Below are 54,985 nucleotides of genomic sequence, written 5' to 3' on the forward strand. Positions count from 1 at the left end.
CAATCGCGCAGCAGGGCGGGAGCCAGTTCGATCGGGGCGGCGTTGCTCATGGTTTCGGCGCGGCCGGGACGTCCGGCTTGTCGGTGACGGGGGTGCCGCTGTCTTTCAGCGGGGCGACGAAGTTTTCCAGCTCCAGCACCAGCTTGCCGCGTTTGCCCGCTTGCGGATCGAACTGGTAGGAGGTCACGCCGCAATTCGGCACATCGGCCGCGCGGTCGATGGCGAGAATGGTTTCCTCATCCAGCCGCTCGACCAGGTAGCGGAAGCAGTTCACGATCACCTGGTGGCCGATGATCAGCACGCGCTCGCGGCGGTATTCGCGGGTGATGGTGTCGAGCACACTGCGCAGGCGCAGGATCACATCGCACCAGCTCTCGCCACCGGGCGGTCGGAAGTAGAACTTGCCGACGTGTTTGCGCTGTGCCGCCAGGTCGGGGTATTTCTCAGAGATGCCAAGTGGTGTCAGGCGATCGGTAATGCCGAATTCCTTTTCGCGCAGGCGTTCATCGGAGACCACGGCCAGCATGTCCTCAGGGCCGAGGCATTGCAGCACCGCTTGCGCCGTCGCGCGGGCGCGCAGGTAAGGCGAGTACAGCACGACATTGGGCTGCTGCCCGGCGGGCAAGGCCGCGAACCATTGCGCCAGTGCGTCCGATTGGCGCATGCCCAGTTCGGAGAGGGGGACATCGACATCGCGCTCGGCAATGTCGATCAGCAACTCATTGGCAGCCGTGGCAGCATCACGCGCCACGTTGCCGGCACTCTGGCCGTGGCGCACAAGCCAGATCTGTTGCGGCCATTTTTGCTCCATCGCATACCTTTCGGTGGATAGCCAAAAGCCTATGGTAAGCGATGCGATGGCAGGGCGGCACACAATCCCCGCCAGCAAGAATTACAGCCGCGCCCGTGTCACACCCTGGGGTCACACCCCAAGTGTGACACGGGCTCAGCCAAGCCGTAGTCGAGGCCGTGTCACTTTCGGGGTGTGACCCCAAGGTGTGACACGGGCTCGGCTGGTGGGGCGGCTTAGGGGTTCCAGCCGGCGCCGTTGTTGTAGGCGGCGAAGAGTTGGGCGCGGGTGGCGAAGCCGGCAGCGACGTCGGTGGCGCTTAGCTGGTAGCCGCCGACGCGCGTGGCGAGGTTGAGTGGGGCGCCGGACAGGTCGGTGCTGCCGTACTCGCGCCAGCCGCTGCCGGCATTGGGCACGGCCGGGCTGGGCGCGGGTTGGCCGTTGACGCCGGCACCGGCCCAGCCGACTGGCGCAACGTGGCTATCCATCTGGCAGTTGATGAAGGCGATGTTGTCCCATACGCTTGCGTTGCCTGAACTGCGTGCCAGGTAGGTGGCGCCGTTTGGCACGTCGCCGTGCGCGGGGCCAGGGCCGGGGCCGTGCGTCAGGCGGCTGTTGAGGAAGACGTAGCCTTTGTCGCTGGCATTCGGCACGCGCGCTTGCAGGACATACCCGCCGCTGCTGGCGCTGGTAGTGTCGCCGACCGAGCGGATTTCGCTTTCTTCGAACAGGGCTGCGTGGCTGCCTCCCCAGATGAAGTCGACATTGCCCGCCACCAGCGTGCGGTAGAACCAGGACCAGCCTTTCAGGTTCAACGTGTCTTGTTCGCTGTAGAAGGCGGCGTCGCGCGCAATCAGCCGGCCGTTGTCGTTGTTGAAGTACAGCGTTTCCGCCTGTGCCGAGATGTTGGCGGCGCGCAGGGTGGTGTTGCGCAGGGTGAGGGTGTCGAGCAGCAGCATGTCCGAGGTTTCCACCAGCATGACGGAACGTCCACCCCCAGCAGTGGCGCTGGTGCCTGGAGCCTGGCTGGCGCCGGTGCCGGGATTGAGGGTGTCGTGGTTGGTGTATTGGATTACCGTGCCGTCGCGGCTTTCACCGCGCAGGGTGACGTTGTCCTTGCCCCGCAGGTAGAGCAGTTCGTTGTAGCTGCCGTTGCGGACCGTGACCGTGGCTGGCGTGGCCTTGTCCACGTTCTGCATCAGGAAGTTCAGCGCTCCCTGGACGGTGGCGAAGTCGCTGCCGGCATCGGCTCCGACCACCAGGTCCGGGCCCGCCGGAGCCGCAGCCTTTGTCGTGAAGGACCAGTTACCCAGCTTGCCGATGCCGACGAAGGGTGTACCACCCAGCGTGGCGCCATTGAATACGCCGTTCGCTATCGCAACGTAGTATTCGGTTGCGTAAACGAGCTTGCCGTTGTGCGGCTTGATTGTCACGACGTTGCCGTTGATCGTAATCGGATGGGTATTTACCTTGCGTACTGCCGCCTGGCCGGGGTAGCCCAGTTCATCGCTCTCGCCGGACAGCTTGATCACATCGACCAGCGCATCGTCCATCTTGCGGAAGATGCGGATGGTGCCGCTGCTGCCCAGTGATGGCGTGCTGTCGAATGCCAGGCGCAGGCTGGCGTCCACCTGGGCCTCGCCCTGTGCCGCAGCGGGAGAGGCGCGGTCGGCCAGGGTGTAGGTTTGCGTCGGTTGCACGAATTGCGCACCGATGGTGGCGCTGATCAACCGTACCAGCGTCGGGTCGCTGTCGCTGGTCACGCGCACCGTGGCGTTGCCGGCGCCGACCGGCGTCAGTGCCAGCGTGTTGCCGCTGATGCCGACTGCCAGCACCGCCGGGTTGCTGGAACTGGCGCTATAGCTGTCGGCCGATCCATCGGGCTTGACGGCGGTAACAGCCAATTGCAGCGGCGCGTCGCCCGCTTCGGCGGTGTAGCTCGTGGTGGCGGGATTGAGCGTCAGCTGCGCGGGCTTCAGGCTTGGGTCGCCAATCCGCACGTCGTCGATCTGGAAGGATTTGTTGGCGGTGTACAGGCCGACCAGCCCGCGCGCGCTGAAGGTAGTATCGGTCACGGAGCCAAGCGATTCGCCATCGAGATAGACCGTCAGCGTGCTGCCAATCATCTCAAAGCGCACGGTATAGAACACCGAATCCATATTGATTGGCTTGCGCACTTGCTTGGGGCGGGTCAGCGCGCCATTCAGCATCCTGGCGATTTCAACCTGGGTGCTGGTGTTGGCGTTCTGGACATTCAGGCCGGCGCCGTACCAGTTGCTGGCGTTGGTGTAGCGCGTAATCAGGTAGAGCTGCTTGTTGCCGGTGGTGCTGTTGGTTTGCGGCTTGATGCGCGCTTCGACAAAGTAGTCGCCGCTCGGCACATTGGCCATGGCGGCTGGCTTTAGCAGGGCCAGCACGCCGCCGGTCGTGGCGGCGGTGTACTGCATCAGCATATTCGTCGCGCCGACCGCTTCCGCCTTGACGCTGAAACTGCCGTTCGCGCCGGCCACGGGCAGCAAATCCCAGTTGGCGGAGGTGCCGGACTGGAAGTCGTCGCAGAAATACAGGCCGCTCGGCGGGCAGCTCAGGGTAAGGATCGGCGTGCCGCTGGTGTCGCCCGTGCCGCTGATGCTGATGGACAGCTTGCCGGCGCCGGCCTGCGCCAGCGCGTTGGCCTTCACCAGGGAGGTAGGGCGCACGCTGTAGGTATATGGCGGCGTCCACGTCACGTTATTGTTGATGGTGCATCCTCCAAGCAGGGTGCCGTTCAGCAGCGAGCCACTGTCCTTGAAGGCGCCGGTGGCGGCGCCGCCCGGATTGACCACGATATTGCTGCAGCCCTGGGCTCCGGTGATGTCGAACACGTTCGATTGCGACAGGATCCTGGAGTTGTAGCCGGCGCCGATGCTGTACAGGTTCGCATACACCGCGGCATCTCGGCTGCCGGTGAAATAGTTGTTAAACAGGTGGACCTGGCCGTAACGCACGCGCGGTGCGCGGCTGGACACGTTGCGGAAGACATTGTTGCTGAAAGTGACGCGCAGCTTGCCTTCGTCGGCTGTGGCGCCGTCGCCCGAACCGATCAGGTTGTTCTTGTGGTGCTCGCCGAACACGTTGTACGACACTGTCACGTAGTCGGATGCGTTGGTGATGTCGAGCGCCCCATCGTGGCATTGTTTCAGCTGGCCGTTTTCGATCGGCAGCAGGTTGTCCGTCATCGGTGCGTCAGTGAATGTATTGTGGTCGATCCAGACGTGGTCGGAGCCTGAAACGCCAATCGCGTCATAGGCCGAATTCCATGCACCATTGGCGCCGTCGTTCGGGTCCCACACCGGGCCCACGTCGCAGGGCGCAACGATCTTCAGGTTGCGGATGATGATTTGCGAGACGCCGACAAGCTGGATATGGCCGTTGACGATGCCTGCGCCGGCTCCAGCACCGACCAGGGTCGTATTGCTTTTCAAGCGGATCGCGCCGCGAATGGCCTGGTCGCCCGTGTTCGCGTAAGGCACGCCTTCAGTCATGTCGATCGTGCCGGTGATCTTGATGATCTTGGGATTGATGCCGCCGTTATTGATGGCGTTGATCAACTGGGCGCGATTGCTCACGCTGTAGATTTGCGAAGCGATGGCGGCTGAGCCGCCGGCGGTTCCGCCAGCCTGGCTTGCCCAGCCGTCGACCGGGGCGGCGACGCGCGCCGGGTCATCGGCCCCCTGCGCGGGCAGGCATAACGCTGCAAGCAGGGCGAGCGCGATCCTGAAACCTTTGAGTTCCATAAGATTCTCCTTGGGGGAAAGGGGGACAGTGTCAGCTGCGTCGTGTGCGGCGGCGGCCTGCCGCCAGCGCGGCAAGGCCGCCCAGCATCAGTGCAGCGCTGCCCGGTTCCGGCACGGCGGTGGCATCCAGCTGGGCCGTGATGCTGGCAAATTCGGTCCAGGTGGTGCCGCTCAGGTCGATGTCGATCGAGTTGCCGTTGGCGCCCAGCGACAGGATGGGCAAGCCGCCGATGCCGCTGGCGTCAAGCAGTTTGAAGGCGGTCAACGGTGCAGCCAGGGTGCTGCCGAAGTCAAAGTGGAACTGGTATGTACCCGGCGTGACCGCGTTATTTGCGATCACGGTCAACAGGCCGCTGGCGTCGAAGTCGAAGCCGAACATGGCATCGGCGCTGAGGAATTCGACGCCGGTGCCGGTTGGATCAAGGGCGGTGGTGTTGGCGCCCGGTTCGGGTTGGAACAGGTGGTCAAGGCCGACGATGGTGTCGGGCGAGCCGTTGTAGGTGGCGGTGATGACGGCATCCTGCAAAGGTAACGGTGCTGCGTGCGCAATTCCGGTGGCGAGTACGGCAGCCACCAATGTCTCCATTATGGTTTTTCTCATCGTGTGCTCCGGTGGGGCTGAATAGGCGTGCCTGATCGGCACTACCGATCTTATATTGGCCTGACCAATATTTCAATCAATCAGGCCAAATATGATGCGGTCAGACCACGTTGCCTTGCGGGAACACAAGTCATTCTGTCGCGACCATTCAACACTCCACGCCACGAAGGTGTCATCGCCCGCAGCGCAGCGGCTGCAACCACAGGACGTAGCAGTGCTTAAGCCAAGGCAAGCGGTACCAGACAAGCAAGCAAGAGCGTTCCGCATAACCCGGGGGCTGCAAGACACGCCTATCGAGCATTAACTTTCGCATGACAGGGAAGCATTAATGTCAGCGTCATGCCTCATGGTGTCCGGCCTTGAGTCAGGTTGGACCATAAGACAAGTGCGCCTTCGCGATCAACTGGCGAGAGCCTCGTTGATTCGAGTACTTCCGACATATCCGAGTCTGAATACTTTGTGTAGAGCGCATAGCCATTCGAAAAGATCGAGATGCTATAAAGCGGGCCAGACGCCGACCCGCATTCAATCCAGGCATCGGGGTGGTCGGCGTCGGCTTTCTCAAAGAGCTCGTCAAGCGCGGTTTCCATTTCTGCTATTGTCGGATTGCGCAGGGAACTTCCGAATACCTTGGTGAGAGTAATCCATTCGTGCATGTGGTCCTCGATACAGATACGTGCCTGAAGCGTCAGGCTACATTCTCGAATTTGGCCGTGAAGCCAATCACTTTGCCCCCTGAAGCTTGAACAGCCCTCAGCACGAATACCTGCATTTCCGGCGAGACCGTTTCAAGAGGCATTGTGATGAACTGCGCCTTGGAAAACAACAGAAGCCAGAAGCCGGGAAAACACCATATTTCGACAACCGATGACCACTGCATGGTGGAGCTTCCAATGCCCGACGAAACTGAAAACGTCGATGCGTCGGCAGTGAAGACCGCTTGCGGCCTTCCCATGTCATGCAGCTTTGCCATCACGCTGCGATAGTGGACCACATAGATTGCCAGAACAATGGCAAAGGCAAACGCCAGAGCGGCGCCAAGGGCGCCAATGAACCAGGACGATTCACCATCAACGAGCAGCCACACGAAGGCAATGGTGGCGAATGATAGTGCCAAAGGAAGGCTTATGCCGACTGACCGGCGCCAGAACGCCAGCACTGCTCGACGGAGGAGTTGTTTGTCATAGGTGAGCGTGGCTTGATGGGACATATTATTGGACGCCACTGGGCCACCTGTAGGCGAGAACCATGGACTTTGGATAGAAGTGTTCCCGTACTTGTCCAAGCTGATTACCTCCGAGGAGGTGAACGAATTCTGGGTCTTCCCTCAAATAGAAGCCTACGTGTCCTTTCCAGCTGGCCGGATCATCTCGCCAAAGAACTGCAACGCAACCAGGTACCGGACGTTCAATTTCCTCACCCCACTCAAGCCACGATCTGGCGAGAGCAGACGCCGTACCGGCAATGCCCGCTTGTGCAAACGACCAATTGACGAACGATGAACACCAGGACACTTTGTCATCGTAACCTTCGATATTGGTGCCTGCGTGGTATGAATTGATTCGCGGGTTGCTCGAACCGACGGGGTATGCTGCGATCCCCAATTCGCCGATAGCGATTGCCAGCCAAGGTGGAGTGTTCAATTGAGCGGTCAACTTAACAGGTCAGGATTAAATTCTAGCCAGCGTCGTGCTTTTGCTATAGAGGGCGTAGTAGTACTGCTGTACTCTGCCTCTGAGCTCAGAGTTGGCTACGATAGTTCGCTGCCGCATACTGCTGAAGCGCGGCGATACGCTTGCGCGTCTCTCGCTTGAAAAAGAACACTACCGCTGGAGTCAGCAGCCAGGATAGCCAGCGCGGCTTGGTCGTGATGTTGTATGAGAAAAGAACCCTGGTCCTGTCGGGGCCGAGTTCCTTGAAATTCCACCCGCCGGCAAATTTATCGAAGATGTATGGGCCCTTGATCAGCTTCACGGCCGCAACCTTGTTGGGCTGGTAGGACACGTAGACCGTATCCATGCTAAGGCCATTGGCCGCAGTGCAGCGAACCAGTTCGCCTTGCGCAGCGTCCGTCGCATTGACCAGGAATGCCTCTGTCGTGAGAGGATCCCACTTTGCCCTCAGGTCGTAGTCCTGGGTGAGCTTGAACAGGTATTCGGCACTTGCGCCGACTTCGAAGTCGTAACGTATCAGCATAGTGAGCGTAGGTAGAATCTGGTATCGACTGCCATTACCGGGAAGGCAGGAGGCAATTCGCACTGGTTTATTTCGGTGAAGCCGTTCTTCTCGTAGAAGCGATGTGCCGCGACGAATGCATCGGTTGTTCCAAGATAGACTTTGTCGATCCCCTGGAGGCGCGACCATTCGAGCAAGCTATTGAGAAGATGCCTGGCCACGCCATGCTCGGCGCCTCGATGGGATTGCGAGACGAACAGTTTGCGCAAGGCGGCCTGGCTGCTGCCGATGTCCAGCAGGGCAATGGTGCCGACGATGGCGCCTCCATGCTCGGCCACCCAGAAGCCACCGGCGCCGTGCTGATAGAAGCTCGGAATGTTCAGCAGGTCGGGCTGGGCTTCGAGCGTGATCGGAATGCCGAACTCGGATTGCTGGATCGGAAGGATCACATCGATGACGGCTTGAGCGTCAGCAGGTGTGTATTGGCGAATGCGTAAGGTCGACGTCATATTGACGGTTTACGCCGCGGCCTGGGAATCGACCTGCAACTCCTGGTCGCTGGCGAATGCCGCCATATTCGTTTCGCCCATCACGCGGCTGGTGACGGTGCCGGCGGCGATGGAGCCGCTGACATTCAGCGCCGTCCGGCCCATGTCGATCAGCGGTTCGATCGAAATCAGCAGGCCTGCCAAGGCCACCGGCAGGTTCATTGAGGACAGCACGATCAGCGCCGCAAAGGTCGCACCGCCGCCAACGCCGGCCACGCCGACGGAGCCGATGGTGATGATCGCCAGCAGCGGTACCAGGAACGAGGCGGTGAAAGGATCGATTCCGACCGTCGGCGCGATCATCACGGCCAACATGGCGGGATAAATGCCGGCGCAGCCGTTCTGGCCAATGGTGGCGCCAAACGACGCGGCGAAGTTCGCGATGCCTTCCGGCGTGCCCAGGCGCTGGGTCTGGGTCTGCACGCTCATCGGGATGGAGCCTGCGCTGGTGCGGGACGTGAACGCGAAGGTCAGCACCGGCAGGATCTTCTTCGTATAGCGCAGCGGATTGAGGCCGCTTGCGCTGACCATCGCCAGGTGCACGCAGAACATCAGCAGCAGGGCGCAGTAGGAAGCCACGACAAAGCCGATCAGGTTCAGGATGTCGGCATAGCTGGAGCTGGATACCACCTGTGCCATCAGCGCGAACACGCCGTAGGGCGTCAGGCGCAGCACCAGCGTCACCATGCGCATCACGATGGTGTGCGCCACGTGCACGGCATGGTCGAAGGAAGTGAAGTGCTCGGGCTTTTTCTCCGCGATGCCGATGGCGGCCACGCCGATAAACACTGCGAACACCACCACCGCAATGGTCGACGTCTTGCGCGCGCCGGTCATGTCGAGGAAGGGGTTGCTCGGGATGAAGGAGAGCAGCATGTTCGGCAGCGAAATCGACTGCGCGTCGGCCAGCTTGCCTTCCAGGTAGGCGCCGCGCGCCACTTCCGCCGCGTTCGACGCCAGGCCGGCCGCGCTCAGGCCGAATACCTTGGCCATCAGGATGCCGATCGCCGCCGCCACGGTGGTCGTCAGCATCAGGGTGCCGATGGTGAGGGCACTGATCTTGCCCAGCGAGCTGGCGTTGCGCAGCTTGAGAATGGCCGAGACGATCGACACCATGATCAGCGGCATGACGATCATCTGCAGCAGCTTGACATAACCGCTGCCGACGATATCGAGGTACTGGCCGGTCACCTTGACGATGTCGCTGCCGGCGCCGTACAAGGTTTGCAGCCCGGCGCCCAGTACAACACCCAGGCCCAGCGCGCTGAACACGCGCACGGTGAAGCTGGCATGGCGTTTCTGCTGCATGACGAGGAAGGCCAGCACGATGGCGGCGACGGCCAGGTTGAGGATCACTTGCAGGTTCATGTAGGGTCGGCGGCTTATATTCTGGAATCGACAGATTCTAATTGAATTGGTGTAGTCTTGCCTATTTGCAGTGCCGAGGTTGCAGAGTCGCTACGAAAGGAATAGCCATGTCGAAGCAATCGATGAAGGTGGGCACCCGGCTGGCGCTGGGTTTTGGCCTGGTGCTGGCGCTGATGGCCGGCGTGTCGGGCCTCGGCATCTTCAACATGCACCGCATCCACGCCCAGCTCGAGAAAGTCGTGCGGCTCAATGTGGCGAAGCTGACCTATGTGCAGGACATGTCGGAGGCGGTGCATGTCGTGGCACGCGTCACGCGCACCCTGGTGCTGCTCTCGGACGAAGCGGCAATGCAGCGCGAACTGCCCAAGATCCAGGCCGCGCGGGCTCAGTACGACAAGGCGCAGGCGGCGCTGGAAGCCTTGCCTGCCACGGAGGAGGGCAAGGCGATCCGCGCCCGCATTCGCGCGCTGCAACAGGAGTCCCGTTCATTGACCGACCAGCTGCTGCAGCTGGCCATGCAGCACAAGGATGACGAAGCCGTGGCCCTGCTGATGCAGAAAGCCGGCCCCGCCACTCAGCGCTGGCAGGACGTAATGGATGAAGACGTGCAATTGCAGCGCCAGCATAATGCCAGGGACGCTGCCGCCGCGACCGAAGCCTATGCCGCGGCCCGCAGCATGATGCTGGTGATGAGCGGCGTGGCGCTGGTGGCCGGCGTGGTGGCCTCTACCCTGATTGCGCGCCGCTTGCTCGGCCAGTTGGGCGGCGAACCCGATGTGGCGGCCGAAATCGCCGGCCGTATCGCTGCCGGCGACCTGACCGTGCATGTGGAAACCCGCCAGGACGATGAAGCCAGCATGATGAAGGCCATAAGCATGATGCGCGACAGCCTTCTGCGCATCGTATCCGAAGTGCGGCAGGGGACAGAGACCATCAACACCGCCGCCACCCAGATTGCGGCCGGCAACCTGGACCTGTCGTCGCGTACAGAACAGCAGGCCAGCGCGCTGGAGGAAACCGCGTCCTCGATGGAGGAGCTGACCAGCGCCGTGCGCGAAAACGGCAACAATGCACGCCAGGCCAACGAACTGGCCGCGGCGGCGACCGCGGTGGCGCAGCAGGGCGGCGCCGTGGTAGGGCAGGTGGTGCAGACCATGGGCTCGATCAGCGATTCTTCGCGCAAGATCTCGGACATCATCGGGGTGATCGACGGCATTGCCTTCCAGACCAATATCCTGGCCTTGAATGCGGCGGTGGAGGCGGCGCGCGCCGGCGAGCAGGGGCGCGGCTTTGCCGTGGTCGCCACCGAAGTGCGCCAGCTTGCGCAGCGTTCGGCCGCTGCGGCCAAGGAGATCAAGGACCTGATCGTCAATTCGGTGGAGCAGGTGGACCAGGGCAGCGCCCTGGTCGCCCGGGCCGGCAGCACCATGGATGAAGTGGTCGCTTCGGTGCAGCGGGTGTCTGAGATCATGCGTGAAATCACGGCCGCCGGCGATGAGCAAAGCGCCGGCATCGAACAGATCAACCGGGCCGTGACGGAGATGGATACGGTCACGCAGCAGAACGCCGCGCTGGTGGAGGAAGCCGCATCAGCAGCGGATGCGCTGAAGCAGCAGGCCGCCCACCTCGATACGCTGGTGAGCGTGTTCAAGCTGCATCACGATGTGGCCAGGCGTACCGCAAACAGCAGGATGGCGACGAAGCAGCTGGCCGCAATCAGCCCGCCTGCAATGACGTAGCCGGGACGCAGGGCGCCGGCGTCGCGCTCGAAATCGCTGCGCCGGCGCAGTCCGATGAAGGACCAGGCAACGGCCAGCATGGTTTCGCCGAAGCTGCGGGGTTTGGTGTCGTCCATGTCGTATCCTTTCGAGGTTGGGCCTATTGTGCGCCGGCCCGGCCTCGAAAAACAGGCGCAGAAGCGCCCGGAAACGACCGTATCAGTTGGCAGCCGGCTGGCCGCGCAGCCGGGCCAGGGCCTTGAGCAGTTTGCCGCGCTGGCCCCCGGTCCAGTCCAGGCGCAGCAGGTCGGCATCGCCCAGCGACTCCAGGCTGGCCGCCGCCTCGTCGCTGCCGCCGTCCGCTTCTTCCAGCATTTCCTCGTACAGCTCCGGGTAGGCCTGGATGCGCAGCATGACTTCGTCCGCCACCTCGTCTTCCACCAGCGTGTCGCCCCAGGCGAGCAGGCGTTCGGCCAGCTCGGACAGCGCGGCGTGGCGCTCGGGCGACGTGGCCTGCTGTTGCAGCAGGTCGAAACTGGCCAGGGCTTCCTGCAGCTGGCGGGTGCAGGCCGAGACATGGCAGGCGTAGGTGGCGAATTCGCGTGCCAGCGGACCGCCTTCGGCGATCTGGCGCCAGCTCGCCAGCATGGCGTCGCCGCCCAGCACCGGGCCGGCGCCGGGCACTTGCCAGGCCTGGGGGGCGGCCAGCTGGCGCAACTGCACTTCGGCGCGCCCCAGGCAAACCTGCAGGTCGTCAAGGCGGCGTGCATAGGCGCTGTTGGCGCGCGACGCGCGCAGCCTGTCCAGCAGGTGAATCGGGATGGCTTCGCGGCCGCGCCATCGGGCCACGGCTGGCAGGGTGGCGGCACGCGGCGCGGATGCCGGTGCCAGCAGGTGGTTCATGGCGCGCGCTCCGCGGCTACGCAGCAGCCAGGTGTCGCCAGGTTTGAACTGTATTAAAGAGTCCATCACAACCTCCCTCGGGCTTTGAGGGAATTCTGAACCTTTTATCAAGCCCCCGCAAGCCTCAGCCAGCGCCGATGATGCGATTGCGGCCGGCGCGCTTGGCCTGGTACAGGGCGTCGTCGCCGCGTTTCAGCACGTCTTCGCAGGAAAGGTCGCCGGCGCGAAAGCAGGCCAGGCCGCCGCTGATGGTGACGGAGTCGCCAATGCAGCCCAGGGCTTGCAGGGTTTCGGCGATGCGCAGGCGCAGGCGTTCGGCAATGGGCGTCGCCTGTTCGCAGGTGGTGTGTGGCATCAGGACCACGAACTCGTCGCCGCCCAGGCGGGCCGGCGCGTCGGTCGTGCGCAGCTCGCGCTGGCACACGTCGGCGGTGGTCTTGATCACCATGTCGCCGGCCAGGTGGCCGTGTTCGTCGTTGACGCGCTTGAAGTGGTCGATATCGAAGATCAGCATGCTCATCGGGGTGGCGTAGCGCTCGAAGGTATCGAAATGCTCGGCCAGCACGCTCATCAGCTTGCGCCGGTTCAGCAGGCCGGACAGCGAATCCACTTCGCTCTGCATGCGCAGCTGGACTTCCAGTTCCTTGCGCGCCGTGATGTTGCTGGCCACCCACAGCACGGCATCTTCGTCGTCAACCTGGAAGTCCAGCGCCTGGAGGCGGCCCTCGAACCACAGGCGGTAGCTCGGACCGCTGCCAGCCTGCCCCTTGATGTCGCCTTGCACCAGGCTGTATTCGACAATGTGCAGGGCGCGCCAGGCCAGGGCGGTTTCGATCTCTTTCAGGAACCAGCTGGCCTTGTCCGGCGTCAGGACGTCATGGACGGTTTTGCCGATCAGGTGGGTGCCGTCGTGGTAGTACCGCAGGTCGATGCCGCCAAAAATAGCCATGTAACGGCCGCTGCGGGTCAGGACGAACGCAGGGTCGGGCAGGGCATTCAACAGCGATGAGAGTTGATTGCCAGAAAATAGTGTTTCATCGCGCATGACTATGACAGTATCGAGACCCGCCCAATAACGCAAAAATTGTTAATAGGAAATTATTTAATTGTAACTATTTAACTTTCATCGTGTCGTGCCTGCCACGCGAGCTGGCCGCTGGCTGCCTCGTTCAGCTGGGCCGCCAAGGCCGGCGCGGCGGCCTGTGCGATGCGGAAAGCCAGTGATACGCGCTGCCCGTGGCTCACTTCCAGCAGGGTGGCGCCGGCGGCGGCCAGTTCACGCCGCACCATGCCTTCCAGCGAGTAAGGCAGGGTGCAATGCAGTTCGGTATAGCGCACGATGGCGACTTTTTCCACCTTCATCAAGGCCTGGGCCACGGCATCGGTATAAGCTCGCACCAGGCCGCCCGCGCCCAGCTTGATGCCGCCGTAATAGCGCACCACGGCTGCCAGCACGCCTTCCAGGTCCTGGTGACGCAGCACGTCGAGCATGGGGCGGCCTGCGGTACCGCCGGGTTCCCCGTCATCGACTGCCGCCGACTGGCCGCCGGCCAGCAGGGCCCAACACACATGGGCCGCGGCGGGGTGCTTGGCGCGCAGGCGGGCCACGACGGCCTGCGCCTCGGCGCGGCCGGTTACCGGAGAGACAAAACCGAGAAAACGGCTCTTCTTCACAATCAAATCGCTAGTCGCGGGAGATATAATGGTTTGTGGCATGGGGCCAACATGATACAGCTTTGCTGAACAGTTAACGTTCGGCTTCCCTTACAATGCCGTTGCAATTTGTTCAACTTGGTCTACGTGGCGACGTTCGTGGCAACTTATCGGATCAAAACCCTTGGCGTACAAAGCGGCTTCCTGCAGGAGCGGGTCGAGGCACGCCTGATGCTTTTGTTCCGCCGCCCCCTGGAGGCGGTGCGCCCGATCACGGCCGGCAATGGCGCGATCGTGAAGAAGGGCGTCGACTGGGCCATGGCCGAGCGCTTCCGCGACGCCTTGATGACCTGCGGTATCCGCTGCGAAGTGGAGGAGGAAAAGGCGCCGCCCCCGCGTGCGACGCTGGCTGAATACGCCGTGCAATTGCAATCGCACCTGGAATTGCTGGACCCGGGCCGGCGCTGGACTTTCATGGCGGCAGAAGGCGAACTGTTTGGGGTGCCCGGCCCGGAGTCGCCCTATCCGCTTGAACTGCTGGTGCCGCTGGAGAGCATGTACCAGGAATGGCTGGGCGCATCGCTGGCCGCCAGCGAAGACCTGCTGCGGCACACCGCGGGCATGGTCCTGATGGGAAATACGCCCGGCATGGTGGAGGAGGCCGTGCGCCACCTGCTGCCGATCGTGCGCAACAGTGCGGAGCGCGGGCAAGCCATGCTGGCTGCCGCCCGGGGCTACTCGCCGCTGCTGTTCCGTCCCATTTGCGAGGGCCTGGAAATGGGCCTGGCCTTCCACCGCGGCACGGTGACCCACCGCGTGGCACGGGCGCATCTCGAGGCCTGGGGGCTGACCGAGGATGCCGCTTTCGAAGCTGCCTTCGCCAATTTGCGCGCGCGCTCGACCGCGCCGCTGCTGTCGTCCCCGCAAGGTGTCTTTGCCGGCGGATGGGAAGATGGCTACAGCTCCTCGCGCATGCTGCTGCCTGAATTGATCAAGGCGGCCGTTCCGGATGGACGTCCGGTCGTCATGGTGCCGACGCGCGGCATGCTAATGGTGTGCAGCGACCAGAACCTGGTGGCGATGGAGGCGATGCTGAAGGCCGCTATCGAGGCCATGCGCGAAGAGAAAATGGTCATGCCACGCCTGCTGCGCCTGGTGGACGAGCGCTGGCAGGTCTTCGTGCCGCCAAGCCTTGAGCGGCGCCTGAACAGCCTGGCCAAATACGTCGAAGGCAATGATTACCGCTTGCAGAAGGAACTGCTGAAAACACACGAATGGGCCAGTGGGCGCAATCGCTGCGTGGTCACCTACCTGGTCGGCAAGCTTGGCCCGGAGCAGGTCCGCACCAGCGCCTGCACCTGGACGCGCGACATGCCAAGCCTGCTGCCGAAAACCGACCTGCTGTACTTTGCCGATCCTTCCAGCCTGGACCCGCCGATTACCGTGAGCTGGGACGCCGCCATGCCGGTGGTGGGAGCGCTGATGCAGCGCACCGACGATTACCCGCCGCGCTATTTTGTCGAAGGCTTCCCGAACGAGGTGCAGTTGGCGCAACTGGCCGATATCGCTGCCGGCGCGCGGCGCGAAGCAAAGGCGAAGGCCCTTGCCGCCGCCCAGGCTGCACAAGCGGCCATGGCCGCGCAGAACACCCGCCCCATGCTGGACTCGCGGCGCATGCAGACCGTGGCGGCAGTGCTGAACCGTCCTGTCGGCGAAGTGCTGCGCAGCGCGCTTGGCCGCAAGGCCGGCGCCAAAACCGCGCATGCTCGATAACAATGCACTGGTGGCTGCGGCCACGCCCGTCTTTCTTGTCATGATCGCTGCCGAAGCCTGGCTGGCCCATCGCCGCCGGCTGCAGGCCTATTCGCTGGCCGACAGCCTGACCAGCATGGGCTGCGGCATCTGGACCGTGACGCTGGAAGTGTTCACCAAATCCGCCATGCTGCTGGCCTATGGCTGGGTGTTCAGCCATTTGTCGCTGTGGCAGTCGGCGCCCGCGTCGGCCTGGACCTGGGCGTGGTCGTTTGTCGCCTTCGATTTCGTCTATTACTGGGCGCACCGCTGGTCGCACGAAATCAACTTCCTGTGGGCCGTGCATTCACCGCATCACCAGAGCGAAGAGTTCAACCTCACCACGGCGCTGCGGCAGGGCGCTTTCCAGGATCTTTTCCACGCGCCGCTGTTCATGGCGCTGGCGCTGCTCGGCTGCCCGCCGGGCGTCTTCATCATCCAGCTCACGCTGAGCAAGTTCTACCAGTTCTGGATTCATACGCGCCTGGTTGGCCGGGTGCCGCTGCTCGAGGGCATCCTCAACACGCCCAGCGCGCACCGGGTGCACCATGCCGTCAACGACGTCTACCTCGACCGCAACTACGCCGCCACGCTGATGATCTGGGACCGCCTGTTCGGCACCTATATCGAAGAAGGCGAGGCGTGCGTTTACGGCGTGCGCAAGGGCGCGCCGGGCTGGAATGCGGTGCGGGCGCAATTCGCCTGGCCGGCCGTGATGTGGCGCGATGCGCTGCGCACTGCGCGCTGGCGCGACAAGCTTTCGCTGTGGTTCCGCCGCACCGGCTGGCGTCCCGCCGATGTTGCCGCTGCCGATCCGTGGCCGGCCTTCTCGCTGCCTGCGGGCCGCCTGTACAGCGCCACCCGTGCCACAGCCGGCGGTGCGCGCTGGACCTTCGCCGCGCTGTCGATGTTTGCTGCCGCAGTGGCCATGCAGAACCAGCTGGTCCTGCATGCCGCCACGCTGTCGCTGGCGGCCAGGCTGGCGCTGGCTGGCGCCGTTACTGCGGCGCTGCTGCTGGTGGCGTATTGCCTGCAGCCTGTTGCGCCTTCTGCCGCCAACGCACCAGCCAGAACACGGGCAGGCTGACCGCACCCAGCGCCATGCCCCACCAGAAGGCTTCCCTGCCCATGCCGTAAAAGGCCCAGAGCGAAAAAACGCAGCTCATCACCGCACTCAGGGACAGCGCTGCCCCTCGCGCCAATACGCCGCGCCGGTGCAGCCTGAATACCGCCGCGCCGCCGACCAGGTAGAGCGGCATGCTGGCTGCCGTGACCACCAGCGTCAGGAAAGTGAAGGCCTCGGCCGTCGAGCGGCTGTAGTTCATTGCGATCATCACGCTGGCCAGCGCTCCCACCAGCAGCAGCGACCAGGCTGGCGCGCCGTGGCGGTTGGGCGCTTTCAACATGGCGGGGAAAATGCCGTGGCGAGCCATCGACGCGGTCACTTCGCCCGCCAGCATGGTCCAGCCATTCAGCGCCCCCAGGCCGCTGAAGATGACGGCCGTCGCCAGCCAATGCCCGCTGCCGCCATCCCAGTAGCGGCGGAACAGGTCGACGAAGGGGGCGTTGGAGGCGGCCAGCTCGGCCTGCGGCAGCAAGAGCATGGGAATCGTGCAGACCAGCACATACACTGCTGCCGCGGCCAGCGTGCCGGCAATCGTGGCGCGCGGGATGGTGCGCTCCGGCTCGTGCACCTTGGTCGCAGGCAGCGAGGCGCATTCCACGCCCAGCATTGCGAACAGGGCAATGGTGCCGGCTGCGGCGGTGCCGTCCAGCGTGAATGGCGTGGGCGGCAGGTGCGCCGCGTAGGCGGCGCTGTCGGTTCCCAAGATCCACACGCCCAGCAGCACGATGGCGCTCATCGGCAGCAGCTTGAGCGCCGCCGACACCAGTTGCACCCGGCCCGAAGCCAGCGCACCGCGCAGGCTGACCAGCACGAAGAACCAGATGATGCCCATGGCCGCCAGCGGCGGCAGGGCCGGGTGCGCGGACAGCGCCGGCGCCAGCGTTGCCAGGTAACCCACGATGCCGATCGCCAATGCGGCATTGGTGACCCAGATCGACACCCAGTAGCACCACATGGTGAAGAAGGCAACGCCGTTGCCGAAGGCGCGCCGGCAATAGCCGTAAGGCCCGTCCTCGTCCGGCATGGCGCGCGCCAGGCGGGCGAAGACGTGGGCGATGAACAGGCAGCCGATGACGGAGATGGCCCATCCCGCAAACGCGTTCCTGCCGAACGGCGCCAGCGCGGCGGGCAGCATGAAGATGCCCATGCCGATCATATTCCCCACGATCAGGGCTGTGCACATCCAGAAGCCGAGCGGCTTGGCCTTATCCGTGGCGTGCATAGGCCGCGCGCAGCAGGTTCTGGAAATGCCACACGCCGCTTTCGCGCCTCGGGTTCAGGCGCCCGGCGCTGTATGAGCCGGATGCCAGGCCTTGCTGGACGTGCTGGCAGATGCTGATGTCCTCGGCCTGGATCTCGTCGCTGAAGGCTTGCTCGGCCTGCGCCCGCGCCTGCACTGCCGGATCGTCGGCGTAGTAATAGTCGAACTCCACGATGCACTGCCTGTGCCCGGCCGGCAGGATGCGGTTGGTCTGCAGCCGGCCCGGTGTGATGTTCAGCATGATGTTGGGGTAGATAAAGTAGTACCAGGCATTGCCGTCGCCGTAGATGCCGTCGTTGTTGCGCAGCGGCGAGTGCTGCAGCGAATGCCATTGCGCCAGCTCGGTGTCGTAGGCGCGGTAGTCGAGCACCTGCGACAGGCCGGGATGGACGAAGGGCAGGTGATAGCCTTCGAGGAAGTTGTCGACATAGACCTTCCAGTTGCATTCGAGCTTGTAGGTGTCGCGCTTGGCGAAGCGCATGGACGACATGCCCGCCGGGGCGATGCGCTCGGCGATGCCGGCAAAGACCTGTTCGAACGGCGGCGCGGCGGCATCCAGCGCCACGAACACCAGCCCCTGCCACTCGCGCACCTGGATGCGGGGCAAGCGGATCGCCGACTTGTCGAAGCCGGCCGCGTCTTGCATTTCGGTGGCCGCACGCAGTGTGCCATCCAGTTCGTAAGTCCAGCCGTGGTATTTGCAGTGCAGCGCCCGCGCGCCCTTGCCGTTACAGGTCGCGAGCGGGCCGGCGCGGTGGCGGCAGACGTTGAAGAAAGCCTGCAGGCTGCCGTCGCCCTGGCGTATGATGATAATCGGCTTGCCGGCAATGTCGCCGACGACATGGTCGCCGGTTGCACTGAGCTCCCCGGCGTGCGCCGCCAGTTGCCAGGTCGATCCGAACACTTCCCGCAGCTCGAATTCCAGCCATTGCTGGTCGGTATAGAAGCTGGCATGCAGCGCGCGGGCGCGTTCCAGCGGCTCGATACGGCAATGCTCCTGCAGGGTCATATGTGCTCCGCGGCGCGAAAGTTTCACTGTCTCATAAATTGCAGCGCACTGGAAGAAAGAGGTTGCAAAAATGGACGAAGGTCTTTTCTTTGAGGGTTTGCAAGCCTTGCCTGCATCGGCCTTCCCCAAGCATTGCGGCAATTGCGGGCGGGCTTTCGCCACGGCGCAGGAATTCATGCAGCAGACCCAATCGGTGCGCAAGGACATCACTGGCCTCAAGCAAAGCTTCGACGACGACAGCGTTGCGATCGTCGAAGCCTATCGCAATTGCCTGTGCGGCTCGACGCTGATGGACTTTTTCAGCGACCGGCGCGGTATCTCGGAGGCCGGAGTCCGGCGCCGCGAACTGTTCGAAAAGCTGCTGCCGCACCTGCAGGAAAAGGGCATGGCGCCAGCGGCGGCACGCCAGCATTTGCTGGCGCTTTTGCGCGGCAAGGAGAAATCTGGCAATATATGTAGGTAGCCTACCTAACTATATGGCCGATGCCGAAAAAACATGAAGCGATCCTGACGCCGCGCGTGCTCGCCGCCAGTGAAGAGCTGCGCCTGACGCTGAAACGGCTGGTGCGCGAGATGCGCCGCGACGCCAGCGAAAACGGCGGCGATATCCCCTTGGTGCAGTACATGCTGCTGGCCATCATCCAGGAACAGCCTGGCATCGGCGTGGCCGAACTGGCGCGCATGGAAAACGTGCGCACCGCCACCATGAGCGGCCATGTCAAGGCGATGGAGGAGGCGGGGCTGGTGCAGCGCAGCGCGCCCGATCCGCAAGACCGGCGCCGCTCCGGCCTGCAGGCGACGGCGCATGGCGCCGCGTGCATCGAAGCCTTGCGCGACAAGCGCCGCGACTGGATGGCGCAGCGTATCGCCCGCCTGACGCCGGCCCAGCTGGCTGCGCTGGAAGCCGCCATTGAACCCCTGAACATCATCGGAGCACCATGAAGGACACCGCTGTTACCGAGCGCGAAATCCGCGCTGTCTACCTGGCCATGATGGCCGTGCTGGGCCTCAGTGCGCTGGACCAGAGCATCGTCGCCACCGCCTTGCCGCGCATCGTGGCCGACCTGGGCGGCATGGCCCACCTGTCGTGGGTGGTCACCGCCTATGTGCTGGCTTCCACTGCCACCATGCCGCTGTACGGCAAGCTGGCCGACCAGTACGGCCGTCGCCCGATGATCTTCGCCGCCATGGGCGCCTTCCTGCTTGGCTCCGCGCTGTGCGGTCTGTCGCAGAACATGACGCAGCTGATCGTGTTCCGCGCGATGCAGGGCGTGGGCGCGGGCGGCTTCCTGCCGCTGGCCCAGATCATCATTGCCGACATCATCCCGCCGGCGGAACGCGGCAAGCGCATGGGCATGGTGCCGGTGGTGTATGCCGCCACCAGCCTGCTTGGGCCGGTGCTGGGCGGCCTGATTACCGACGCCTTGTCGTGGCACTGGACGTTCTACGTCAACCTGCCGGTTGGCGCCGTGGCCTTCTATGCCATCGCACGGGCGCTGCACAAGGAAAAGGTGCACCATGCGCACCGTGTCGATTATCTGGGCTCCGTGCTAATGACCGGCTCGATCACGTCGGCGCTGCTGGTGCTGGCGCTGGGCGGCACGGAATGGCCTTGGGATTCCCTGCAGGTGCAGGTGTGCAGCGCGGTGGCCGTGGTGCTGGGCGCCTGGCTGGCCATGCATGTACGCAAGGTGCCGGAGCCTGTGCTGCCGCCGGATTTGTTCGGCAACCGCGTCTTCAATATCGCCAGCGTGGTGATGGCGCTGACCTTCATGGGCCTGATGGGCGCGACCGTGTTCTTCCCGCTGTTCTTCCAGGTGGTGATGGGCAGCAGCCCGGCCAGCTCCGGCCTGCTTACCGTGGCCATGATGATTGGCCTGGTCGGTTCTTCCATGCTGAGCGGCCGCAGGCTGGCGCGCACCGGCAAGTACAAGGGCGTGCAAGTGGCTGGACTGGTCGCCGCGCTGGTGGCGTTCAGCACCCTGGCGCTGGGCATGGAGTCCGGGTGGGGCTACTGGGTCATCGAGCCGGCGATCTTCCTGCTCGGCGCCGGCCTGGGCCTGGTGATGCCGAACATGACGATCGCGGTGCAGAACGCCTTGCCGCTGCCGCGGCGCGGCGTGGGGACGGCGATGCTGACTTTCTTCCGCTCGCTGGGCGGCTTGCTGGGCGTGACCGGTTCGGGAGCCATGCTGGCGCATTCGCTGCATGTCCACGGCGTGAACGCCGTGGCGGCCGTCGGGCCCGGCGTCAGCGTGCTGGCTTCGACGGTGGCCGTCTATCGCCACGCAATTGCCGGCGTCTTTGGCGCCGGCGCGCTGCTGGTCCTGCTAGGACTGATTGTGCTGCTGTTCCTGCCGGAGATCGCGCTGGCAGGGCACAAGGCCGATTAGCGCGCGGCGCCGGCGTTCATCAACGAACGAGCAGCAGGCCGATGGCGAAGAAGAACCAGGCTAATGCGCCGAGCACGCACCAGGCGATATTGGCCGCGGTGAAGTTGTCGTTGCTGCTGCCGGCCGGGTCGCCGCTGCGGATGTTGATTTCCAGCTGGACCTGCTTCAGCAGCAGGCCAGTGGGGATCAACAGCAGGATCGAGACCACGTCCAGGAGCAGCGAGCCGGTGCCGGCCCATGACAAGGCGTAGCCAGCGAGCATCAGGAACACCATGCCGGTCGCGTAGGTGTCGCTGTTCCAGCTGCGGCCTTTGCCGCTGGGGTCGTAGTCGGCCACTTCGTGGTACAGGGTATGCGTAAAGAAGAGGGCGAACAGCGCGCGCGGCAGCGGCCAGACGTCATCCCCGGTAGCGCGCTTGTGCCGCTGCCAGTTCTGGAAATTCCAGTGCAGCTGGAACAGGCCGAAGGTGAGGAAGAACAGGATCAGCATCTTGCGCGTGGAGACCACGTAAAAGCGGTCTTCCACGCCGGAATGGAAATGTTCATCAAGGTTGGCGCTCGGCGCGGCGTATACGTTATCAGACACTGGGAATCCCGAAATTTTCAGAGTGCAAATTGTAACTTCTGTTGCTGTCAGCAAACTATCGAATAGTCACGGGTTGCATAAATCCGACATCAGGCATCGTGCTCGCGCGCAGCCAGCGGGCCAGGCTGACTCATACGTTTTCGGAATATCAATACTGAAAGACGCAATACTTTGATATTGCAAGCCCTGCGTAACATTGGCTCACCAAAACCAAAATAACGGAGACAATTTATGCGTAAGACTGTATTGGCGGCGCTGATCGCAGAGATCCTGCTGCCGCTGGGTGCCAATGCTCAAACGGCGGAAGAGCAGATCGATCCTTCTGCCAAGGTGGTGGTGAGTGGCGTGCGCGCTTCGCTGGCGTCCTCGCTCGCGACCAAGCGCTTGCAAGAAGGCGTCGTGGATGCCGTATCGGCCGAAGACGCCGGCAAGTTCCCCGATACGAACATTGCGGAATCGCTGCAGCGCGTCACCGGCGTGCAAATCCAGCGCAACAACGGGGAAGGGCGCTACATCTCGGTGCGCGGCCTGGGCCCCGAGTTCAATAATGTGCTGGTCAACGGCCGCACCATGACCAGCGACACCGGCGGCCGCGATTTTTCGTTCGACCTGCTTTCGTCCGACCTGATCTCGAAGGCCATCGTCTACAAGACTTCCATGCCTTTCCTGCCGGAGGGCGGCATCGGCTCCACGGTCGATATCCAGACCGCGCGTCCCTTGTCCGGCAAGGCCGGCCACTCGGGCGTGATCAATGTATTCGACTCCTACGATTCGAACTCGAAGAAGAACACGCCCAACGTCAGCGGCATGTATTCCTTCGCCAATGAGAACAAGACTTTTGGCGTGACCGGTTCGCTGTCGTACACCGACCGCGCGTCGAAGCAGAACAAGGCCATCAACGATGCCTGGAACCTGCGCGACGTGTATATGATCGACGGCGACCTGAATTCCAAGGGCCTGACCATGGCCAACGTCACCAGCAAGAAGCTGCTGATGCCGCAAAGCTTCGGCTACCAGCAGGAGAACGAAACGCGCAAGCGGCTGGTCAGCAACGTCACCGTGCAGTACAACCCTTCCGCGGACTGGAAGCTGACCGCCGATGCCTTGTATTCGCGCCTCAACCAGCGCAACGACGTGATCGCCATCAGCGACTGGAACAACCCGGTGCAACTGGGCGTGAAGTACGACTCCAACAACCAGGTCACGAGCTTCCTGCGTCCCGGCGCGAACTTCTTCGCCAATAACCCGGCCCTGGTCGGCGACGGCACCGGTATCCTGACAGATGCCAATTCGAACGACATGATCGTCAAGGGCGGCGACCGGCTGTCGATTACCAAGGCGTTTGGCCTGAATGCGAAATGGAACGCTTCACCTGAGTGGAAGCTTGAAGGCGACGTCTCGAATTCGCGAACCACCACTAAGACTCCGGACCAGTGGATCGTGGCGGGCATGGTGCCGAAAAATGGCGATTCGCTGACCTTTGGCTCCATCCCGAGCCTGTCGTTCGGCGACGGCATTACGGACCCGAACGCGGTACGCGCCCACGCCGTGTCCAACAAGGATGTGCGCTTTGCCGATGAACTGAGCGAAGCCCGCATGAACGCCTCCTGGGCGCACGAGATGGGCGCCTTCAAGGGCATCGACACCGGCGTCTCATATTCGCAGCGCAAGGTCGGGCGCAACCAGTGGGAAAGCGATTCGTGGAACGCTTTCAGCGGCTACCACGTGTCGCTGCCGTCATCCTTGTTCACGGTGAAGTCGCTGGATAACGCCTTCCCGGGCGCGCCGGCGAGCTACCTGAGCTTCGATCCGTATGCTTACATGAATTACCTGAACCAGCCGTCCACGCTGGCGCTGTCGAACGATCCGGCGCTGTACCTGGACAAGAGCAAGTTCCCGAACGGCCCGATGTCCATCGATTACACCAAGCCGAACTTCTGGAGCGTGAAGGAGAAGGTGTCGAGCATCTTCCTCGATTCGAAGTGGGAAGGCGAGCGCTGGTCGGCGAATGCAGGCGTGCGCGTGGTGCGCGTGAATTCGACTTCCACCGGTATCAGCCGCGTGCTGCTGTCGGCGACCAAGAGCCCGAACGACACCACCTACATCCTGAACTACGGCCCGGCGGTCGAGACGTCGGTCGAGAACAGCTATAACAGCGTGCTGCCATCGGGTAACCTGAAATTCGACCTGACCGATGACATGGTGCTGCGCCTGGCCGCCTCCAAAACCGAGACCCGGCCGACGCTGAACCAGATGGGCGTCGACAACTGGTACGGCGGCCGTTTCGGAGACGTGCAGACCGGCGGCGGCAATCCATACCTGAAGCCGATGGAGTCGAAGAACCTGGACCTCTCTTATGAGTGGTACCTGTCCAAGACCAACTTCCTCGGTGCGGCGATCTTCCAGAAGAATGTGTCGAACTTCCTTGAAAAGCGCCTTGAAGACATCACCATCCCGCAGTACTCGGAAGTAGTGCACGATACCCGCATCCGCAATGGACAGAAGGGCAAGATCAAGGGTATCGAGCTGGCCGGCCAGTATGCCTTCGACAACGGCATCGCGTGGCTGCGCGGCTTTGGTGTCGCCGCCAACTACACCTTCGTCGACGCTACCGCCAGCCGAGACGATGCAGCAGCCCTCGATTGCGGCTACCCGGGCTTGTCGAAGCAGTCGTACAACGCTTCGCTGTTCTATGAGAACGAGACCTTCTCGGCGCGCGTGAGCTACAACTGGCGCAACAAGTTCGCCGTCGATTGCGGCGGCGGCAGCACCCAGCCACGCACCCGTGCAGCCTACGGCCAGTACGACCTGAGCCTGCGCTACAACATCACGCCGAAGATCGCCTTGTACCTGGACGGCATCAACTTGAGCAATTCGCGCATGCACGAATATGCCAACAACGAGAGCCAGTTCCTGACCCTGGAAGATGTGGGGCGCCGGGTCAACGCCGGCCTGCGCTTCGCCTTTTAAGCGAGCAAAGGAGCGATATCGTCTAGATGGGCGGCTTCGAAAGTGGGCAGGGCTTCGGTGTCGTTGTCTAAACGGCCCGGGTTGTACCAGCAGCTTTCGATGCCGAAACGGTTGGCGCCGAGAATATCGGCGTCCAGCCGGTCGCCCACGATGATGGTTTCATCCTTGTTGAAGGCACGCGCCATTTTCGTGGCGTATTCGAAGAAGCGGCTATCCGGCTTGGCATAGCCGCATGCTTCGGAAGTGGCAGTGAAGGAGATGTAATCGCCCAGGCCGGAGCTGGCAATGCGGCGGTCCTGGATGTGCGCCACGCCGTTGGTGATGATGCCCACTTCGCCGGCTGCGGCCAGCGTTTCGCACAGGCGACTGGCGCCATCGACCAGGACCACGGTTTCGGACAGGGACTCCAGGTAGCGGTAGCTGGCTTGCTGCGGATCGATCTCCAGCCCGTTTGCCGCAAAAGTTTTGCGGAAGCGTTCCACTTTCAGGAATTCCTTGGAAACCGTACCGGCTTCAAACGCCCGCCACAGTTCGATGTTGATGCCTTGATATTGCTGGAACATTTCATCGATGCTGTCACGGAAGCCAAGCTGCCGCAGCACGCGCTCAAAGGAAAGCTTCTCGGAAGCGCGGAAATCGAGCAGGGTGTCGTCGAGGTCGAACAGGAAGAGGGAATGCTTCATAATGCAGATAATAAAATAGCCAGCCCGAAGGCTGGCTATTCTATCTTTTTCTGGTAGGCCGTGCGGGGCTCGAACCTGCGACCAACGGATTAAAAGTCCGCTGCTCTACCAACTGAGCTAACGACCCGAAGGGCCCGAATTATATAGATACGGAATCGTTTCGGCAAGTGCCCGCATGACGCGTATAATCGGCGCCGGAAGGAACCGATCATGACTTACGAAGAATATCTCGACGAAGTGACCACGCTCATCTTCGAAAAATACAACCTGAAAGACACGCTTGCGGTCAAACTGGTGATGGATGCGCAGGACGCAGAATTCTTTGTCCGCCATGACGACGACAAGAAGCTGCGCAATATCGACCAGGCCCACAAGGACGCCAAGACGATCTACGAAGCCTACGCCGCCCGCACCCAGCGCCGCTAACATGGAGATGGATCGCGACTCGCTGGTGGAGCAGCTTTCGGCAGGCGTGCGCCATTTCGTGCAGTGCAGCTTTGACGAGGCGGACCTGTCGCGCCTCGACCTGCAGGACTGCGTCTTTGAGCGCTGCACTTTCAATGAAACGATTCTGTACGCATGCAAGCTGGCTCGCAGCAGTTGGCAGCGTTGCCGCGGCATGTCGGCCGATTTCGAATCGGCGGACCTGGTCGATGCACAATTCCAGGGCTGCGACCTGAATAACAGCAAATGGCGCCGCAGCAAGCTGGCGTCGGCCAGTTTCCTCAGTTGCAAACTGACTGGAGCGTCCTTCGAAGAGGTGTCGCACCTGGGCGCCAGCTTCGAGGAAAGCCTGCTGGTTGGCGCGGATATGCGCGGCTTTTCATTCCGCAAAGCGACCTTGAACCAGCTCGATTTTTCGGATGCCGACTTGTCCGGCTGCGATTTCCGCGAGGCCGTGCTGGAGGGCTGCAGCCTGCGCGAAGCCGTGCTCAAGCTGGCCCGCCTTGAAGGCGCCGACCTGCGCGGGGCAGATATCGGCGGCCTGGATCTGGCCGACTTGCGCACCTTCAAGGGCGTCGTGATATCCCACGCCCAAGCGGCGGCAATCCTGGGCGAGATGGGACTGTTGGTCGCCTGATCGCCCTAATGGCTGGCCTGTTGTGCGGCCAGCTTCTCCTCCGCTTGTGCCAGCGTGTTCGCGATGCGACGTGCATTGCGGTCGCGCCAGCCCGGCTCTAGCGCCACCCTGGCGTGCAGTTCACGACATTGGTTCAGCAGGCCCCAGGCCTCCAGCCGCGCCGAGCCAATACCCTGTTGATCGGCGTGCACGCAAGCGGCGACCGCCTTGCGCAGGCGCGACAGAGCTGTTTTGAGCGCCTGGCCTTCGCGTTCTGGCCACAGCAGCGCGTATATGGTGATCGAAACCGCCAGTCCAAGCAGAATGCCAATCAACCGGTCGCGGATCTCAGTGACGTCGGTGACGGGCCCGAAGCTGCCCAGTTGCGCCAGTGCGAATGCAAACATCATTTGGACGCCGATGTAGTTCGAACGCGGCGGCCCCACGGCAATCCACGCACCAAGCGCGATGATGGGCAGGGACATGGCCAGCAGTCCGACGATGCTGTCGAGGTGCGGCACGACAAATACCGTTGCCGCCAGCGCGGCCAGGCTGCCAAGGCAGCAACCCAGCAAGCGGTTGATGCCTTTATGCGCGGTCGCGCCGAGGCTTGGCAGGGCGAGAATGATGCAGGTCTGCATTGCTGTATGGATGCCGGGCCATTGAAGGCCCGTGTAGATGACGTAGGTGATCATCGCAGCCAGGACTGCCTTGAAGGCAAACTGCAGGTAAACGAGGCGCAAGGGATTTCCGACGGCACCGGACGAGCGGGTTCCGCCTTGGCGCGCCAGTCCGGCGGCACCTGGGGTGGCATCGGCGTCCGCATTTGCCGCGGCGTGCAAAGCCCGCGCCATCTCGCGCAAAACCACGCTGTGCGCGTGCGACGCGCCGGTTGCAGCTCCCGCTGCGGTGCCAGCCAGGCCGGCCGAAGCCGGCGCTGCAGAATCCGGCGTGAAGGCCGTCCCATGCCCGAGACACTCCCGCAGTGACGCGCAAGCCTGTCGAATCGCGATCATCTGCTTGTGCTCCTCCTGCGAAGCTTCGAACGGCGCCAGCCTGGCCAGTTGCGCGGCCGCGGCATGCAGGCGACCGACGGCCGCAGCACGCGCCGCAGTGCGTTCCTCATTGCCCAGGGCTGCAAACGCCAGTTGTCGCTGCAGGGCCAGCACGCCGCGCCCGACCTGGCCGCTGTGAAAGGCTGGCGCTGCGGCACCGGCGATGCGCGCCTCAAGCTGGTGCTCGACTTCATCAAGCTGGCGGCCATATTCTTCCACCAGGAGCTTGACCGGCAACGCAGGCCGGAACAGGCGCTGGATGATCATCGTCACCACCACCGGATAGGTCGAAGCTACCCATACCCACAACAAGGCGCGCGTCATCACTTCGGGATCTTCGTAAATGTCGGCCATGCTTTGCCCATACACCACGATCAGGGCGGTGAGGAAGCCGATGGCGCCGAGCTTGCTGGTCCGCATGAAATACATGCCGCAGAAAGCAACCAGCGCCGCGCCGAGAATCCGCAGCATCGGGGCGTCGATGAAGAATTTGAGCAGGAGGATGGACGACGCCACCGCCAGCGTACTGCCGATCCCCAGCACGATGCCGCTCATGCGGGTCAGCACGGTATTCTCCTGCGCGGTGAAGAACACCATGATCAGCGACAGCGAGAGCGAAGGAATTTGCAAGGCCATCGAGCAGACGATGACCACGGTGCAGCTCGCGAGCAGGCGCCACACCGCATCCATGCGGCCAGGGAAGGGCGCCAGTTCGGCGCGGATACGCGCCATCAGCGCTTCCATGATGTTCACTTCGCGTTCAGCATGGCGACGGCCGAAGCGCCGATGCGGAACGCTGCGTCTGGCTGTTCGATCAGGATGCGCACGGGGAAGCGCTGCGCCACCCGCACCCAGTTGATGGAACGCGGTACGCGCGGCAGCCCTGCCACTTCGCTGCCGCCGTCGTCGGGGAACACGCCGTAGCCGATGGACTCGACGGTGCCGCTGTAGCGTTTGGAGGTGTCGCCAAGCAGGTAGACTTGGGCATGGCGGCCGGCCTTGATGCCGGCCAGGTCGGTCTCGCGGAAATTCGCCACCACGTACCAGCGGCTGGAGCTGGCCAGCGTAAACACCGGATGGCCGGCAGCGGCAAACTGGCCCACCGAGGTTTTCAGGTTCAGCACGATGCCGTCGCCCGGCGCGCGCACCTCGGTATAGGACAGGTTCAGGCGCGCCAGCGCGATCTCGGACTTCACGACTTCGCGCCTGGCGACCAGCGCATCGACGCCGCTGACGGAAGCTTCGGCTCGGCGCGCATCAAGCAAGGCCGCACTAAGCTGGGATTGCGCGCCGCGCCTGGCGGTGCGAGCCTGGTCGATGCGCTCGGCCGACACGAAGCCTTTGGTGAGCAAGGGTTCGAGCCGCGCCAGCGTGTCGCCCGCCTGCTCGGATGCGGCCTTTGCGTGTTCGACGTTCGCCTGTGCTGCAGCGGCGGCAAACTTCTGGGCATCGACCGAGCGCTGGGTCAGCCTGATCTCGCTGTCGAGCGCTTTCAGGCTGGCTTCGGCCTTTGCCAGGGTTTGCTCGAAGGGCTGGGGATCGATGCGGAACAGAAGGTCGCCTTTCCTGACACGCTGGTTGTCCGCCACCGGCAGCTCCACGATCCTTCCGTTGACTTCGGGGGCGACGTTGATGGTGTCGGCATAGACGTAGGCATCATCGGTGCGCGGCGCTTGGTCGATCGTGCGCACGACGTAGACGGCGAGGCCGATTGCGGCCAGGGCCAGCACCAGCACGATGGCGCTCCAGCGGCGGGAGTTCCTGGTTTTCTTCATGACCTCACCTCAATGTTGGAAAAATACGAGCCACGCCGACAGGGACAGCACGGTGGCGAGGGCGGGGTAGCCCAGCGCGAGCAGATGCGCCGGGGCGCCGGCCAGCCAGCCGCGCGCATTCAGCACTGTGTGCAGCACGAAGCACAGCACCGTGGCGCCGGCAATGCAGAAAAGCCAGTCGGGAAAATAGGCTCCCAGCACATTGATTGAAGGTTCCACATTACTTCCTTAATGTAACATTGCCTAGGCAACCTATTCGGCAAAAAAAAGATCTACTTCCCGGCGAACATCTTCAGCAACAGGGCTTCGAGAGCATGCAGTTCCTGCGTACTGAAAGTACCGAAGTACTGTTCGATCACGGTGCCCGAAGCTTCCAGCAGGCTGGGGAAAAGACGCCGGCCTTCTTCGGTCAGTTCCAGTTGCACGGTGCGGCGATTGGCGGCGCTCGGCCCTTTCTGGATCATGCCTTTCTGTTCCAGGCGGTTCAGCATGCGGGTCATGGCGCCGGGGCTGTACGAGAGCTCCTTGCAGATCTGCGCTGCGATGTTGGCGCGGCCGCCATGCAGGGCAGACAGCACCACGTATTGCGCCGCCGTGATATCGAAGGGCGCGAGCCTGGCATCGAGTTCTTCTTCCAGGGCTTTCTGGGCGCGGCTGACCAGGCGGGCAACGCGGCGAGGGTCGGCTTGTTTGTTCATAAATGAACTATACGTTGCCTAGGCAACGGTTGTCAAGCACCTCGAGCACGCTTGCGCAATTCACAAGCTTGTCATTTTCGCTACCTACAATCCGCCAGTTTTCAACTTACACAGCGGGGCAACGATGAAGAAGGCGATAGCAGGAGCGGTAGCGGCAGCGGTATTGGCGGCATGTGGCGGGACTTCGCAGGCGCCGCTTCCCACGTTGGACGGCAAGCCGGCCCTGGTGGTGGCGCACCGCGGCGCCAGCGGCTACCTGCCGGAGGAAACGGTGGAAGCCTATGCCAAGGCCATCGAGCTGGGCGCCGACGCGATCGAGCCGGACGTGATCTCCACCAAGGATGGCGTGCTGATTGCCCGCCACGACCCGAACCTGGCGTTCAGCACCGACGTGGCGCAACATCCGGAATTCGCCGCCCGCAAGCGCAAGCTGAGCGTCGACGGTGAACTGCAGGACGGCTGGTTCGCCAGTGATTTCACGCTGGCGGAGATCAAGACCTTGGGCGGCATTTCAACCGATGCCGAACGCCCGCAGCAATTCAACGGCCAATACAAGATCGCGACCATCCAGGAAGTGATCGACATGATCAGGAAGAGCGGCCGCAATATCGCCATCTACCCGGAAACCAAGAACCCGACCTTCCACCGCCAGCAAGGCTTGCCGCTGGAAGACAAGCTGCTGGCGATGCTGGCGGCCGCCGGCTGGACCGAACGCGACTCGCCGGTCTACATCCAGTCCTTTGAGCCGGGCAGCCTGAAATACATGCGCAGCAAGGGCTCCAGGCTGAAGATGGTGCAGCTGATCGACGCCGACGACGTGGACCTGAAAACCGGCGCGTTGACTTACGCCGCCCCGTACGACAAGCCGTTCGACTGGGCGCAGGCCGGCGACAAGCGCCTGTTCAGCGATATGGTGACCCCGGCCGGGCTGGCCGAGATCAAGACCTATGCCGACGGCATAGGCCCATGGAAGCGCTACATCGTCAGCGTCAAAGGCGCTGCTGATATCAACGGCGACGGCAAGGTGAACGATGCCGACACCACCACCATGGAGCCCACCTCGCTGGTGGCGGATGCGCACAAGGCTGGCCTGTTCGTGCACCCGTACACCTTCCGCAACGAGAAGCGCCGCCTGGCCAGCAACTACAAGGGCGATCCTGTGCTGGAGTACAAGCACTTCTTCGCCCTTGGCGTCGATGGCGTGTTCAGCGACTTCGCCGACACCGCGCTGGCAGCGCGTGCGGAATACCTGAAGGAAGCGGGGCGCTGATTCAGAACTTGTGGTTGTACTCCGCGGCAAAGCGCACCTGGCGTTCAGGTGCGCGCCCCAGCACCTGCCCATAGTAGGGGCTGACGGTGTTGGCGCCCGCGTTGTAGACCGGCTGGGTCGCCAGCGTGGTCTGGCGGTTCAGCAGGTTGAACACGTCCGCCTTCAATGCCAGGCCCTTGAACATGCGCGGCATATAAGTCGTGTTCAGCGCGATGCGGAAATCGGTCGGCATCCTGCCCGCGGAGCCGCGCGGCGCCGGCTTGTCGTCGCAGTAGAAGACGGCAGCGCCATAGCCGGCTGCCGGATTCTTGCCATCCTGGTTGAGCGCGGCCGGCAGGTTGCCGATGCAGGACTTCGGCGCGCCGGTGACGATGTTGACGTTGCCGCCCACGGTCCATTCCTGGCCAAGCTGGTAGTAGCCGAAGGCCTTCAGCGCGTGGGTATGGTCGTTCGGCAGGGGGCCGCTGGCGTGATCCATCAGTTCCGGGAAGTCGAACGAGGTGGTGGCGGCGATGTCGGCCTGGCCGATATCGGACATCACCTGGCCTTCCATATTGCCCCTGGTGCGCGACAGCGTGTAATTCAGCTTGCCGTACCAGCCATTGCGCATCGGGTGTTCGATGAAGAGGTCCAGTGCCGTATAAACGCGGCTTACCTTCGGCAGGCCGATGTCTTCAGCCGTCAATGGAATGGAAACCAGCTTGCCATCGCCGGCCAGGTCCAGCGTCAGGGTGTTGTCGCGGCCGGGATTGATCAGCAGGCATGGCATATCGTATTTGCTGGTATCGACGTTGTTGCGCTTGCCCCAGGCGCGCAAGGGGCGCGAATCGCACCAATCCTCGATCGTGTTGCGCAGCGTGCGATAGGTGACCTTGCTGCCGACCGTGTACTCCGGCGTCAGTGCCGCCTCGAAGCCGAGTGCCAGCTCGTCCTGGTAGGTTGCACCCAGCTTGCTCGATGCGACCTGGCGCGGGTCTTTGGGCGTGCCCCATTCGTTGCCGCCGGAAACCGGTGGGGAAATTTCCGTCAGCCCGGTCGGTACGCCGGTTTTCGGATCGACGCCGGTATAGGTGTAGTAGTGGTCGATGTGGACCGGATTGCCGGCCAGGCGCGATGCCACGCTGGTCGGAATTTGCAGGTGGTAGCGGCCAAGGTTGGCAAAAGCTTTCAAGGTGCTGTCTCCGCGCACGTCCCAGGATGCGCCGATGCGCGGGGCGAGCATATGGCGCTGCGCTGCATAAGCCTGGCCGAAGCTGTTCTTGTTGGTGAACTGCTCGTTGCGCAAGCCCAGGTCGAGCAGCACTGTATCGGTGACCTGCCAGCGATCCTGGATGTACTGGGCCGACTGATCGGTTTTTGGCGAGGCGGAGTCGCTCTGGTGATACTCGTTCACGTAGTAGCCTTGCAGTCCGTATCCACCTCCCGATGCGGGCGTCCTGCCGCCAGGAACCGCTTTACTGGGATCGCCGCGGAAGTAGGTCCAGCTGCCACCGCCGGCCAGTTCCGAGCCATTGATCGATGAGACGTTGTTGCGGTCGATGCCGGCGCGCAGGCCGTGGTTGCCAAGCTTGTACTCCACGTCCAGGCGCAGCGTGGATTGCCTGTCTTCCGCATTCGGCACCTGGATGGTGCCGCCGATGGCCTGCGGGTTGGTATAAACCAGTCCCGGCACCTGGGCATTGAGCGGGGCATTAACCTGGTACACGCCCGGCACGTAGCCTTCACGCGATTGCGGATAGGTCGACTTGAAACGCCCCGCCAGCGCAGTCACTGTCAGGCTGTCGCTCAGGAAGCCGGTATATTTCACGATCGAGTCGTTGGTCTTGGCGCCATCGCCGGTGGTGCCGCCGGCGCGCACCTCGTTGCGCTGCAGGCTGGCGTAGTCGAAGCCGTAATTCTGCTGCGTTTTCTTGTTCTCGTCGTGGATCTGGGTGAACTCGAGGCGATGGTTGTCGCTGATGTTGTAATCGAGTTTGAGCAGGTAGCGCGGCGTGCGGGTCTCGCGTTCGGTCCAGCCGTTGGTCTTGTTGAGCGAATCGGAATCCTTGCTGATGTAGCCGGTGCTGAAGCGGTCCTGCTCGATATTGGCGAACATGAACAGCTTGTCCTTGACCAGCGGGCCGCCGACGTAGGCGCTGCCGAAGACGTCGGTGGCGTTGTTGCTGTGACGGTAGGTGAGCAGCTTGCCGTCGGTCTTCGGGTTATGTCCGGTGTTCGGATAGTAGGTGTTGTCCGGCTTGGCGCGCAGCCAGTCCGGCGTGTATTGCAGCACGGCGCCGGCTTCCCAGTTGTTGGTGCCGCTCTTGGTGGTGATGTTCACCACGCCGCCGGTGGAACGGCCAAATTCCGCACTGTAGCCGCCTTGCAGGATCTGCGCCTGTGCGATCGCGAAGAAGGGCAGGGTGGTCGAGCCGATCTGGCGATAGACATTGGTGACCGGGAAGCCGTTGATGAAGTAGGCGTTCTCGCTCACGCCGGCGCCGCCGAAGCTGTCACCACCGATGCGCGTGTTGCCGCGCGCAGTGCCGGGCGCAAGCTGGATGATGCCGGACAGGTTTTGCGAGATCGGCAACGTAGCCAGTTGGCGGGCGGTGAACACAGCGCCGTTGTTCGTGTTGCTGACGTCGATAGTCGGGCGCCGGCTGGTCACCTTCACTGCCTGGATGGGTTCGAAGGACGCTTCCACGCCTTGCCCAATCAGCGCCTCCACTTCCAGCTCGCGTTCGACGACGCCGTCGCGCATCAGCAGCACCTTGTAGACGCCCGGCGGCATGGAGCTGGCGTTATAGCGCCCGTTGGCATCGACGGTGATGGTGCGGCGCGCGCCGGTTGCGACGTTCACCAGCACGATGCTAGTCCCGCTCGCGTTGGCAACCTGGCCGAAGATGCTGCCGGTGGCATTCGATTGAGCAAGGACTGGCCCGGCGAAAGCCAATGCAAGGGCGTGCGCGACGAGCGTCAAGCGCACACGTTGGGAAGGGTTCTTCATTGCGTCTCCTGTTGTGGTTATGATTCGGCCGCGCAAGGCGGCCGACGGAGACATGCTAGGTAGCTTGGTGGTGGCGAACAATTGAATGTTTACTCGCCATCTATGCACAAAAGGTTATATCTTGCCTGGCAGCGTGACGAGCAGCGGCGCCTTGCCGTCCCAGGCCTGGTCCAGCAAGGTCTTTCCATCCAGGCGAACCAGCACGCGCTGGCCGCGCGGCGTGCGCGTGGTGACGATGTCGATGCCGCCGCCGTCTTCGCCCGCGCCGAAGGCACGCATATGCCGCAACGCCATGCGCGGCCAGCCATGCGGCAAGCGCGGTGCGATAGTGAAGCTGCGCAGGCTGGCCGCCTCGATGCCGAACAGGCCTTCCGTCATGACCCGCGCATACAGCCCGCTTTCGGCGGACAGGTGGCGTTGCTGGCCTTCCGGCCAGGCTTCCACCGCATACGGCACGTGGTCGCCCAGCAGGCGCCGGCCGGAGTAGTAGCGCAGGTAGGGCATGGTGCGTTCCAGTTCGCCCGCTTTCAGCAAGCCGCGTAACGCATACAGCGTGGCGCGGTCCCAGAAGGTCTTGTCGCCCGCTTCGGTCAGCACCCCGTTCTCGCTCCAGAGTTGCGGCGACAGCAGGGCATCGACGGTGCCGCGCTGGCGCTCGTTGATGCCCACGGCCAGCGGCAGTGCGATCCAGGCGCGCAGCTTTTCGTTGCCGTCGTAATAGCGGTAGGTGTCGAAGCCACCCATGCGCGCACCGAAATGGCGTTCGATCGCACTGCGTTGCGCTTCCGCTTCCTGCCGCAGCGCAGTCGCACGCTGCGTATCGCCCAGCGAAGCTGCCAGCCGGGCAGCACCTTGCAGCCCGGCGTAGGCCAGCACATTGGTCGACAGGTTGGCCTTGCCGGCCGGGAAGCGGCCTTCCAGCTCGTCGCTGTCCGAATGCACGACGCCTTGCGCGTCGCGCTTGCGGCGTGTGAATTCCAGGCACCAGTCGATCAGGGGCAGCAGCTGGCGCGCGGTGCCCGGGTCGCCTTGTGCCAGTGCGAACTGGCTGGCGCCGTAGGAAATCATGGCGCAGTCGCCGCGGTCGCCGGCACCGTTCCAGTAGCTGCGTCCTTCGGCGATGATCGAGGAGGGGATGGGCTTGTAGGCTGCGTTCATGTAGCGCGCGAACATGCCGAAGCTGGTGAGCGCGCTCTGCACGCCGGCGCTGTCGCCCAGGTAAGGAAAGAAGGGATTGACGTATTCCGCCTGGTCGTTGGCCCAGATGGCGGCGTAGTAGCGCGTGCCGCCGGGCCCATGCAGCAGGCCGCCGCGCGTGGCGAAGATGCTTTCCGCAGCCCGGATCTTGGAGAAGGCGAACATGGCGTCGAGCACCGGCTCCGGCGTTTCCAGCACCAGGTTGCCGCGCCATTGCGCTACCTTGCGTGCGCGTTCCTGCAAGGCTTCGCCGCCGTCCACGTAGACCATCTCGTTCTGCAGGCGGCCGCTGATGATCACGTCCACGTGCACGCGGGCGCCGGGCGCCAGCTCGCCTTCGCGGGCCGGGGAGCGCACTTCAATCACGTAGGTGCCGTGGGTGCCGCGATCGGCCGGCGTGGTTTCGCTGCGCTCCAGCGCGCCGAAGCTGTAGTGCAGCATGCTTTGGCCGCTATTTTCCAGTTCCAGCCGCTCAACCAGAGCCGGCTCGCTGGGCGACGGCGTCAGGGTGCGCGTCAGCGTCAGGCCAGGCGCCAGCTCCGAACGCAGCGCGAGGCGGCCGTCGAATCGAACTTGCTTCAGGTGCTCGCCAGCGGCGGGTTGGCCGTCGATGGCGATGACCGGCGAGGCTTCCGCACCGAATTTACGAATCAGGCTGGCATGGGTGTCGTCGGGAATGGTGCGCAACATCGGCCACACCACGGTGCGCGCCAGCAGCAGCGAGCCGTCGCCCTGGCTGCCGTAGTCGATCACGGCCGAGACCTGGCGGCCGCTCATTTCAAGCTGGTCGCGGTGGACGTCTTTCACCTGCCAGCGGATAGCGTCGCCGTCGATCTGCCAGCGCGGCGCAAAGGCCGGCGGTACGGCGTGTGCAGGGCTTGCGGCTGTTGCGCCGGCGGCAAGGGTTGCGGCAATCAATGCCGCGCAAATGCGGGAATTAATTTGCATCCGCTTCTCCTCAATTCATCTTGCGGATGATCGCCGCCCAGCCGCCGCCCGGCGCCAGGCGCATCGTCAGGCGGCTGCCGCGGGTGACGCTGGCGCCGCCCTTCTGCACGTCAGTGGCGAAGACGCCGGCGTTCGGCCCATCTTCCATGCTGTCCAACTGGTAGCCGCCGTCGCCCAGGAAGGACAGGTCCAGCTCCAGGTCGCGGCCGTCGGCGCCGGTCATGGCGCCCACATACCAGGTATCGCCGCGGCGGCGCGCCATGGCGACGTAGCGGCCAAGCTCGGCGTGCAGCACGCGGCTTTCGTCCCATTCCACCGGCACCTGGCGGATGAACTCCAGCGAGGATGGGTTGGCGCGGTATTGCGAAGGGCTGTCGGCCAGCATTTGCAGCGGGCTTTCGTAGATCATGTACATCGCCAATTGGTGCGCGCGCGTGCCCTGGCTCATGGGGCGGTCGAAACTGGCGACGAAATCCTTGCGGTGCGCATTGTTCATGGCGCCCGGGGTGTAATCGACCGGGCCGGCGAACATGCGGATGAAGGGCAGGGTGACGTCGTGTTCCGGCGTCTGTTTGTCGCTCCACTTATTGTTTTCCAGGCCCTTTACGCCTTCGAAGGTCAGCACGTTGGGCCAGGTGCGCTGCAGGCCGCTGGGCTTGAAGCTGCCGTGGAAGTCCACCAGCAGGCGGCGCGCGGCGGCTTCGCGCGCCACGCGCTCGTAGTAGTTCACCATCCACTGGTCGGAGCGCTGCATGAAGTCGACCTTGATGCCGGCAGCGCCCCAGCGCGCGAACTGGTCCAGTGCCGCCGTCATCTGGGTGTCCAGCGTCTTCCACGACACCCACAGGATGATGCCGACGCCGCGCTGCCTGGCATATGCCATCAGTTCCGGCATGTCGATCTCCGGCTTGACGGCCAGCAGGTCGCCCAGCTTGTACCAGCCCTCGTCCATGATGATGTATTCGAGGCCGTTGTCGGCCGCGAAGTCGATGTAGTGGCGGTAGGTGCGGGTATCGAGTCCCGACTTGAAGGGTACGCCATAGAGCTTGTTGCCGTTGTACCAGTCCCAGGCCACCTTGCCTGGCTTGATCCAGGCGGTCTCCTTCAGTTCTTGCGGCTCGGCCAGCAGATAGGGCATCTGGTTCAGCAGGAGGCCGCCGGCGTCGGCGGAAATACCCAGGATGCGCCACGGGAAGCTTCGCTTGCCAGCGGTGCGTGCGATGTAGGGGGCCTCCTGCGTGACCGGCACATTGCGGTCGTCGCGCGCCGTTTCGGCCAGCGCCACTTTCGGGAAGACGGCGCGCAGGCCCGCCGCTTCGCCGTGCAGGTACAGGCCGGGATAGTCGTGCAGGCCCGATTCGGTGAACACCAGGTGCACCCCGCCATCACGCACCAGAGCCGGCACGCCAACCAGCTTGCCGGCGGCGTCGCCTATGGTCAGCGCCTGGTAATAGTGCTCGTTGTGCGACTGCATCGACTTTTCCTGGGGCCAGTACAGGGTGTCCTGCGGCCGCAGCCTGACACCAGCCTGCTCGTCTTCCACCGTGACCTGGCCGGGCAGGGAGGTGTGGAAGCGGTAGGCGATGCCCTCGTTGTAGGCGCGCACTTCCAATGCATAGCCGCCGGCGAAGTCGAGCTGCAGGGAGTTGTAGTGGTCGCGCACTTCACGCGACTTCTGCGCGACCACCGGCCGCACGGTCGTATCGATGCTGCGGCGCTGCTGGCCGGCCAGGCGCGGCTTGTCGCCCAGCGTGCCAAGGCCGGCCAGGGTCATGCTGATTGGCGTGGGCAGCACCAGTTCGGTGCCGCGATGGCTGACGGCGAAGGCCAGGTGGCCGCCGGTATCTATCGTTACGAGCAACTGGCGGTCGGGGGAGCTGAGTTCGACGCGGGGCGCGGCGTGGCCGGCCAGCGGCGCGATCAGCAGCAGCGCACTGGCCAGGCAGCGCATAAGGGGCATATGGTTCAAGGCAGGTCTCCGGATATGGGTGTGCCGGTCCATGCTATGCGCATGCACCGGTGCCGATCCAATGACTTTTTACGCGAGAGCTATGTCGTAGAGGTTATACGCCGCAGGCGTCGGCGCGGGCGCCGGCACAGCAGGGGGCGGCGCCGAAGCCTCGCGCCGGATCGCCTCCAGCAATAGTTCCGCGCCTGGCGACAACATGCTGTCGCGCCGGCGGATGATGCCGAAAGGGTCCATGCGGCAGTCCAGCTCCAGCGGCAGGATCGCCAGCAGCCCCAGTTCCCGAAGGCGCCGCGCCACATCCGCCGACATGACGTTCAGCGCATCGCTCATCTGCAGCATGCTGGTGATCAGCACAATCTCGCTGGTATCGACCACGTCGGCGGGCGGCTCCAGTCCAGCGTTGTGGAACAACTGGTCGAAACGCTGGCGCAGGATGCTGCCGGGCGGCGGCGTAATCCAGGGCGCATGCACCAGGTCCTGCAAGCCAAGGCCGTGGCGCACGGCCAAGGGGTGTCCAGCGCGAGCCACCACCACGACCGGCTCCGGCGCCAGCTCCTCGTACAGCAGTTCGGCGCAGTCGTGGAAACCTGTAAGGCGCGCCAGCAGGAAATCAAGCGTGCCCCGCTGCAGGCGCTCCAGCAGTTCGTTGCTGGACTCGACCTGCACGCCGATGCGCAGTTGCGGCACCTGCTGCTTGATGCGCGTGATGGCCCGCGGCAGCAAGCCCAATGCCGGCGTCATGATGCTGCCCACGTCGACCTGGCCCGCCAGGCCGGCCTTGAGTGCCACGATATCCTCGTGCGCACGCGCCAGGCTGCTCAAGGCCATGCGTGCGTGGCGGATCATGCTTTCGCCGTAAATGGTGGGCAGCATGCCGCGCGGATGGCGTTCGAACAGCGCGATGCCGAGCATGTCTTCCAGTTCCTTGAGCTGCTTGGAAGCCGCCGGTTGCGTCATGCACAGGGTCTCCGCCGCGCGCAGGATATTGCCCGCGTCGTCGATGGCGATCAGCAGCAGGAGCTGGCGGGTCTTGAGCCGCGCGCGCAGGTACCAGTTCGGATTCGGAGCAGTCATTGCAGTGCCTTTCGGGTCGATTGGCGTTTTTAACATGTTCAAAATGGTATCGGTGTTGCCAATTTATCGATTGCGCGCATATCGTGGCCTCCTTCAAATTATTCGGCACAACGCGGCCCGTGGTAGACTGCGCCGTCCAATTGCCAATTTTCTAACGATGAAGATCCAGCAAAAACTGCGCTCAGTGAAAACCGCCCTGTCCGAACGCCGCGAAGTGCGCAAGCGCCTGCGCGGCCCCGCCCAACTGCGTTACGCCATCGCCGACTCGATCGGCATGCTCGACGCCCAGGCATGGAAAGGGCTCACGGCCCAAGCGGGCTTCTTCCTGTCCTACGATTACCTGCGGTCGCTGGAGACCGTGCTGCCGACCAACCTCGAGCCGCGCTATGCGCTGGTGTACGAGGATGAACAGCCGGTGGCCGCGCTCTATATGCAGCTGGCCGACATCAAGCTGGCCCAGGCCAGCAAGACTTCCTTCGGTGCGCTGGGCGAGAGCCTGGGCCAGCGCGTGCTCACCTGCGGCAACCTGCTGACCTTTGGCCAGCACGGCATCGCCATCGCCCCCGGCGTCGATCCGGAACTGGCCTGGCACGGGGTGGCCGAAGTGCTGTACCGCGTGCGGCAGGCGGAAAAGCTGGCCGGCTCGGCCAACTTCGTCATGATCAAGGACTTGCACGGACCGCAAGCGGAGGATGCCGCCTTCCTCAAGAACCTCAGCTACCGCTTCGTGGAAACGGAGCCGAACATGGTGCTGGCCCTTGGCGAAGACTGGAAAAGCTACGACGACTACCTGGCCAGCCTGGCCTCGAAGTACCGCGCCAACATCCGCAACGGCATCCTGAAGCCGATCGAGGCGGCGCAATGCACGGTGGAGCACTTTACCGGCATAGCCGCCATGCAGGACGAGATCCATGCCCTGTACAAGGCGGTGCAGGTGAACGCCGGCTTCCGTCCGTTCGAACTGCTGCCGGAGTACTTCCCGGCGCTGCAGCAGGCGGCAGGGGAGCGTTTCCGCTGTAGTGTGCTCAAGCGCGAAGGCAAGATGCTGGGGTTCCTGGTCACCATTGCCGACGGCGAGACCGCCATCGCCTTCCACATCGGCTTTGACCGCGCCGCCGCGGCCGACCTGCCGATCTACCTGCGCCTGCTGCACGCCGGCATTGCCGACGCCATTGGCCTGGGCTGCAAGCGCGTGTCCTTCGGCCGTACCGCGCTGGAGCCGAAAGCGGCGCTGGGCGCCCGTCCGGAAACGTTCGGCGTCTTGATCCGCCACCGCCAGCCTTTGATGAACAAGGTGATCAAGCACCTGCTGCTGAACATCGACCACGATGAGGCGCCGGATCGCAGCCCGTTCAAGAAGGCCGAAGGCAAGGCTGCGTAACATCTGGTTACTTACGCGGTGCTAGGCGCGCGCCTCTAATCTGCTGAGCTCGGTTATCATGTCGACCTTTTGCACAGTCGGCAGCAGATGTAATGAAGTATGGCGTGATCAATTTATTAAAGGCTGTTGCAGCACAGCTAATTGTGTTGCATCACCTGGCGTTTTACGGCCCCATGGCCGACCACGTGCGGCTCATCCTGCCAGACCTGATCGACTGGCTGGGAGGCAGTGCGCGCATTGCCGTGCAAGTGTTCCTGGTGGTGGGCGGCTTCCTGGCCGCCAAATCACTGGCGCCGAGTGCGCAGCCGGTGATGGTCGACCCGCTGGGCGCCGTCTGGCGCCGTTACGCCAAGCTCGCGCCGCCTTTCATCGCCGCGACCCTGATTGCAGCGCTGGCGTCCGCGTTTGCCAGCCAGTGGATGGACCATCATTCGATTTCCGCCCCGGCGACAGTCGGCCAGTTGGCGGCGCACGCCGTGCTGGCGCATGGCGTGCTCGGTTTCCCGTCCCTGTCGGCAGGCGCCTGGTACGTCGCCATTGATTTCCAGCTGTACGCCATGGTCGTGGCCATCCTGTGGCTGGCGGCCCGCATCAGCGGCCCGGTGCGCCGCGCCTGGCTGGTGCCAAGCCTGGTTGCCGTCGGCAGCGCGCTGTCGCTGCTGCACTTCAACCTGGACTCCGATTGGGACAACTGGGGGCCGTACTTCTTCGGCAGCTATAGCCTGGGCCTGGCCGCATGGTGGGCCGGCGATCCGCGACGCAAGACGCGCGGTGCAGTGCTGGTGCAGGCGGCGATTTTCCTGCCGGCCTTGCTGGCGCTGGCTGTGAACTTCCGCAGCCGCCTGGCGCTGGCCATCATGGTGGCGTGCGCGCTGGTGATCTTCGGCCGCATGCAGTTCAGCGGCGAAGGCCGCTTGCTGGCCGTGGTCAATTCACTGGCCCGCACCTCGTACTCGGTTTTCCTGATCCACTTCCCGGTCTGCCTGCTGGTGAATGCAGCCTTCACCCGCTTCGTGCCTGCCGATCCGGTGCTGCAAGGCGGCGGCATGCTGGCCGCCTGGGGCGCCAGCCTGGTTGCGGGCGCTGCTTTCCATCTCTGGATCGAAGTGCCGCTCGGACGCCTGCTGCAGCCTTCTTCCTCCACCGCCAGCGCTGCCCAGCGCGCGTAGGCTCGCTTACTCGAGCGACCAGACATACTCCATCACCAGCCATGAAGCGACGCGCTTGCCGTCCTGCTCGGCTGGTGTGAATTTGCTGGCGGCCACCGCCAGTAGCGCTGCGTTATCAAGCTCGCTGTAACCGCTCGATTTGAGCTTCCTGGCGCGCTTTACATTTCCTTCTTCATCAACCAGGAATGCGAGCCTGATGGAACCAGTCTCTTCGTAGCGCAATGAGGCGTGGGCCAGGTTGGCCGGTTAAAGCTGGCGATGCTCGGGCGTGCCACTTTCTTGCCCGTTGCAGGATCCCTGGCGCCGGTGATCAGCTCAGGAAAAGCCGCTTCAACCTGGGCCAGCTTGGCCGCGTTCTGGCCGATCAGCGAGACGGCTTCATTGAAAACGGTTGCGGAATCACTTGCCTGTGCAGCCTTCAGGTATGCATCGCGCATGACGGTCGGGTTGCTTGCCCAGTTATATGCGACCAGCAGTGCCGCGACAGCATCGTCTTTCTGCCCCTTGCCCATGAAAACGGCAGCCAGGTCCGACCAGAACGGCGCGTAAAACGGTTGATGGCGGATGGCTTCCTTCGCTTCGCTCTCGGCGGCCTGGTACTGCTTTAGCTGCAAGTACTGCAGGGTGAGGGCGCGGCGGAACGCCGGCAACTGATCGTAGTCCTTGTTCGCATTTTGCAGAACCGCGGTCAGTGCGGTAGCAGGAGAGTCAATGCCTGTCGCTTCGGAGCCAATTCCCGGCCGGGTCTTTTGCCTGCTCTGTGTGTCTTGCCAGTTGGGGGCCAGGGAGGTCAAGTGCGCCATTTGCGCAAGCTCATTCGCATGTTCGCCCGCCCTGGCGCTTGCCAGCACACCTGCAATGCAGGCGTTTTGGTCCGGACACGCAGGACCTGCCAAGACGAGGCTCGGCGCCATTGCCGCACAAATGATCAAGAAGTGGCTGATTCGCATCGCTCTTAACATCTTTCCTGGAATATTGAGAAAGGCGCAATTATAGGCGCCTCAGTACGAGGCAACTAGGCATTCGGCCACGCCTGGTATATCGTGTAAGAAGCGCAGCTGTAGCTGGAGGCTGAATGTGGCGTTGGCATGCACTGGGAGTCCTGGCGCGAAAGTGGCTTTGGCTAGCCTTGGCCATAGGCTGCGCCGCGAGCGCGGCTGAGCCGGTCATGCCGGAGGTCCACGTCGGCATGGGTTTGCCCAAGCCGCCTTATGTCATGGAGTCAGGCATTGCAGGCCTGGACTACGACATCGCCAGACAAGCTTTGGCGTCCGGCGGCTATAAGCTGGTTGGACATATGCTTCCGCAGACCCGGGCGCTGGCGATGCTGCGCGCCGGCCAGCTCGATGGCCTGCTGTCCATCAGCGAAGGGATTGGCGGCCAGGACTACTTCACGGACAACTACATCGTCTACCAGAACGTCGCCACCACGCTCACCCGCCGCAACCTGAAGATCCAGCAGATTGAAGACCTGGCCAATTATTCAGTGGCAGCTTTCCAGAATGCGAGCATGGTGCTGGGCGACCGCTTCAGCCTTGTTGTCAGCGGCCATTCAGATTACAGGGAAGTGCCGGCCCAGATCACGCAGAACAAGCTTCTTTTCACAGGCCGGGTAGACGTCGTGGTGGGCGACCGCATGATCTTCCGCTACTTCTCGGAAAAGCTGGAGCCGCGAATCGATGCCAGGCAGCCTGTGACCTTCCACCGGATCTTCCCGGAAAGCCCGCGCAGGGCTGTCTTTCGCGACGTACGTGTACGCGATGCATTCAATACCGGCCTGAAAAACCTCCATGCCAACGGCACTTATGACGCACTGGTGAAGCAATACCTTGGCCCGCAGCCTTAGGAGAGCGAGAACTCTCGCAGGAAGCCATTGCGCCGGCCCATGCGCACCAGTGACGGCGGCGCACCAAGGTAGGTGGCGAACCTGGCGACCAATGCCTGCAAGGGGGCGCTTTCCATGTGCGCCTGCAAGGCTGCTGCATCGGCATAGTGTTCGAACACGATGATGCGGTTCTCGTTTTCCAGATCCGTGAGCACTTCATATTGCAGCGTACCGGGCTCGGTACGTGAATGTGCCACCAATTGATCGAGTGCGGCAAGCAGCTCCTGTTGGAATTGGGGATGGACGTCGAGTGTGGCAAGCAGGTATATGGCGGCTCCGGTGAATGAATGGAATCGCGAGTCTGCGCAACCGGCCGCGATGGCGGATTGTAGAAATGGGACTTTTCGCGCAGGCCTGTGATGATTGCCTGCGGAGTGCTGCCGGTCAGTGCGCGCGTCTCGTGGATAAAGTGCGACTGGTCGAAATAGCCCATGCGCAATGCTGCATCGAGCGCAGGCAGGGAGGGGGGGAGCGCCAGCATGCGCATCGTATGACCCAGGCGGGCGACGCGGGCAAACTGCTTGGGGCCGAGGCCATAGGCATCGGTGAACTTGCGCTGGAAGTGGCGGCGGGTCCAGCCCGATAGTTCGGCCAGGGCATCAATGCTGGTGCCCGGCGCGTAATAGAGCTTATCGAGCAGGGAGTCCAGCCCGTGCCCGCTGCGGTCTTCATGCTTGCCCAGGCGCGCCAGGAAGAACTGGTCGAGCGCAGCGGCGCGCACGGCGGGTCCGCCGGCCTGCGCCAACTGGTCGGAAAGGCGTTCAGCGTCATCCTCCCAGATGGCTTGGGCGGCCCATGCCTGGTCGTGCAAATGGGACAGCGAGGCCGCGCAAAAATGCCGCAGGCTGCCCCCACGAAAGCGCACTGCGACGAACCCGAAAGCCCCATTTGCTTCGATGGCGATGGCGCGCGTGCGCAGGCAAAGCAGGACCGCCCGTGGCGACTCTTTGCCGTCCAAGAGATAAGGCGAGCTGTAATGAAATATGCACTCGGAACCGGTACCGGGCGGAAGCCGGGGCGGAAGGGGAGAATCGCCCTCCCAGCCCCAGTAGCGGTCGATAAACGGGCGCAATTGAGCGGTCGGGCGAAGATGCCAGCATTGTAGGAGCATGCCGGCGATGTTACCCGATTCCTGCCAGGCGCTTAGCTACCGATGGTGAGCGTCAGGGTAGTGGCGCTGTAATTTGGCGTGACGTTGGTGAAACCATCGACCGTGATGGTGGTGAATTTTCCTTTCAGGCTGGCGGCCGTGATGAGCGTCAGGACATCGCCGGCTTTAGGCTTGTAGCCGTTGGCGAACTTCACGTGCAGCGTTCCGCCGGCGATGGTGGCGGTAGATGCCACGGCCAGGCTGCCCTGGCTGCCTGAAGCGGCGCCAAGATCCAGCTCCAGGGTGGTGCTGCCGCTTAACTGGGTGTAGTTGCCGGCCAGTTTCAGCGCAGTCTGGGCGTTAGCCACCAGGGTTCCACCGCGTACGTACATGTCGCCTGTGCCGAATGCGGAGGCGGAGTCGCCTTGCAGGGTTCCTGCGGTCAGCTCGGTACCGCCACTCCAGGTATTTGCCCCGGCCAGTTTCAGCGTGCCTGTGCCTTGCTTGACCAGTTTGCCGTTGCCACTGATGTCGTTACGCCAACGATCTGCCGCGTTGAAGCCACCTTTGCTGGCATCCATCACGATGACGACGTTGCCGCTGAACGCCCCGTAGCCGTCGGCTGCGGCAAACAGGTTGATTCGGCCCCATCCCTCCGCATCATCCATCACTGGGTAGCCGGATGGCAGGGCGGTGGTTTTGAGCACGACGCGGCGCTGCGCATCGCTCAGGTAAGGCTGGCGCGTCTCCAGCAACACTTCGGCGCCTTTCGGTACAGCGGCGATGGCATTGGTCGCGGAGACAGGCGTGAAGCCATACGTGAGCCGGCGCAGGTAGTTGGCCTTGTTGGTCGCATAGTCGGCAAACCGGTCGTCGGCGAGCGTGCCCGATTGCGCGAACGTGGCAAAGGTATCGGCGTTGGTGCCGGTAGCCGCCATCAGTGTGGCGTGCGCCTGGGTGACGGCAGCGGCTTTCCTGGCCATGTTCGCAGGGTCCGCCAGATTCGCCGCGGCGCTGGCCTGGCCGAGGATACGGCCGCTCAAGACATCCAGCGGCGAATGCATGCCGGCCAGGATGCGCGATTCACCCAGCTCGAGGCCGCGGCTAAGCATTTCCTGGAAGCGCTCCGGCACCGCATACGCCATGGCGACAGCGTCGCGCACGGCTTCGGCTGAGTGGCCGCTGGTGAAACCGCCGTCGGTAGTCGGAGTGCTGCTCTTGGCCGGCACCAGTGTCGGCAGCACCTGCACGCTGCTGCTCCAGCGGTAGGGGCGGGCGTATTTGTAGAAACGCTTGGCCGGTTCGGTGGAAGCGTTGTTGCCGACCAGGTTGACAAGGTCGACCACGCTGCCGAAACGTTCATTGGCGCTGCCGGCAACGCCGGTGTTATTGCCGGTATCGTTATACAGCTTGCTGGTGGCGTCGCTGGCGACGGTGGTAATGCTGGTGACTTGCTGCGCCGCGCTGCGCCAGGCGTCGGTCAGTGGGCCCATGCCGTCGGTGACGCTGTAGCCTTTGCCGCGGCGGTCATCCAGGTAGGCCTGCACCACTTGCACCGCGCTGCGGCTTGCGGTGGCTTTGACGACATAATCGATATTGGCCTGGTGCACAGCAGCGTTGACCACCTTGCCGTCCGGCGTGCCATCGTTAGGTACGCCGCTCCAGGTTGAAGGGACCACCGCCGGGAAGCCATCAACAGCGGGCGCGCTGACGCCCGCATCGACTATTTCGGTCAGCGGTTTCCATACATCGAGAAAGCCACCCAGAACGCGTACGCCGGCATTGGTGGATAGCGTGGCATAGCGGGCGTCGCCGCGCTGGTTAGTGGCGATGGTGTCGACAAAAGCGGTCACGGTGGGAAGCGGCACCACTTCCGCCGCGCCCTGGTCGGCTGGCGCCGCCGGGATCACCAGCGGTTCGTCGGAGGAGGCGCCGCCGCAGGCGCTCAGGCCGAGCGTAATGCCCAGGGCCAGGAGGTTGCGACGCGAGGAAGGCTTTTGCATGTTGGTTACCGTGCGTTAGTTGAAAACGCACAAAGGTAAAGAGGGCTTGTGACATATCGATTACCCGGGGCCGCTGAAAAGCCTGATGATGAAAATGTCATCGCATGATATCGAAATCGATATTGCTAAAACTTCTTTTCAATTCGATAAAGTGTTATCTTGCGGCCTGGATTCCCTCATTACCCGCACCTGCCTCAAAGATGATCAGACATTTTCTTATTCCAGTTGCCGCGCTATGGAGCAGCGTGGTATTTGCCGCAGCTGTCAACCCGCTTACCGTCGATATTGGCACGGACGATGCCCGCCGCTTTGCAAACCTGATGAAGGACAATGCCGTGCCGACGGCCGAAGTCCTGCAACGTGAATACCTGGATCGCGCCGGCCCAGGCGTCAAGATTTTCACCCCAATGCGCATTGTCAACGCCGAGCGCCTGGCGCGCAACGTTGCGTCCAAACCTGACACCTATCGCTATGCCATCAGGGAATGCCTGCCACGCCTTCCAGCGTTGCGAAGCGACCTCAGAGCGATCTACCTCGCCTTTTCAGGCTTGCTTCCCGAGCGCCCGCTTCCTGCAATCGAGGTCGTGTTCGGCGCGTTGAATTCAGGAGGAACAGCCAGTTCGGACACGCAGGTAATTGGCCTCGAGGTGACCTGCCCGCCGGGCACAACCCCCGAACAGTTCCGTACCAGGATGCGCGGCTTCTTCGCGCACGAAACAGTCCACACCTGGCAGGAGGCGGAAACACCGCAGGCCCTCGCCGATCCACTGTTAAGCCAAGCCTTGAGGGAGGGCGTTGCCGACTACCTCGCAAATTTGGTCACCGGCGAAATACCCGAACCCGAGCGCGATGCGTGGGCACGCCAGCGCGAGTCGTGGTTGTGGGAAGAGTTCAAGCGCGATCGCCAGTTCATGCGGTCCGACAGTGAGAGCTTGCGCAAACCTGGCGCCAGCCCACGATTCAAGCGTTGGTTTGCCAACTACGGCAGCGCTCCGGAAGGCTGGCCGAGCGAGGCGGGCTATTGGATCGGCATGCGCATTGCCGAAGCTTATGTGAACCGCGCCTCCGACAAGCAGGCGGCGATCCGAAAACTGATTGAACTCGAAGATCCGGCGGGTATCCTGGAGGCGAGCGGTTACAAGAATTAACCCCGCCGGCCAGAGACTCTATTTACCACTTCGGTATTGGGTGGCTGTGGGACTTGTCCCATTCATCAAAACTTGTGGGAACGTCGGGCTCTCCGTCCGACTTTGGTATGACGGCCAATTCTGGTTCCTCGCGCGGTTCGTGCGTGTACGCATCCAGTTTCGTCACGGTGCCCTTGATTTGATCTTTGTCGATCTTGCCCGAGAACGTTAGCTGGACGCGTGCCTCGCGCTCCTTGTCGCCCACAAATTCGGAGCCGTCCGAATACTTTGCCTTGAACGAGATGGTCTTCTGTTCTTCATTGTAGATAACGTCATAGATGGACGCTTGCGATGGTTCCAATGAACCGTCGGCGATACCAATGGCGCCAAAGACGACATTGCCTTGCTTGTACAGATCCAGGCTATAGCCGGAATTGGCGTGGGGCTCGTCGGTGTCGCTGTATTCCATGTTGAAGTAGGTGCCGATTACTGTCACAGGCTCGGCAGGGGTGCTTGCAGGTTTTGCGTTGGCCGTCACCGGCGGTTGGACCGCCTTGGTGTCTGAAGCGGGCTGGCCGGCGGTCGAATAGCTGTAGATGCCAGCGGCCAGTGCCGCGAACACGGCGCCGGTTGCAGCGACAAGTGCGAATGTTTTTTTCATGAGTTTCCGATGTAGTCCCGGCAATTCGGCAGGTGGGCGGGCATGTTATCGGAATGGCCGCTTTGCAAATTGCGCAAAAAGTCACAAGATCGCTTGCCGCTTCAAGAGCTTTCAAACCGTTGGTCGTTTGCTCGGGATCATTAAGGAAACTGTTGTCGGGTATGGACTACGGCAAGAGTTTCTATTGCAGTCGCGCTAACACGGAGTGCTGCAATTACTACTTCGTGGGGGCGGGGAGACAGCGATCGTCAAGCGACATCTGTACTTTTGTCCGAAACCAAATATCGTAGGCTTCGGCTTCTTCAGCCGTTGCGAACTCGGACTCGGTCGGGAGGGGGGCGGTAGACATGATCTGGCAATTGTACGGCAGAAGGAATGCAAGTCGTCCGCCCAACGAGCTTCATTGTCGGCGTCAAAACAGACGTTGTTTCTCCGCTCAGCGCTGGCTTCACGGAGTTCGAATCCGTGGCTCTGCGCTAACCTGAATTCAGCCTATATAGGTGGCCCGTCTGATGTTTGTATTGTACAGGCGGAAATAGTGGATGAGGCATCATGGCGTTGCACGTCCTGTGCGACCAGGGAGCGACCAGAAACAAAAAAGCCCACGAACCGAAATTCGTGGGCTTCTCTGCGTATCTTGGTAGGCCGTGCGGGGCTCGAACCTGCGACCAACGGATTAAAAGTCCGCTGCTCTACCAACTGAGCTAACGACCCAAGGTTCTCATTTCGAATGGTAGGCCGTGCGGGGCTCGAACCTGCGACCAACGGATTAAAAGTCCGCTGCTCTACCAACTGAGCTAACGACCCGTCGAAAGAAGAAGCGAGATTATAGGCTGGGTCGGCCCAGCTGTCAAATACTCGCCTGCACTTTTTACTTGATGGATTTCAGGCGGTCCTTGGCGGTAGCGGCCGCTGGGGTGCCTGGATAATTCTTGATCAGCTCCTGCAATGTCTTTTTGGCATTGTTGACCGCCTTCAGTTCGGTTTGGCAGCTTGCGATGTTCAGCAGGGCGTCGGCGGCTTTCGGGCTATCCGGCCAGGTCTTCACGACCACTTGCTGGGCGGTGATGGCGTTTTTGCAGTCGCCCTGGGCATAATAGGCGTTACCCAGCCAGTATTGGGCGTTCGAAGCGTAGGCCGAGGCGCCGAAGCGCTTCACGAAGTCTTGCAGCGCGCCAGCCGCGCCTTTGTAGTCGCCGCCCTTGAACTGTGCCATCGCGTTGTCATAGGCGTTCTGTTCGTCCATATTGACCGAGGAGGTCTGGCCGTCGATGGTTACCTGGCGCGGTTCCAGCTTCTTCATGCGAGCATCGAGGTCGGTGTAGAAGTCCTTCTGGCGCTTTTGCGCGACCTGGATTTCGTTCAGCAGAATTTCAGTCTGGCCGCGCAGGCGTGCAACTTCTTCGCGGAGCTGGTCCTGCTGCGAGATCATGTCCAGCGTGGTGTTCTTGTCGGTCTTGGTGTCGATCAGGTTTTTCAGGTCCGCTTCCAGCTTGGCGACCTTGGACTTGAGATCCATGATGGCCTTGCGTGCTTCATCATCGTCGAACAGGCCGGCCGATGCGGTCAGGGGCAGGGTGGCAGCGAACAGGGCTGCCATCAGGGCAGACTTAGTGAATTTCATTTTTTCTTCCTTGCACAAAAAAAGAAATGGGGCAGGGCGCAGTATAAACTGCGCGCTGCCCCTTGTGCGACATCTCTGGCGGTTGGCCTATCGCGCCTTGTAGACGATGTCAGCACGGCGGTTCTTGGACCATGCTTGTTCGTCGTGGCCTTCAGCCGCGGGCTGTTCCTCGCCCTGCGAGACGGCTTCCATCCGGCCTTCTGGCACGCCCAGTGCGGCCATCGTCTTGCGCACAGCTTCGGCTCGCTTCTGACCAAGGGCCAGGTTGTACTCGGAGCCGCCGCGTTCGTCGGTGTTCCCCTGGATCAGGACGGTACGCTTGTTCTTGACCAGGTACGCGGCGTGGTTCCGCGCCACTTGTTTCCCATCTTCGCCCACAATGTAGCTGTCGAAGTCGAAGTGTACGGACCGCTCGGCCAGGGAGCCCCCGGGGATATCCAGTTCGTCGATATCGGTGTCTGGGAGCGGCATCGGGCCACAAATCACGCGCTCGGGAGGCACCTGAATTTCCTGCGCAACCTCTTTTGACGCTGCCAATTGCTGCGGGGTGGAGCAAGCAGCCAGCAACGCGATACTGCAGATTGCGGGAATATGATTTTCGATTTTGCGCATTCTATTGCGAAAAAATTAGGGGCGGTGCGCAGACTAGACTGCGCACCGCCCCTCGAGTGCGGCATTGTTAAGCTAAAAAATTACTTAGCTTTGTAAACGATGTCAGCACGGCGGTTCTGCGACCATGCTTCTTCGTTGTGGCCTTCAGCCTTAGGCTTTTCTTCGCCCAGGGACACGGCTTCCATGCGGGACTCGGCCACGCCCAGGGCTGCCATCGACTTGCGCACAGCTTCAGCACGCTTCTGGCCCAGGGCCAGGTTGTACTCGGAGCCGCCGCGTTCGTCGGTGTTACCCTGGATCAGGATGGTGCGCTGGTTTTTGCCCAGGTATGCAGCGTGGTTCGACACCACTTCTTTGCCGTCTTCACGAACAACGTAGCTGTCGAAGTCGAAGTACACGGAACGGTTGGCCAGCTTGCCGCCTGGGATGTCCAGTTCGTCAACTTGTGCTTGCACTGGCTGAACCACGCGTGGTTCTTCCTTAGGTGGCTGAACCACTGGCTTTTCTTCCACGGCTACTGGCTTGGTTTCTGGCTGTGGGGTGGAGCAAGCTGCCAGCAGGGCTGCAGTGCTGAGGATGAAGGCTACGTGTTTTACGTTACGCATTTTTATTTCTCCTGGTCGTTAAAGGTGCTACTTCTCGTTTACTTCTTTTACTTCTTCACTTCATGAAAGGGCCCCAAGTGGGTTCCTTGATATTGCCCGCCTGAATACTCAGGCGTTGCTTAACCCGGCCGTCTGTCGATGCCACGGCCAGCGAGCGGCGGCCGCCGTTCTGAGTGGCGTACAGGATGTACTTGCCATTCGGAGCGAAGCTTGGCGAATCGTCGCTTGTGGTATCGGACAGGCGTTGCTCTTGGCGGGATTCCAGGTCCAATACGAACAGCTGGAAGGCGCCGCCATCGCGCCGCGAAATATAAGCCAGCGTCTTGCCGTCAGCGGAAATGCGCGGGCTGATATTGTACGAGCTGCCAAACGTCAAACGCTGTGCTTCGCCACCGTTGACGCTCATGCGATAAATCTGCGGACCGCCGCTGCGGTCGCTGGTGAAATAGATCGACTGGCCATCGGCGCTGAATTGCGGTTCGGTGTCGATGGTGGTGCCGTTGGTCAGGCGGCGCATGCCGCTGCCGTCGGCGTTGACGATGAAGATCTGGGTGTTGCCGGGCTTGGACAGCGCCACCGCCAGGCGCTTGCCGTCCGGCGACCAGGCCGGCGCGGAGTTGTTGCCCTTTTCGTTGGCCACTACGGTGCGCTGGCGGGTCGTCAGATTCTGCACGTAGACCACCGGTTTGCGCTGCTCGAACGAAACGTAGGCGACCTTGGTGCCGTCAGGCGACCACGATGGCGAGATGATTGGTTCGCTCGAGGTCAGGGCCGGGATCACGTTCTCGCCGTCGGCGTCAGCCACTTCCAGGCGGTACTGGCGGCCTTGCTGGACCACGTAGGCGATACGGGTCGAGAACACGCCCTTGAAGCCGGTCAGCTTTTCATAGATGTCGTCCGCCAGCTTGTGCGCTGCCAGGCGGCCATACTGGTTCGGTACCTGGGTTCTCAGGGCCGACAGGTCCTTGCCCTGGGTGGAGATCAGGCGGTACTGCACTTCGAACGAACCATTCCCGGCTGGCTGCACGGCGCAAGCGGCCAGTGCGTCGACGCCGAGCGACTTCAAGCCGGTGGCATCGACCTGCATCAGGTTAGTGGTCGGCGTAACGTCGATGACCTTGAACATGCCGCTGCGGATCAGGTCAGCCTTGATAATTTCCGAGATCTGGGCCGGTGCCGCTGCTTCATTGGCGCATGGGCCGATGGCAACCGGAATCTGGTTGCTGCCGACACCGGAAATTTCGACGCGCAGTTGCGCCTGGGCCGACAGCGCAAACGCCGCGCCGGCCGCTACGAACATCAATTTAGCTTTGTTCATCAAGGTACGTCCTTCAAATTGAACACGAGTTCAAGCTCGCGCGCCACCGTGCCGTCATCGCGTTTCGGCAGGGGCGAGGCCTTATAAATCGCATTCTCCACCGCAGTGTCATACGCAGCTACACCGCTGCTTTTCGTTTTCTTCACGGACATGACTTCGCCGCTAGGAAGCTGGCTGACCATGAACCTTGCTTCGATATCCTGCTTGGCGCCAGGATAGTCGATGCGGCCCATGATCTTGGTGCGCAGCTTTGCGACATAGCCCTTGTCCAGGTTAGGCGCGGTTGAACGCGCCGCCGTTCCGGTGGAGCCTGCAGCTGCCGAACCCATGATGCGCTGCATTTCTGCAGCACGGGCTTTGGCAGCTTTTTCCTTCTCTTTCAGTTCCGCCAGTTTTTTGGCTTTTTCTTTTTCCAGCTTATCCAGCTTGTCTTGCTTATCCTGCTGCTCGGCCAGACGCTTTTTCTCATCTTCGAGCTTTTTCTTTTGCTCGGCGATCTTCTGCTCGAGCTCTTTCTTCTCTTTTTCTTTCTTCTTCTGCAGCGCGATCTCAGGATCAGGCTGCACCGGCTTCACCACTTCCGGTGGCGGGGGCGGCGTCGGTTCAGGCTCGCGTGCAGGCGGCTCTGGCTCAGGCTGCGGCTCTGGTTCAGGTGCCTTTGGCGCGGCCATCTGCGTGGTCATGTCCCAGATCTCGGCATCGACGCCGACCGGGTCATTGTTCCACCGGATGCCGACCCACAGGAACGCGAACAGCACGCAGTGCATCGCCAGCGCGAGCGCAAACGCGCGCGTGCCGCCGTGCCGCTTCGGCACACGGTACGGTCCGCCTGCATTTGCCATCGTCATTGCCATGCCTTACTTCGTTGCCAAGCCAACGCGGTTAATCCCCATCTTCTTCGCTTCGGAAATCAGTTGGATCACATCGTCGTACTTGCTTTCCTTGTCGCCGGCGATCAGCACCGGGTACTCGGGATATTTCTCATGCAGGGTGCGCAGCTTGCGCACCAGTGCATCGCGGTTCGGTTCGGTTTCCGGCGCATCAGCCGACTTGCCGGCGATGCCGATCATCAGCGAGCCGTTGGGCTTCACCTGTACCTGGATATAGGCATCCGGCGGACGCGACGCTTTTTCCGCGTGGGGCAGGTCGATCGACTGCGGGTTGTTCGAGGTCGGCATCACCATGAAGATGATCAGCAGGCAGAGCATCACGTCGATATAAGGCACGACGTTGATCTCGGACTTCAGCTTGCGGCCGCCGCGGCTGCCGCGCATGCTGCTGGAGAAGGAGGAAGCCATCTTCAGTTTCGCCTTTTAACGGGACTGGCGCTGCAGGATGTTCGAGAATTCTTCAACGAAGCTCTCGAAGCGGATCGCCAGGCGGTCAATATCGTGCGAGAAGCGGTTGTACGCCACCACGGCCGGAATTGCTGCGAACAGGCCGATAGCAGTCGCGATCAGCGCTTCGGCAATGCCGGGCGCCACAGCCGACAACGTCGCCTGCTGCACATTGGCCAGGCCGCGGAAGGCGTTCATGATGCCCCACACGGTACCGAGCAGGCCGATGTAAGGGGAAACGGAACCGACCGAAGCCAGGAAGGCCAGGTGCGCTTCCAGTGCATCCATCTCACGCTGGAAAGCAGCGCGCATGGCGCGGCGCGCGCCGTCCAGCACGTCGCCCATATTCATGTCGCGGCTGGATGCTGCAGCCTGTTTGCCCTTGATGAATTCACCCATGCCGGCCTCGAAGATGCGGGCCAGGGCGCCGCTGTTGGCGCGGTTGCTGCCAGCGCTGGCGTGCAGGGCATGCAGGTTGCCGCCGGCCCAGAAGGTCTTCTCGAATTCGATGGTCTGATTGCGCGCACCGCGCACATCAAACAGCTTCTTGAAGATATAGGTCCAGCTGATAACGGAAACCGCAAGCAGCAGCGCCATGATCAACTGAACGATCAGGTGTGCGTTGGTGATGAGGGCGATGAAGGAAAGGTCTTGGGTGACGTTCATTGTTTCTCAATCTAATTATTATGCGCGCATGCGGGCCGCAACGGCATCAGGCACGGCGCGTGGGCGCAGGGCCGAGTCGACGCAGCCTACTTTTACGTGGGCAGTATTTAAGAGGCGGTCG

The 54,985-nt window shown here is 62.6% G+C and carries 53 protein-coding genes, 3 tRNA genes and 1 pseudogene (2 of these 57 only partly in view); 14 read left to right on the forward strand and 43 right to left on the reverse strand.

Translation table 11 applies throughout. The annotated features are described in order from the left end of the window. From ACN9M3_RS11345 to ACN9M3_RS11390, 10 genes are all read right to left on the reverse strand, one after another. A protein-coding gene (locus ACN9M3_RS11345; RefSeq protein ID WP_426170792.1) for an NAD(P)H-hydrate dehydratase crosses the window boundary here: on the reverse strand, positions 1–50 show its 5' portion. The gene continues 877 nt to the left of window position 1, outside the view; 50 of the gene's 927 nt are visible here — the first part of the coding sequence; the start codon lies at positions 48–50; the stop codon falls past the left edge of the window. After that, a complete protein-coding gene (locus tag ACN9M3_RS11350; protein ID WP_426170793.1) occupies positions 47–811 on the reverse strand; it encodes a histidine phosphatase family protein in 765 nt (254 codons plus the stop codon). The genes ACN9M3_RS11345 and ACN9M3_RS11350 overlap by 4 nt, the downstream gene beginning before the upstream one ends. A 215-nt stretch (positions 812–1,026) precedes the next feature. After that, on the reverse strand, positions 1,027–4,566 hold the full coding sequence (locus ACN9M3_RS11355) for a pectinesterase family protein (protein ID WP_426322517.1): 3,540 nt from the start codon (positions 4,564–4,566) through the stop codon (positions 1,027–1,029). A 31-nt stretch (positions 4,567–4,597) separates the two neighbouring features. Next, the gene (locus ACN9M3_RS11360; RefSeq protein WP_426170796.1) at positions 4,598–5,167 is read right to left on the reverse strand and encodes a PEP-CTERM sorting domain-containing protein; all 570 of its coding nucleotides are present in this window, start codon (positions 5,165–5,167) and stop codon (positions 4,598–4,600) included. Between the two features lie 344 nt (positions 5,168–5,511). Further along, a complete protein-coding gene (locus tag ACN9M3_RS11365; protein ID WP_426170798.1) occupies positions 5,512–5,823 on the reverse strand; it encodes a hypothetical protein in 312 nt (103 codons plus the stop codon). 32 nt (positions 5,824–5,855) lie between these two features. Further along, complete coding sequence (locus ACN9M3_RS11370) at positions 5,856–6,377, reverse strand: YcxB family protein (protein WP_426322520.1); 522 nt, start codon at positions 6,375–6,377, stop codon at positions 5,856–5,858. A gap of 1 nt (position 6,378) precedes the next feature. Then, positions 6,379–6,822, reverse strand: coding sequence for a TIGR02594 family protein (locus ACN9M3_RS11375; protein ID WP_426322522.1), 444 nt, complete (start codon positions 6,820–6,822; stop codon positions 6,379–6,381). Positions 6,823–6,907: 85 nt separating this feature from the next. Further along, positions 6,908–7,363: a type II toxin-antitoxin system RatA family toxin gene (locus ACN9M3_RS11380; protein ID WP_426170802.1), complete on the reverse strand. Its 456-nt coding sequence runs from the start codon at positions 7,361–7,363 to the stop codon at positions 6,908–6,910. Beyond that, positions 7,357–7,851: a GNAT family N-acetyltransferase gene (locus ACN9M3_RS11385; RefSeq protein WP_426170804.1), complete on the reverse strand. Its 495-nt coding sequence runs from the start codon at positions 7,849–7,851 to the stop codon at positions 7,357–7,359. Before ACN9M3_RS11385 ends, ACN9M3_RS11380 begins: the two co-directional genes overlap by 7 nt. Before the next feature lie 9 nt (positions 7,852–7,860). Continuing rightward, complete coding sequence (locus ACN9M3_RS11390; protein ID WP_426170806.1) at positions 7,861–9,258, reverse strand: L-cystine transporter; 1,398 nt, start codon at positions 9,256–9,258, stop codon at positions 7,861–7,863. A 107-nt stretch (positions 9,259–9,365) separates the two neighbouring features. Between ACN9M3_RS11390 and ACN9M3_RS11395 the strand changes: the two genes are divergently transcribed. Further along, complete coding sequence (locus ACN9M3_RS11395) at positions 9,366–10,997, forward strand: methyl-accepting chemotaxis protein (RefSeq protein ID WP_426322525.1); 1,632 nt, start codon at positions 9,366–9,368, stop codon at positions 10,995–10,997. Here ACN9M3_RS11395 and ACN9M3_RS11400 read toward each other — a convergent pair. The 4 genes from ACN9M3_RS11400 to ACN9M3_RS11415 all read right to left on the reverse strand — a co-directional run bounded on the left by ACN9M3_RS11400 (position 10,916) and on the right by ACN9M3_RS11415 (position 13,595). Continuing rightward, complete coding sequence (locus ACN9M3_RS11400; RefSeq protein WP_426170809.1) at positions 10,916–11,113, reverse strand: DUF2970 domain-containing protein; 198 nt, start codon at positions 11,111–11,113, stop codon at positions 10,916–10,918. The genes ACN9M3_RS11395 and ACN9M3_RS11400 overlap by 82 nt on opposite strands. Positions 11,114–11,195: 82 nt before the next feature. Beyond that, positions 11,196–11,945, reverse strand: a complete 750-nt coding sequence (locus ACN9M3_RS11405; protein WP_426170810.1) for a hypothetical protein — start codon at positions 11,943–11,945, stop codon at positions 11,196–11,198. A gap of 58 nt (positions 11,946–12,003) precedes the next feature. Continuing rightward, positions 12,004–12,828, reverse strand: a complete 825-nt coding sequence (locus tag ACN9M3_RS11410; protein WP_426322528.1) for a GGDEF domain-containing protein — start codon at positions 12,826–12,828, stop codon at positions 12,004–12,006. A 167-nt stretch (positions 12,829–12,995) separates the two neighbouring features. Continuing rightward, the gene (locus ACN9M3_RS11415) at positions 12,996–13,595 is read right to left on the reverse strand and encodes an IMPACT family protein (RefSeq protein WP_426322530.1); all 600 of its coding nucleotides are present in this window, start codon (positions 13,593–13,595) and stop codon (positions 12,996–12,998) included. Between the two features lie 96 nt (positions 13,596–13,691). Here ACN9M3_RS11415 and ACN9M3_RS11420 point away from each other — a divergent pair, with 96 nt between their 5' ends. Further along, positions 13,692–15,305: a hypothetical protein gene (locus ACN9M3_RS11420; protein WP_426170816.1), complete on the forward strand. Its 1,614-nt coding sequence runs from the start codon at positions 13,692–13,694 to the stop codon at positions 15,303–15,305. After that, positions 15,295–16,410, forward strand: coding sequence for a sterol desaturase family protein (locus tag ACN9M3_RS11425; protein ID WP_426170818.1), 1,116 nt, complete (start codon positions 15,295–15,297; stop codon positions 16,408–16,410). Before ACN9M3_RS11420 ends, ACN9M3_RS11425 begins: the two co-directional genes overlap by 11 nt. On the opposite strand, the gene ACN9M3_RS11430 is transcribed toward ACN9M3_RS11425, so the two are convergent. Continuing rightward, positions 16,322–17,671, reverse strand: a complete 1,350-nt coding sequence (locus tag ACN9M3_RS11430) for an APC family permease (protein WP_426322533.1) — start codon at positions 17,669–17,671, stop codon at positions 16,322–16,324. The genes ACN9M3_RS11425 and ACN9M3_RS11430 overlap by 89 nt on opposite strands. Beyond that, positions 17,655–18,719, reverse strand: a complete 1,065-nt coding sequence (locus tag ACN9M3_RS11435) for an aromatic ring-hydroxylating oxygenase subunit alpha (protein WP_426322535.1) — start codon at positions 18,717–18,719, stop codon at positions 17,655–17,657. Before ACN9M3_RS11435 ends, ACN9M3_RS11430 begins: the two co-directional genes overlap by 17 nt. A 70-nt stretch (positions 18,720–18,789) precedes the next feature. Between ACN9M3_RS11435 and ACN9M3_RS11440 the strand changes: the two genes are divergently transcribed. The 3 genes from ACN9M3_RS11440 to ACN9M3_RS11450 are packed head-to-tail and all read left to right on the forward strand — an operon-like array spanning position 18,790 to position 21,112. Beyond that, positions 18,790–19,182 (forward strand): hypothetical protein, encoded by a 393-nt coding sequence (locus tag ACN9M3_RS11440; RefSeq protein WP_426170823.1) that lies wholly within the window; start codon positions 18,790–18,792, stop codon positions 19,180–19,182. Between the two features lie 20 nt (positions 19,183–19,202). Continuing rightward, positions 19,203–19,661 (forward strand): MarR family winged helix-turn-helix transcriptional regulator, encoded by a 459-nt coding sequence (locus ACN9M3_RS11445; protein WP_426170824.1) that lies wholly within the window; start codon positions 19,203–19,205, stop codon positions 19,659–19,661. Then, positions 19,658–21,112, forward strand: a complete 1,455-nt coding sequence (locus ACN9M3_RS11450; RefSeq protein WP_426170826.1) for an MDR family MFS transporter — start codon at positions 19,658–19,660, stop codon at positions 21,110–21,112. Before ACN9M3_RS11445 ends, ACN9M3_RS11450 begins: the two co-directional genes overlap by 4 nt. A 19-nt stretch (positions 21,113–21,131) precedes the next feature. Here ACN9M3_RS11450 and ACN9M3_RS11455 read toward each other — a convergent pair whose 3' ends face one another. Beyond that, entirely contained in the window at positions 21,132–21,698 is a 567-nt protein-coding gene (locus ACN9M3_RS11455; RefSeq protein ID WP_426170828.1) for a hypothetical protein, read from the reverse strand. A gap of 231 nt (positions 21,699–21,929) precedes the next feature. Between ACN9M3_RS11455 and ACN9M3_RS11460 the strand changes: the two genes are divergently transcribed. Beyond that, positions 21,930–24,668 carry a TonB-dependent receptor gene (locus ACN9M3_RS11460; RefSeq protein WP_426170830.1) on the forward strand — a complete coding sequence of 913 codons (2,739 nt, stop codon included), beginning with the start codon at positions 21,930–21,932 and terminating at the stop codon, positions 24,666–24,668. Here the strand turns inward: ACN9M3_RS11460 and ACN9M3_RS11465 are convergent. Together ACN9M3_RS11465 and ACN9M3_RS11470 are read right to left on the reverse strand one after the other, a co-directional pair. Beyond that, complete coding sequence (locus ACN9M3_RS11465) at positions 24,665–25,351, reverse strand: YjjG family noncanonical pyrimidine nucleotidase (protein WP_426170831.1); 687 nt, start codon at positions 25,349–25,351, stop codon at positions 24,665–24,667. The genes ACN9M3_RS11460 and ACN9M3_RS11465 overlap by 4 nt on opposite strands. 51 nt (positions 25,352–25,402) lie before the next feature. Then, positions 25,403–25,478: transfer RNA gene (locus tag ACN9M3_RS11470), tRNA-Lys, on the reverse strand. 83 nt (positions 25,479–25,561) lie between these two features. Here ACN9M3_RS11470 and ACN9M3_RS11475 point away from each other — a divergent pair. Together ACN9M3_RS11475 and ACN9M3_RS11480 are read left to right on the forward strand one after the other, a co-directional pair. Further along, positions 25,562–25,777, forward strand: a complete 216-nt coding sequence (locus tag ACN9M3_RS11475; protein WP_426170832.1) for a hypothetical protein — start codon at positions 25,562–25,564, stop codon at positions 25,775–25,777. A 1-nt stretch (position 25,778) separates the two neighbouring features. After that, entirely contained in the window at positions 25,779–26,432 is a 654-nt protein-coding gene (locus ACN9M3_RS11480; protein ID WP_426322539.1) for a pentapeptide repeat-containing protein, read from the forward strand. A 5-nt stretch (positions 26,433–26,437) separates the two neighbouring features. Here ACN9M3_RS11480 and ACN9M3_RS11485 read toward each other — a convergent pair whose 3' ends face one another. From ACN9M3_RS11485 to ACN9M3_RS11500, 4 genes are read right to left on the reverse strand one after another with little or no spacing between them, the layout of a single operon-like run. Continuing rightward, positions 26,438–28,210, reverse strand: coding sequence for an FUSC family protein (locus tag ACN9M3_RS11485; protein ID WP_426323729.1), 1,773 nt, complete (start codon positions 28,208–28,210; stop codon positions 26,438–26,440). Positions 28,211–28,215: 5 nt separating this feature from the next. Next, positions 28,216–29,241 (reverse strand): multidrug transporter subunit MdtN, encoded by a 1,026-nt coding sequence (mdtN, locus tag ACN9M3_RS11490; protein WP_426322541.1) that lies wholly within the window; start codon positions 29,239–29,241, stop codon positions 28,216–28,218. Between the two features lie 9 nt (positions 29,242–29,250). Continuing rightward, positions 29,251–29,460: a YtcA family lipoprotein gene (locus tag ACN9M3_RS11495; protein WP_426170836.1), complete on the reverse strand. Its 210-nt coding sequence runs from the start codon at positions 29,458–29,460 to the stop codon at positions 29,251–29,253. A 53-nt stretch (positions 29,461–29,513) separates the two neighbouring features. Beyond that, the gene (locus ACN9M3_RS11500; RefSeq protein WP_426322544.1) at positions 29,514–29,939 is read right to left on the reverse strand and encodes a MarR family winged helix-turn-helix transcriptional regulator; all 426 of its coding nucleotides are present in this window, start codon (positions 29,937–29,939) and stop codon (positions 29,514–29,516) included. Between the two features lie 124 nt (positions 29,940–30,063). On the opposite strand from ACN9M3_RS11500, the gene ACN9M3_RS11505 reads away from it, so the two are divergent. Further along, a complete protein-coding gene (locus ACN9M3_RS11505; RefSeq protein WP_426322546.1) occupies positions 30,064–31,209 on the forward strand; it encodes a glycerophosphodiester phosphodiesterase in 1,146 nt (381 codons plus the stop codon). A gap of 1 nt (position 31,210) precedes the next feature. Here the strand turns inward: ACN9M3_RS11505 and ACN9M3_RS11510 are convergent, their stop codons facing one another. The 4 genes from ACN9M3_RS11510 to ACN9M3_RS11525 form a co-directional block, all read right to left on the reverse strand. Continuing rightward, entirely contained in the window at positions 31,211–34,198 is a 2,988-nt protein-coding gene (locus tag ACN9M3_RS11510) for a TonB-dependent receptor (protein WP_426322548.1), read from the reverse strand. A gap of 114 nt (positions 34,199–34,312) precedes the next feature. Further along, a complete protein-coding gene (locus ACN9M3_RS11515) occupies positions 34,313–36,343 on the reverse strand; it encodes a hypothetical protein (protein ID WP_426170842.1) in 2,031 nt (676 codons plus the stop codon). Between the two features lie 10 nt (positions 36,344–36,353). After that, complete coding sequence (locus ACN9M3_RS11520) at positions 36,354–38,303, reverse strand: glycoside hydrolase family 97 protein (RefSeq protein ID WP_426323731.1); 1,950 nt, start codon at positions 38,301–38,303, stop codon at positions 36,354–36,356. Positions 38,304–38,381: 78 nt separating this feature from the next. Next, positions 38,382–39,386, reverse strand: coding sequence for a LysR family transcriptional regulator (locus ACN9M3_RS11525; protein ID WP_426170843.1), 1,005 nt, complete (start codon positions 39,384–39,386; stop codon positions 38,382–38,384). 157 nt (positions 39,387–39,543) lie between these two features. Here ACN9M3_RS11525 and ACN9M3_RS11530 point away from each other — a divergent pair, with 157 nt between their 5' ends. Continuing rightward, positions 39,544–40,767 carry a GNAT family N-acetyltransferase gene (locus ACN9M3_RS11530; RefSeq protein WP_426170844.1) on the forward strand — a complete coding sequence of 408 codons (1,224 nt, stop codon included), beginning with the start codon at positions 39,544–39,546 and terminating at the stop codon, positions 40,765–40,767. A 104-nt stretch (positions 40,768–40,871) separates the two neighbouring features. Beyond that, positions 40,872–41,936 (forward strand): acyltransferase family protein, encoded by a 1,065-nt coding sequence (locus tag ACN9M3_RS11535; protein ID WP_426322551.1) that lies wholly within the window; start codon positions 40,872–40,874, stop codon positions 41,934–41,936. A gap of 6 nt (positions 41,937–41,942) precedes the next feature. Here ACN9M3_RS11535 and ACN9M3_RS11540 read toward each other — a convergent pair whose 3' ends face one another. Continuing rightward, complete coding sequence (locus ACN9M3_RS11540; RefSeq protein ID WP_426322553.1) at positions 41,943–42,158, reverse strand: energy transducer TonB; 216 nt, start codon at positions 42,156–42,158, stop codon at positions 41,943–41,945. Beyond that, positions 42,095–42,886 (reverse strand): tetratricopeptide repeat protein, encoded by a 792-nt coding sequence (locus tag ACN9M3_RS11545; RefSeq protein ID WP_426322555.1) that lies wholly within the window; start codon positions 42,884–42,886, stop codon positions 42,095–42,097. Before ACN9M3_RS11545 ends, ACN9M3_RS11540 begins: the two co-directional genes overlap by 64 nt. A 218-nt stretch (positions 42,887–43,104) precedes the next feature. Between ACN9M3_RS11545 and ACN9M3_RS11550 the strand changes: the two genes are divergently transcribed. Beyond that, positions 43,105–43,782, forward strand: a complete 678-nt coding sequence (locus ACN9M3_RS11550; protein WP_426170848.1) for a substrate-binding periplasmic protein — start codon at positions 43,105–43,107, stop codon at positions 43,780–43,782. Here the strand turns inward: ACN9M3_RS11550 and ACN9M3_RS11555 are convergent. The 3 genes and pseudogenes from ACN9M3_RS11555 to ACN9M3_RS11565 all read right to left on the reverse strand — a co-directional run bounded on the left by ACN9M3_RS11555 (position 43,779) and on the right by ACN9M3_RS11565 (position 46,914). After that, entirely contained in the window at positions 43,779–44,261 is a 483-nt protein-coding gene (locus tag ACN9M3_RS11555; protein ID WP_426323733.1) for a putative quinol monooxygenase, read from the reverse strand. The genes ACN9M3_RS11550 and ACN9M3_RS11555 overlap by 4 nt on opposite strands. After that, positions 44,198–44,932 (reverse strand): annotated as a pseudogene (locus ACN9M3_RS11560) (helix-turn-helix domain-containing protein); the annotation flags it as partial. The pseudogene ACN9M3_RS11560 and the gene ACN9M3_RS11555, both read right to left, overlap by 64 nt. Positions 44,933–44,964: 32 nt before the next feature. Then, positions 44,965–46,914: a phosphatase PAP2 family protein gene (locus tag ACN9M3_RS11565; RefSeq protein WP_426322557.1), complete on the reverse strand. Its 1,950-nt coding sequence runs from the start codon at positions 46,912–46,914 to the stop codon at positions 44,965–44,967. A gap of 104 nt (positions 46,915–47,018) precedes the next feature. Between ACN9M3_RS11565 and ACN9M3_RS11570 the strand changes: the two genes are divergently transcribed. Continuing rightward, entirely contained in the window at positions 47,019–48,062 is a 1,044-nt protein-coding gene (locus ACN9M3_RS11570) for a hypothetical protein (RefSeq protein ID WP_426322559.1), read from the forward strand. Between the two features lie 22 nt (positions 48,063–48,084). Here ACN9M3_RS11570 and ACN9M3_RS11575 read toward each other — a convergent pair whose 3' ends face one another. The 11 genes from ACN9M3_RS11575 to ybgC all read right to left on the reverse strand — a co-directional run. Continuing rightward, positions 48,085–48,702 carry a hypothetical protein gene (locus ACN9M3_RS11575; RefSeq protein WP_426322561.1) on the reverse strand — a complete coding sequence of 206 codons (618 nt, stop codon included), beginning with the start codon at positions 48,700–48,702 and terminating at the stop codon, positions 48,085–48,087. Positions 48,703–49,340: 638 nt separating this feature from the next. Beyond that, positions 49,341–49,416 (reverse strand) — tRNA-Lys (locus ACN9M3_RS11580). A 17-nt stretch (positions 49,417–49,433) separates the two neighbouring features. Next, a tRNA-Lys gene (locus tag ACN9M3_RS11585) sits at positions 49,434–49,509 on the reverse strand. Positions 49,510–49,573: 64 nt separating this feature from the next. Then, positions 49,574–50,326 carry a tol-pal system protein YbgF gene (ybgF, locus tag ACN9M3_RS11590; protein ID WP_426170865.1) on the reverse strand — a complete coding sequence of 251 codons (753 nt, stop codon included), beginning with the start codon at positions 50,324–50,326 and terminating at the stop codon, positions 49,574–49,576. An 87-nt stretch (positions 50,327–50,413) separates the two neighbouring features. Then, complete coding sequence (locus tag ACN9M3_RS11595; protein ID WP_426322563.1) at positions 50,414–50,938, reverse strand: OmpA family protein; 525 nt, start codon at positions 50,936–50,938, stop codon at positions 50,414–50,416. An 80-nt stretch (positions 50,939–51,018) separates the two neighbouring features. Continuing rightward, positions 51,019–51,543, reverse strand: coding sequence for a peptidoglycan-associated lipoprotein Pal (gene pal / locus ACN9M3_RS11600; protein ID WP_426170869.1), 525 nt, complete (start codon positions 51,541–51,543; stop codon positions 51,019–51,021). 55 nt (positions 51,544–51,598) lie between these two features. Beyond that, positions 51,599–52,861, reverse strand: coding sequence for a Tol-Pal system beta propeller repeat protein TolB (gene tolB / locus ACN9M3_RS11605; protein WP_426322566.1), 1,263 nt, complete (start codon positions 52,859–52,861; stop codon positions 51,599–51,601). After that, positions 52,861–53,715, reverse strand: a complete 855-nt coding sequence (locus ACN9M3_RS11610; protein WP_426170872.1) for an energy transducer TonB — start codon at positions 53,713–53,715, stop codon at positions 52,861–52,863. Before ACN9M3_RS11610 ends, tolB begins: the two co-directional genes overlap by 1 nt. A gap of 3 nt (positions 53,716–53,718) precedes the next feature. Beyond that, a complete protein-coding gene (locus ACN9M3_RS11615; protein ID WP_426322568.1) occupies positions 53,719–54,159 on the reverse strand; it encodes a biopolymer transporter ExbD in 441 nt (146 codons plus the stop codon). 15 nt (positions 54,160–54,174) lie between these two features. Then, positions 54,175–54,864 carry a protein TolQ gene (gene tolQ, locus ACN9M3_RS11620; RefSeq protein WP_426170875.1) on the reverse strand — a complete coding sequence of 230 codons (690 nt, stop codon included), beginning with the start codon at positions 54,862–54,864 and terminating at the stop codon, positions 54,175–54,177. Between the two features lie 18 nt (positions 54,865–54,882). Beyond that, on the reverse strand, positions 54,883–54,985 hold the 3' end of the coding sequence (gene ybgC / locus ACN9M3_RS11625; protein ID WP_426170877.1) for a tol-pal system-associated acyl-CoA thioesterase. It continues 296 nt past the right edge of the window; the window shows 103 of its 399 coding nt (coding positions 297–399); its start codon lies beyond the right edge, outside the window; the stop codon is at positions 54,883–54,885.

It is taken from the genome of Pseudoduganella sp. R-43 (assembly GCF_049913255.1).
Classification (GTDB): Bacteria; Pseudomonadota; Gammaproteobacteria; order Burkholderiales; family Burkholderiaceae_D; genus Rugamonas.

Coding starts and splice junctions, on each gene's coding strand:
- ACN9M3_RS11365 (WP_426170798.1), bottom strand. CDS start 5,823: ATGCACGAATGGATTACTCTCACCAAGGTATTCGGAAGTTCCCTGCGC.
- ACN9M3_RS11480 (WP_426322539.1), top strand. CDS start 25,779: ATGGAGATGGATCGCGACTCGCTGGTGGAGCAGCTTTCGGCAGGCGTG.
- ACN9M3_RS11595 (WP_426322563.1), bottom strand. CDS start 50,938: ATGCGCAAAATCGAAAATCATATTCCCGCAATCTGCAGTATCGCGTTG.
- ACN9M3_RS11545 (WP_426322555.1), bottom strand. CDS start 42,886: ATGCGAATCAGCCACTTCTTGATCATTTGTGCGGCAATGGCGCCGAGC.
- mdtN (WP_426322541.1), bottom strand. CDS start 29,241: ATGAAGAAAACCAGGAACTCCCGCCGCTGGAGCGCCATCGTGCTGGTG.
- tolB (WP_426322566.1), bottom strand. CDS start 52,861: ATGAACAAAGCTAAATTGATGTTCGTAGCGGCCGGCGCGGCGTTTGCG.
- ACN9M3_RS11445 (WP_426170824.1), top strand. CDS start 19,203: ATGCCGAAAAAACATGAAGCGATCCTGACGCCGCGCGTGCTCGCCGCC.
- ACN9M3_RS11465 (WP_426170831.1), bottom strand. CDS start 25,351: ATGAAGCATTCCCTCTTCCTGTTCGACCTCGACGACACCCTGCTCGAT.
- tolQ (WP_426170875.1), bottom strand. CDS start 54,864: ATGAACGTCACCCAAGACCTTTCCTTCATCGCCCTCATCACCAACGCA.
- ACN9M3_RS11430 (WP_426322533.1), bottom strand. CDS start 17,671: ATGCACGCCACGGATAAGGCCAAGCCGCTCGGCTTCTGGATGTGCACA.
- ACN9M3_RS11385 (WP_426170804.1), bottom strand. CDS start 7,851: ATGACGTCGACCTTACGCATTCGCCAATACACACCTGCTGACGCTCAA.
- ACN9M3_RS11405 (WP_426170810.1), bottom strand. CDS start 11,945: ATGGACTCTTTAATACAGTTCAAACCTGGCGACACCTGGCTGCTGCGT.
- ACN9M3_RS11550 (WP_426170848.1), top strand. CDS start 43,105: ATGCCGGAGGTCCACGTCGGCATGGGTTTGCCCAAGCCGCCTTATGTC.
- ACN9M3_RS11425 (WP_426170818.1), top strand. CDS start 15,295: ATGCTCGATAACAATGCACTGGTGGCTGCGGCCACGCCCGTCTTTCTT.
- ACN9M3_RS11360 (WP_426170796.1), bottom strand. CDS start 5,167: ATGAGAAAAACCATAATGGAGACATTGGTGGCTGCCGTACTCGCCACC.
- ybgF (WP_426170865.1), bottom strand. CDS start 50,326: ATGAAATTCACTAAGTCTGCCCTGATGGCAGCCCTGTTCGCTGCCACC.
- ACN9M3_RS11500 (WP_426322544.1), bottom strand. CDS start 29,939: ATGAACAAACAAGCCGACCCTCGCCGCGTTGCCCGCCTGGTCAGCCGC.
- ACN9M3_RS11520 (WP_426323731.1), bottom strand. CDS start 38,303: ATGCCCCTTATGCGCTGCCTGGCCAGTGCGCTGCTGCTGATCGCGCCG.
- ACN9M3_RS11415 (WP_426322530.1), bottom strand. CDS start 13,595: ATGCCACAAACCATTATATCTCCCGCGACTAGCGATTTGATTGTGAAG.
- ACN9M3_RS11380 (WP_426170802.1), bottom strand. CDS start 7,363: ATGCTGATACGTTACGACTTCGAAGTCGGCGCAAGTGCCGAATACCTG.
- pal (WP_426170869.1), bottom strand. CDS start 51,543: ATGCGTAACGTAAAACACGTAGCCTTCATCCTCAGCACTGCAGCCCTG.
- ACN9M3_RS11510 (WP_426322548.1), bottom strand. CDS start 34,198: ATGAAGAACCCTTCCCAACGTGTGCGCTTGACGCTCGTCGCGCACGCC.
- ACN9M3_RS11570 (WP_426322559.1), top strand. CDS start 47,019: ATGATATCGAAATCGATATTGCTAAAACTTCTTTTCAATTCGATAAAG.
- ACN9M3_RS11485 (WP_426323729.1), bottom strand. CDS start 28,210: ATGGAAGCGCTGATGGCGCGTATCCGCGCCGAACTGGCGCCCTTCCCT.
- ACN9M3_RS11460 (WP_426170830.1), top strand. CDS start 21,930: ATGCGTAAGACTGTATTGGCGGCGCTGATCGCAGAGATCCTGCTGCCG.
- ACN9M3_RS11565 (WP_426322557.1), bottom strand. CDS start 46,914: ATGCAAAAGCCTTCCTCGCGTCGCAACCTCCTGGCCCTGGGCATTACG.
- ACN9M3_RS11435 (WP_426322535.1), bottom strand. CDS start 18,719: ATGACCCTGCAGGAGCATTGCCGTATCGAGCCGCTGGAACGCGCCCGC.
- ACN9M3_RS11505 (WP_426322546.1), top strand. CDS start 30,064: ATGAAGAAGGCGATAGCAGGAGCGGTAGCGGCAGCGGTATTGGCGGCA.
- ACN9M3_RS11530 (WP_426170844.1), top strand. CDS start 39,544: ATGAAGATCCAGCAAAAACTGCGCTCAGTGAAAACCGCCCTGTCCGAA.
- ACN9M3_RS11390 (WP_426170806.1), bottom strand. CDS start 9,258: ATGAACCTGCAAGTGATCCTCAACCTGGCCGTCGCCGCCATCGTGCTG.
- ACN9M3_RS11525 (WP_426170843.1), bottom strand. CDS start 39,386: ATGACTGCTCCGAATCCGAACTGGTACCTGCGCGCGCGGCTCAAGACC.
- ACN9M3_RS11450 (WP_426170826.1), top strand. CDS start 19,658: ATGAAGGACACCGCTGTTACCGAGCGCGAAATCCGCGCTGTCTACCTG.
- ACN9M3_RS11575 (WP_426322561.1), bottom strand. CDS start 48,702: ATGAAAAAAACATTCGCACTTGTCGCTGCAACCGGCGCCGTGTTCGCG.
- ACN9M3_RS11410 (WP_426322528.1), bottom strand. CDS start 12,828: ATGGCTATTTTTGGCGGCATCGACCTGCGGTACTACCACGACGGCACC.
- ACN9M3_RS11350 (WP_426170793.1), bottom strand. CDS start 811: ATGGAGCAAAAATGGCCGCAACAGATCTGGCTTGTGCGCCACGGCCAG.
- ACN9M3_RS11615 (WP_426322568.1), bottom strand. CDS start 54,159: ATGGCTTCCTCCTTCTCCAGCAGCATGCGCGGCAGCCGCGGCGGCCGC.
- ACN9M3_RS11370 (WP_426322520.1), bottom strand. CDS start 6,377: ATGTCCCATCAAGCCACGCTCACCTATGACAAACAACTCCTCCGTCGA.
- ACN9M3_RS11515 (WP_426170842.1), bottom strand. CDS start 36,343: ATGCAAATTAATTCCCGCATTTGCGCGGCATTGATTGCCGCAACCCTT.
- ACN9M3_RS11395 (WP_426322525.1), top strand. CDS start 9,366: ATGTCGAAGCAATCGATGAAGGTGGGCACCCGGCTGGCGCTGGGTTTT.
- ACN9M3_RS11610 (WP_426170872.1), bottom strand. CDS start 53,715: ATGGCAATGACGATGGCAAATGCAGGCGGACCGTACCGTGTGCCGAAG.
- ACN9M3_RS11440 (WP_426170823.1), top strand. CDS start 18,790: ATGGACGAAGGTCTTTTCTTTGAGGGTTTGCAAGCCTTGCCTGCATCG.
- ACN9M3_RS11475 (WP_426170832.1), top strand. CDS start 25,562: ATGACTTACGAAGAATATCTCGACGAAGTGACCACGCTCATCTTCGAA.
- ACN9M3_RS11355 (WP_426322517.1), bottom strand. CDS start 4,566: ATGGAACTCAAAGGTTTCAGGATCGCGCTCGCCCTGCTTGCAGCGTTA.
- ACN9M3_RS11400 (WP_426170809.1), bottom strand. CDS start 11,113: ATGGACGACACCAAACCCCGCAGCTTCGGCGAAACCATGCTGGCCGTT.